The sequence below is a fragment of the Paenibacillus artemisiicola genome (assembly GCF_017652985.1).
GTDB lineage: Bacteria > Bacillota > Bacilli > Paenibacillales > Paenibacillaceae > Paenibacillus_Z > Paenibacillus_Z artemisiicola.
In genome coordinates this window covers 1-57671 of sequence record NZ_JAGGDJ010000021.1, presented here as the reverse complement: position 1 = coordinate 57671, position 57671 = coordinate 1, and the positions used below count along the sequence as shown (strand labels likewise).

Below are 57671 nucleotides of genomic sequence, written 5' to 3'. Positions count from 1 at the left end.
TCGCGATTGCCCGCGCGTCAGCCGATCAACCGCGCGCCGCGACCGCGCCGTCGACGGGCGACAGCGTGAACGCGAAGCTGAGCGGCCGGTCCGCCGGGATGCGGTATTCCGCGTGCACCGGCGCGCCCCAGCTGTCGTCGCCGCCGACGCCCATTTGGCGCCCGGCCACGGTGACGACGGTGTAGTGGACGTCCGGAAGCTCGTACGGATGCGCCGCGTGCTCCAGCTCGAACGCCGTATACGGCGAGACGGCGCATTCTACCGGCGCGGCGGGCGAAGCGGCGAGCTGCAGCCCTTGCCCGCAGCCGTCCGTGAGGCGCAGCCGGCGAACGCCGGTCCGGTTGCCGGACTCCTGCGGCACCAGGTACGGCGACGGCAGCTCCCGCACGTCCCGCGAGAACAGGCCGAGACGCGCGCCGAACGCGCGGTCCGCGTAATTCTCTTCCGGCCCGAGGGCGTACCATTCCGTATGCCCGTAATCGGCGGAGGTCTTGAAGGACAGCGCGACGATCGGCACGTCCGGCAGTCCGGCCGCGCCGGAGTAATCCATCCGGACGCGGACTTGGCCGTCCGCGCGGACGGTATAGGCGACGCGGACGCGCAGCTCCGCGCTGATCGCGAAGGCGTAGTCGAATACCGCCGTCGCCTCCCCGCCGGACGCGGAAGCCTCCAGCGAGACCCCCGTGCACCGGCGCGCCAGGCTGGCCGCGTACCAGAGACCGGCGTCGAAGCCGAGGCTGGTTCCTTTGTCGTTGTCCGTCGTCGCCCGCCAGAACAGCGGCATCGGCGGCGCTTCGATCAGCTCCCGCGCGCCGTAGCGCAGCGAGACGAGCGAGCCGGCCTGCTTCGAGAACAGGACGGAGAAGCCGTCGCCGTGCACGCCGATGTTGACGTCGCCTTCGACGACGCGGAGCGTTCCCGCGGCAGGCGCGAGCGCCGCGTCATCCGCCTTCGCCGCGACCTCGAAGCGGCCTTCGCCGAAGGCGACCTCGTGGCCGGCCTCGGCCCACGCCTCGTCCGCCTTCAGCATGAGCGCCGCGTGCACCGCGTACTCGCCCGGGGCCGCCGCCGCTTCGTCCGTCAGCCGCACGGGCACGAACGCCTCCTCGCCCGGCGCGACCGATGCTTCGCCGGTCCACCGGAACGTCTCGATGCCATCGCGGTACAGCTTCACCGACAGCGCCCAGCGGTCCGTGTTCGCGAACAGGTTCCTGTTCGCGATCCGCACGCCTTCGCGCGACGGCGCGAGCCGGACGTTCTGGTACAGGAACTTGACCTCCTGCAGCTTCGGCGTCTCGCGCCGGTCGGCGAACACGATTCCGTTGCCGCAGAAGCTGTAGTCCGTCGGCCGGTCGCCGAAATCGCCGCCGTAGGCGAAATATTCGCGGCCGTACCGGTCCCGGGCGATCAAGGCTTGGTCGATGTAATCCCAAATGAAACCGCCCTGGTACTTCGGATAACGGTCCTCGAGCTCCGTGTACTTGTGCATCCCGCCGACCGAATTGCCCATCGCGTGCATGTATTCGCAGCTGATGTACGGCTTCGCCGGATCGGTCTCCAAGTAAGCGATGATGTCCGCCGGCTTCGCGTACATCCGGCTCTCCATGTCGCTCGTCGCGTCGTAGGCGCGGTTGTGGAACACGCCCTCGTAGTGGACGAGCCGGCCCGGATCCCGTTCGCGGAAGTAATTCGACGCGTCCAGGATCACCTGGCCGGCGTACGATTCGTTGCCGCAGGACCAGATCAGAATCGACGGATGGTTCTTGTCCCGCTCCAGCATCGACCGCGCCCGGTCCAGCACCGCGCCCCGCCATTCCGGCTTGTCGCCGGGAATGTTCCAGGACGGCTCGACGGCGCCCATCTTCTGCCAGGAGCCGTGCGTCTCCAGGTTCATCTCGTCGATGACGTACAGGCCGTATTCGTCGCACAGCTCGTACCAGCGCGTCTGGTTCGGATAATGCGACGTGCGGACGGCGTTCATGTTGTGGCGCTTGATCGTCTTGACGTCCCACAGCATGTCTTCTTCCGTGACCGACCGGCCGCGGCGGGCATTGAACTCATGGCGGTTCACGCCCTTGAAGACGATCCGCTTGCCGTTCAGGCGCATGACGCCGCCGCGCAGCTCGAACCGGCGGAAGCCGGCCCGCTGCACGATCGCTTCCCGCAGCTCGCCGCTCGCGTCATAGATCGACAGGCAGACGCGGTACAAATACGGCGTCTCCGCGCTCCACGTCTCGACCCGCCCGGCGTCCGCCGCGAGCGTTGCCCGGCCGTTCGCGAACCGGCTTTCCGCCTCGGCCACGACGTTCCCGTCCGCGTCCTTCAGCGTCAGCTCGGCGCGCCCGCCTTCGCCGGGGCTGTCCGCGCGTCCGAGCAGCTCGAGGTCGACCGTCAGCCGGCCGTGCGCGTAATCGTCGCCCAGCTCCGCGCGCACCTGCAGGTCCCGGACGTGCGCCTCCGGCACGGTATACAGGTACACCTCGCGGAAAATGCCCGAGAACCGCCAGAAATCCTGGTCCTCGAGCCAGCCGCCCGTGCTGCGCTGATACACCTCGACGGCGAGCTTGTTGTCGCCGTCCCGCAGGTACGGCGTCAGCTCGAACGCCGACGGCGTGAAGCTGTCCTCGGCATAGCCGACGAAGCGGCCGTTGAGCCAGACGTAGAATGCCGACTCCACGCCTTGGAACGAAATATACACCGGTCCGGAACGCAGCTCCTCCGTCAGCCGGAATTGCTTCACGTAGCTGCCGACCGGATTGCGCCGCGGAATCGCCGGCGGCCGGACGTCCTCGAGCCCGTCCCACGGGTACATCGTGTTGACGTATTGCGGCCGTCCGCGGCCCTGCAGCTGGATATGGCCCGGCACGTCGATGTCGTCCCAGGCGCCGCAGTCGTAATCCGCCTCGTAGAAGCGCTCCGCCCGGCTCGCCGGATCGGCCGCGCAGCTGAATTTCCACCGCCCGTTCAGCGATTGGCGCATGGCCATGGGCCCGCCGCGCTCGGCTTCCGCCATCGTGCGGTAATACCGGTGGTCGGAGTGCGCGTCGAGCCGGTTCACCCGGTATACGTCCGGGTCGCTCAGCCAATGGATGTCGGCTCTCGTTGCTTTCACAATGCGGAATCCTCCTTGCGTATGCTTGCTTGCCCTCAGTTTGTTTGCCTACGGCTTGCTTGCCTTAAGCGTTGCTTATTTGACCGATCCGGTCATGCCGGCGACGAAATGCTTCTGCATCAGGAAGAACACGATGGCGGTCGGCAGCGTCGCGATCAGAATGACGAGCATGTTCACGCCGTAATCCGGCGCGTAGCTGGAGCCGAGGTTGGAGATCAGCAGCGGAATCGTCCGCTTCTCCGGCGACTGCAGCACGACGAGCGGCCACAGGTAGTTGTTCCAGCTGGACATGAACGTGATGATCGCGGCCGCCGCGTACGACGTGCGCATCGTCGGCACGTAGATGCGGAAGAAGACGCCGAGCTCGTTCAGCCCGTCGATCCGGCCCGCTTCGAGCATGTCCTTCGGGAACATCTTCGTGCTCTGGCGGAAGAAGAAGATCAGGAACGCCGTCGTGACCGTCGGCAGCACGACCGCCGACATCGTGTCGATGCCGATCGCCGGAATCACCCGCGTGATCGTGCCGAACATCCGGTACAGCGGCACCATGAGCGCCGCGAACGGAATCATCATGGACAGCAGCAAAATATTGAAGACGACGTCCTTCGCGCGGCTGCGGAAAATTTCGAAGCCGTAGCCCGCGAGCGAAGCGATCAGAAGCGCGAGCACCGTCGTCGAGATCGAGATTTTGGCGGAATTGAACAAGGCCGGCCCGAGCGCGATCTGATCGACGATTTTGCTGAAGTTGGCGCCCAGGTTGGCGCCCGGCAGCAGCGTGCCTTTGGTGACGTCGACCGACTTGTTCGTCGCGCTGACGATCATCCACAGGAACGGGAAGATCGAGATGATCGCCGCAAGGCTTAAGAATACGTAGGTGAAGGTTCGTTTAGCCATTTCGGTCACCTGCCACTTTGAACTGGATGATGGAGAAGATCACGATCAGGATGACGACGCCGTACGAGACCGTGGCCGCGTAGCCGAAGTCCGGCGTGTACTTGAACGACAGATTGTAAATATATTGGGAGAGCGTCGTGGTCGCGTTGCCCGGGCCGCCCTTCGTAATGTTCATGACCTCGTCGAACAGCTGCAGCGTGCCGATCGTCGACGTGATGGACGTGAACAGGATGATCGGTTTCAAGAGCGGAATCGTGATCTGGCGGAATTGGCGGAAGGCCGATGCGCCGTCGATGCGCGCCGCTTCGTAGATGGAATTGTCGATGTTTTGCAGGGCCGACAGGTAGAAAATCATGTTATAGCCGGTCCAGCGCCACGTAATGGCGATGATGATCGTGATTTTGGCCCAGAACGGGTCGGTGATCCATTGGATCGGCGCGCCGACGAGATGGAGCTTCATGAGCGCCGTATTGATGAGTCCGTCGTTGCCGAACAGATACTTGAAAATAACCGAATACGCGACGAGCGAGGTGACGGCCGGCAGGAAGATGGCCGTGCGGAAAAATCCTTTCAGCTTCAGCTTGCTGTCGTTCAGCAGCACGGAGATGAACAGGGCGAGCACGATCATGATCGGCACCTGCACGATCAGGAAGACGAACGTGTTCTTGAGCGCGGTCAGGAACGTCTGGTCTTTAAAGAGCCGGGTGTAATTGTGGCCTCCGACGTAGTGCAGGTTCGTGCCCGTTCCCGATTGGAACGACAGGTTCAGCGCTTTGATCATCGGATAGAAGTAAAACGCGCAGATCAGCAGCACCGCCAGCGCAATGAACGACCAGCCGACCGCGTTCGTTCTCGCCTTGATGTTCAGGCTTGTTTTCGTTTTGCTCATTGGAGCGCCAGCTCCTTTCTTCTCGGCTTCATAATAAAGACCTTGGGACAGGTCCGCGGGACCGGCCCGATAACGACTCGGCGGCGCCGCGCGGATCCCTGTCCCAAGGCCCGGGCGTGAGGCGTTTATTTCACCTGCGCGTCGGCTTGGCTTTGCGCTTGCTTCAGCACGTCGTCCAGCTTCTGGCCGTTCAGGTAGTTTTGAATCTCGACGACGAGAATGTCTTCGATGGCGTACGTGTGCAAGCCATAGTTGACGCTCGGGATTTCGGTCGTCCACTTCGCGAAGTCGGAGACGATCTTCTGGCCGCCGAAGAACTCGTTGGCCGCGGTGTACGCCTCGCCGGAAGTCGCCGGCTTGTACGTGCCGATGGCGCCGACGTCCGTCACGAGCTTCTGGTACAGGTTCACGTCGGAGCCGAGCGTGTCTTTCAGGAACTGCGCGGCTTTCTCCTTGCCCGGCACGTTCAGGACGTACCACGAGCTGCCGCCGAGGTTGGTCGCGTGGACCGAGTTCGGCGTGTTCGCCAGCTTCGGCATCGGCGCGATCGCCCACTTGCCGGACTGCGACGCTTCCGCCGTGATCGACGGCGTGAACCAGTTGCCCGTCGGCACGGACGCGACGTCGCCTTTGTTATAGTTCGCGACGAATTGGCTCCAGTCGGAGTGAATCTTGACGATGTTCGCGTCCATCAGCTTCTTGTAATCCTCGAACGCTTCCTTCATGGCCGCGTTGTTCGCGATGTTCGGCGTTTTGCCGTCCGCGTCCAGGTACCACGAGCCCGCGGATTGGATCATCATGCGGATGATGCCGAGATCGTTCGGGTCCAGGGAGATCCAGTCTTTGCCCGTGGCCGCCTTCACTTTCTTGCCGATCTCGATGTATTGGTCCCACGTGATGTCCTGCAGGTCGTCGATCGTATAGCCCGCCTGCTTCAAGTAGTCCGTCCGCACGTACAGACCCGCTACGCCGGAATCGAATGGCAATCCGTACTGCTTGCCGTCGACCGCGGTCGTGCCGAGCTTGTAGTCCGCGAAGTCGCTCGGCTTGATCGTGCCGCTGAGGTCGTAGAACATGTCCGGATACGCCTGCAGGAAGCTCTGCGCGCGGTAATCCTCGATCAGGACGATGTTCGGCAGGCCCTTCGTGGTGCCGGAGCTCATGCCGGTGTTCAGCTTCTGCACGATATCGTTCTGCGCGTTCTCGATGATATCGACCGTCAGGCTCGAATCCTTCGCCGCGTACGCTTCCTTGGCGAGGTTCATCGCTTTGATGTTGAAGTTGGGATCCCAGGCCCAAACCGTGATTTTGCCGGTCGACTCCCCTGCGTTGCCAGTGCCGCCCGCGTTCGAGCCGGTGCCCGCGTTATTGCCCCCGTTCGACGAGCATGCCGAGAGAACGAATACGCAAATCGCGAGCAGTCCAATCCATTTCTTCACGTGCAAGACCTCCGATTGTCTGTATATTGTAAGCGTTTCCGCAACTTACAATTTCATGATAGCACCCGCCCGTTCGGGCTTGTTAGGACGATCTTTACAACGGCTTGTCATATTCTTATGAGTTATTGAAAGCGTTACCCGTCAGCTTGGACAATCTTTAGAAAGTTGTAAAATTATTATGCCGCAGCAGCGGAATCCGTATGCGGACCCGCGTCCCTTCGCCGGGCTTGCTCGTGATTTCGACCCCGTGGCTCTCGCCGAACAGCAGCTTGATGCGGTCGTTGACGTTGCGCACGCCGATGCCGCTGAACAGCTGCCGCTTGCTCACCTGCTTCGGCATCGTGCCGCTCAGGTTCATGCCGTCGCCGTTGTCGACCACCTCGCAGACGAGCGACGCGTTCTCCTGCGCGACCATGATGTGGATGTATCCTTCCGGCTTCTCGTTGAAGGCGTGGAAGAACGCGTTCTCGATGAACGGCTGGATCATCAGCTTCGGAATCCGGCAGTCCAGGCAGTCCGGCGCGATGAAGTAGCTGACGCGGATGCGTTCGCCGTAGCGCACCTGATTGATCAGGACGTAGCTCTTCAGATTATCGAGCTCCTCCCGGACCGTGATCATCTCGCTGACGTTGCCGATGGCGTTCTGCAGCAGCGAGATGAGCGCGTGGATCGTCTCCGCCGCCTTCTCCTTGCTGCCCTGCTGCACCATGAACTTCACCGAGGCGAGCGTGTTGTACAGGAAATGCGGGTTGATCTGCTGCTGCAGCGCCTCCAGCTCCGCGTTCCGCCGCTGCTTCTGCGTCTCGACGAGCCGGCCGACGTAGTCGTTCAGCTCGTCGATCATCGCGTTGAACGCGAGGGCGAGCTGCCGCGTCTCGTAGCTCCCGTCGACCTTGACGTGGCGGTCGAACTCGTACTTGGAGATCGTCGAGATCTGCTTCACGAGCCGGGTCATGGATTTCGTCAGGTTGCGGGAGACGAGGAAGACGATCAGGACGGTCACGGCCACGATGGCCATCGCGCTCAGCGCGATCCGCGGCGTGTCGGTCATCTGCCCGAGCACCTGCCGCTTGTCGATGACGTTGACCATGTACAAGCCGAGGCCGCCGAGCTGCTTCGCGAGCAGCAGCTGGTCCTTGCCCATGACGCGGGCGTTCAGGTAAGGCAGTCCCTTCTTGTCGATCGCCTCCGCGCTCGCGAGCAGGTCCGGGGCCCCGCGGCCGATCCAGTCGGCGCGGTTGGACGACACGATCCGGCCCTGCTTGTCCAGCACGGCGACGTCGTTGCCCGCGCTCGTGTTGCCGTCGTAGAAGCCGGCGAAATACGGCTCGCGCACGGCGAAATAGACCATGCCGTAGACGTCGCCGCTCCGGTCGACGAGCGCCTTGGACGCGATGACCGTCGGCGTCAGCCCCTGAATGCCGGACGTGGCCGCGTCGTCGTACGAATAGAGCAGCTTGCGCGGCTCGGCCAGCGTGCGCTTCGTGATGGGATGGCCGGGCAGGGCGCTGTCCGCGACGGGCCAGTACGACCGGTCCGTGGAATAGCGCCGGCCGTTGACGCCGGTGACCGTGATGCCGATGTCGTACGCGTCGACGCTGGAGCGGTACCGGTTCATTTGCTGCGCCATTTGGAAATAAGCGTTGAACATCGCCCGGGAGTCGCCTTCGTCCTCGGTGAGGAACTGCCGGATCGTGCCGCTCTGGGCGATTTTGTTCGCCGTCAGGATGATGGAATAGTTGAACGAGTCCAGGCTGCTCTGGATTTGGCCGACGATCTTCGAATTCGTGATGCTGAACGTGTCCATGAAGACGCGGCTCGACATGTTGATCGTCGTCCACGTGGTCGTGATCGAAGCCGCGACGATGCCGGCCGCCATGATGACGAACAGCTTGACGAACAGCCCGTTGTATTTGAACCGATCCAATACGCTTCTCATGGCTTCGCTCCGTTGTCCAGCAGGGCTTGCTGCCGGTAACGGCTCGGCGACAGGCCGGCGTGCTTCTTGAACACCTTGCAGAAATAACTGTGGTCGGAATAGCCGACCAGGCCGCTGATCTCCGAGATCGACGCTTCGCCGGCGCGCAGCAGCTCCTCGGCTTTCTCGAGCCGGACGCGGTGCACGTAGTCGACGAAGCCTTCGTTATGATGCGCGGAGAAGTAGCTGGACAGGTAGGACGGATTGAAGTGGAAATGCTTCGCCATCTCCGTCAGGTTGAGCGGCTCCGCGTAATGCTCGTGAATATAGTCCAGCAGCCGCTTCATGTTCGCGTTGCCGGCCTGCTCGTGCTTGGCGGCGATGCACGCCCGCGCTTCCGCGACGTACGCGTCCAGCAGCTCCGACGCGGCTTCCGCGCTCCGGGCTTCCTCGATCGCCTTGAAATAGTCGTACTTCTTGCTCTCGAGCGGCCGGGCATCGTACCCCATGTTGCCGAGCAGCACCGCGACGTTGAACATCAGGTTGTTGAGGAACGACTTGAACGCGAAGACGTCCGTGGCGTAATCCGCCCGATACGCCCGCATGAACGCGCGCACGTAGTCGAACGCCGCGTCGAAGCGCTCCCGCTTGAACAGGTCGGTGAACCGGTTCAGGTTGAACGGCTCCTGCGCTTGCGCCGGCTCCGGCAGCTCGTTGTGCAGCAGCAGCTTCCGCCCGCCGAGATAGAACGCGGCGTCCATCAGCCGGAGCAGGCCGTCCCGGTAGGCGGACTCGAGGCGCGCCAGCTCCGCGAACGGCTCGCCGACGACCAGCGCCGAGCCGGCCTCGGCCAGCTCCGGCGCGCCCGCCATCGCCCGCGCCCAGATCGGCAGCAGGCCGAGCGCCTGCTCGTCGAGGTTGACGAGCACGAGCGCCGCCGCCTGCTCGGACGCGAGCCCCCGGTACGCGACCCGGTGGGCCGGCGCGTGGTTGCCGAGCTCCGCTTCGATGCGCTCCCGGATCGCGGCGGCCAGCCGCTTGGCGTTCGGCCGGCCGCGCACGTCCGCGCCGAGCAGGCAGAACGCGCCGTGCGGGAAGGCCGCGGCCAGCTCGTCCCGCGCGCCCTCCGCCCCGTAGCCGGAGAGCAGCCGCTCGAGCGCCGCGTCCACCGAGGGACCGCGCCGCTCCGCGTCGCCGCCGGCTTGCAGTTCCGGGATCTTCGCGGCGGCCGCCTTCAGAACCTCCAGCATATGCCCGGTTTCGAGCTTCGGTTTCAAAATATAATCGCGCACGCCGCTCTGGAACGTCGCGCGCACGGAATCGAAATCGCCGAAGCTGCTCAGGACGATCACCTCGATCTCCGGATGGCGCAGCTTGATCTGCCGCGTCAGCTCTTCCCCGTCCATGACGGGCATGACGAGGTCCGTCAGCACGATGTGCGGCCGCAGCTCCCCGACGAGAGCAAGCGCCTCCTTCCCGTTCGCCGCCTCGCCGACGATCCGGAAGCCTTCCTGCTCCCAATTCATATAATGCTTGATGCCCTGCCGGATCAGCGCCTCGTCGTCGACGATCAGCACCTTGCAGTAATTCGACATGCCGCTTCCCCCTTATGCTGCCAAATAGGTACATTATAACCGAAATCGTCAAGGGGATTCTTTCGGGCGCCGGAACGTCCTGGCTCGTCCGAGGGCCTCGGCTTCGCTGTCTCTTCCGCTTGAAGGAACCAATGGGAAATCGCGGAAATCGGCTCGGTTCGCCCGGAACCTTCTCGCGTTTGCCGCCGTCTAAGAAGACATAAGCTGGAAAAGAATGGGGGAGTCTTATGCGAAAGCACAAACGGTACCTGCTGCTTCCGGTACTGCTGCTCGCGCTCGCGGCGTCGGGCTGCTCGTCCGGCGCCGAACGGTTCAAGGCGAGCCTGCCCGGCAGCGCCGTGACGAAGATCGAGCTGACCTGCGCGGAGCTGTGTCAACGGATGGATAAGCCGCCGTTCCAGTCTAGGATGATCTCGGACGAAGGCGAGATCCGCACGTTCGTGCAGGTCTTGGGCCATGCGAAAAAAATGGACGGCGCGCTCGATTACGGGGCGTTATTCCGAATGCGGCTTTACTTCGAGAATGGCTCGCAGAAAGATTGCGTGCTCAACATCGAAGACGAGGACGGCTGGAAGGGGCTGCTCGTCGACTCGGAGCATAGCTCGCAGGGCTGGGAGATTTCCGAGCAGGAGGCGAAGACGCTGCGGGGGTTGATTTACAGGGGCGATTGAGCGCGAAAACGCAATGCGCGTGCACCGGCGCGCGGAGCAAAAAAGGCAGCCGAACGAGGTTGAACCGCCTCTCAATTAGCGGACTACGTCCGATAAACGAGAGGTTGTTCAAGGTTCCGCTGCCTTTTTGCGCGCCGCCTTAAGCTACCGGTACCGGCGGGCCGGCGGCGTCTGCGCCTGCAGCGCCTTCAGCAGCTCCCGGTCGAACGTCTCCCGCTCGTCGTAAAACAACCCGTGGCCGCTCTCCTCGAACGGCACCAGCTCGGAGCCCGGTATGCCGCGATGCAGCAGCTCGGCGAGCTTGAACGGCACGATGCCGTCGTATTTGCCGTGCAGAATCGTCGTCGGCACGCGGATCAGCGGCAGGTCGCCGCGCAGATCCTCGTCCCGCACCGCCTGCATCCCCCGGATGGCGCCATAGGCGGACGCCTCGAGGCCGAGCCCGTCGAACCAAGCCCGGAACGGCCCGCTGACGGGCTTATGGAAGACGCCGCCGTTGAAATCGGCCGTCGTCTTCGGACGGTCGGCTTCCAATCCCCGGATGATGGCGTCGTAGTAGGCTTTGGGGCGACCGTCCGGAAAGCCCGGATGCTTGGTCGCGAGCGGCGCCGCCGCGGCCGCCAGCACGAGCCCGCGCATGCGCCGCGCGGCATGCCGGGCGATGTAGCGGATGGCGACCGCGCCGCCCATGGAGAAGCCGACGAGCGTGGCGTCCTGCAGGCCGAGCGCCTCCGCCGCGACGCGGACGTCGTCGGCCAGCCGGTTATACGAATAACCGCCGAGCGGCGCGTCGGAACGGCCGAAGCCCCGCAGGTCGATGCGGATGCAGCGGTAGCCGTGCTTCGGCACGACGTTCCACTGGTACTCCCACATTTTGCCGTTCAGCGGCCACCCATGGAGAAAGACGACCGGCCTTCCCTGCCCGACGTCCTCGACGTACAGCTTGACGTTCGCTTCCGTTTCGATGTAGCTCCCCACGCTTCATCCCGCCTTTCGTCCTTCTATATGTATACCGGCGGGGGCGGAGATAGTCGGGCTTGGCGAAAACCGACACGGGATAGGCTCCTGCCGCATAAACTGAACCGAGATATTCACCCATCCTTGCGTGCAAAAAGGAGACCGACTCATGTACAACTATACGTTTGTTCCCGGCGCGCCCGAGGGCTACCCCGATCGGAACAGAGGCTGCGGCTGTGGCGGCCCGCGCGGCATGACCCCGCTGCCCGGAGGCCCTGGCGGCCCTGGATTTCCCGGCGGCCCCGGCGGTCCGGGATTCCCCGGAATGCCCGGCGGTCCGGGATTCCCCGGCGGTCCCGGCGGTCCGGGATTCCCCGGCGGCCCCGGCGGCCCTGGCGGTCCGGGATTCCCTGGCGGCCCCGGCGGTCCGGGATTCCCCGGCATGCCCGGCGGCCCTGGCGGTCCCGGCGGCCCTGGCGGTCCGGGATTCCCCGGAATGCCCGGCGGTCCTGGATTCCCCGGCGGCCCCGGCGGTCCCGGATTCCCCGGCGGACCCGGCGGCCCTGGTTTCCCCGGCGGCCCTGGCGGTCCGGGATTCCCTGGCGGCCCTGGCGGCCCCGGATTCCCGGGCGGACCCGGCGGTCCGGGATTCCCCGGCGGCCCTGGCGGTCCCGGATTCCCCGGCGGCCCTGGCGGTCCCGGATTCCCGGGCGGACCCGGCGGTCCGGGATTCCCCGGCGGCCCCGGCTTCCCGCCTCCGCCGCCGCCGTTCCCCGGGCCCGGTCCGTTCCCGCCGTTCCCCGGGCCGTTCCCGCTTCCGTTCCCGATTCCGATTCCTATCCCGATTCCGGGCCCGGGGCCGTTCCCGCCGCCGGCGTTCGGCTTCGTCCGCGTCTTCGTGAACGGCGGCGGCTTCTTCCCGTGGCTGACCAGCGCCTTCAATGTGCGGCACTTCCCCGGCATGAACGTCGGCCAGGCGCTGGCGAGCACCGGCATCGTCCGCTTCGCCAATAACGGCCGCATCGTCGCCGTGGACGGCGTCGTCATCGCCGGCAACGTCGAGGTCATCGTCCGCCTGAACGGCCGCCCGATTCCGCAAACGCTGCTCTTCCTCCCCGTGCGCGCCGGCGACTTCGTCGGCCTGGAGCTCTTCGTGCGCGGACCGCGCGCCGACGAGGCCGCCTTCGACTACGCGAGCCAGGTCGAGAACAACTTCGCGGAGCTGCAGCGGCTGGAAGCGGAAGAGCAGGGCTGATCCGGCCGGCGGCCGCAAGCCCTCCCGCGTCCGGCGATTCCGCGGCACGCCGAACAGCCCTCCCCGCCAAACCGGTTTCGGTTTGGCGCGGGAGGGCTGTTTTGCCGTTAAGCGGCTAGCTATCGTGCGCTTCCGATGCGCCCGCGGCTGCCGGGCGCTCGGCCTCCGGCTTTACCCGAAGGCTTCGCTCAATGGATGCAGTCCCCGGCCGCCGCTTCCGCGATTCGCCGGTTCACCCGCTCCCGCATCCCGAGCAGCCAAGCCGGGTCTCGCGGGTACTGCCGGAACGTGAGCGGCTCCTCCGCGTCTTCCTCCAGGCATCGGATCGCCGCCTCCCGGCCGGACAGACGCTCCAGCAGCCGGAGCGCCCGCGCGTCCTGCATCGCGCTTCGCAGCAGCTCGAGGCGGACGGAGCCGACCGGACCGTCCGCGCCCGGATAGACCAGGAACGCGTCCCCCGACGGAAAGCCGAGGTCCGCGTCCGTGCACGCGTACGGATCGATCGCCTTGCGCGACCGCTGCGAATACCAGTGGTTGAAGCCCCAATGGAGGAAGCCCTGCAGCCCGAACTTGTACAGCTGCGCCCCGATGATCCGCGTCCGCTCGGACGGCATCGCCATGAACCGGTTCGACTCGCCGTGCTTGTACTCGCAGCAGCAGTAATACGCCCACAGATTATCGGCCCCGCGTTCGAGGAAGACGTCGATATGCTCCGTGGAGACGACCGGATGCGAGAGCAGCCCTTCGTCGTAGAACCGGTAGTCCGAGAGCGCGTCGAGCACGGGATAGTCCCCGATCAGCGACCGCAGCAGCTTGCTCGCCCGCTCGTAATGCGGCATGTCCCCGATCCACGGCTCGTCCGAGACGTGGAACCAGACGCGCTCCTCCAGTCCCTGCCCGCGGACGAACGCCAGCAGCTCGGGCACGAACTGCGCGAGGAACGCCCGGTACGCCGGTCCGTCCGCGTCGCTCTCCCAGCCGAAGATCCGCTCTTCGCCTCCTTCCGTGCCGGCCATGATCTTCGGAGCATGCTTCGCGCCCCACTGCGTGAACAGATGCGCGAACTCGAAATGCGCGACGCCCGCGCTCCGGCAGACGTCCACCCAGCGCGCCAAGCGGGCGAAATCGAACGCGTACCGCTCCCCGTCCCGGCGCACGCCGACCAGCTGCACGGTCGGGCGCTCCCGGCCGGGATCGAGCTCGAGCGGAGGCGAGAACAGCGGCGTCAAGATCATGTTCATCCCGTGCTCGGCGTAGAACCGCGCGTAGGCTTCGATCAGCGCCCAGTGCGCCTCCGAGAACATCGCCGTCTTGTACTGCGTCGCCAGGCAATCCGCGTAAAACCATTCCGTGTGCAGCAGCTCCTGCTCCGGCAGCTCCGCCCCGTGGACGGCGAGCCGGAAGCAGGCTTCGCCGAGCGGAAGGCCCGCCTCGTCCGCGAACCGGACCCGGATCGGATGAACGCCGGCCGCGCCGGCGCCTTCCGGCCGGACCGTGACCCATACGGCCCGCCATTGCCCGGGCGGCGCGTGCACCCCGTCCGCCCCGAGCGGGTACAGGGGGTCGGGATACAGCCCCGGCGCCGTCCGCAGCACGTAGCCGTCGTGGTCGGCGTAATTCGGCAGCTCCGACGGCACGAGCCCGACGGCGCGGACGGAGACGGTGCCCGGAAGCGCCGTCTCGACGTCGACCCGGATGCGCCGAAGCAGCGCCGCGGACCGGTACGCCACCTGAAACGAGACGTGCTCGCCGATCAGCGCCGAGCCCTCTTCCCGGGCGGCCGCCGGTTCCTCGTCCGGGAACACCTTCGCAAGCGGGGACAAGCAGCGCCATTCGAAGGCCGGGGCGTTCGCGGTCATGGCGCATCCCCTCCTTCCGTCATGCACGCCTCCGACGCGGCCGCGAGCAGCCGGCGGTGCGCGGCGGCGAAATGGTCCGCGTCCTCGTTCATCTCATGGAAGCTCGTCAGGCAGTCCGCGACGATCGCGTCCGCCGCGGCCTTGTCCTTGGCGGCGAGCAGGCGCAGCAGCTCGTAATCCTCGATGCCCGCCCGCATCGCCTCGAGCCGCATGCTGCCGAGCGGCCCGTCCGCGCCGGGATAGACGAGATGCGTATCGCCCGGCGGGAAGAGCAGGCCGGTCTGCTCGTACGGGTCCTTGTCCGCGTCGCAATGGTTGAGACCCCAGTGCAGGAAACCATCGAGCCCGTATAAATAATTCGCCCAATGCAAATACCGGGTCCGCAGCAAAGGCATGTCCCACAGCCGGTTCAGGTAGGCGCCGCCCGGATAGCAGCAGGTATAGAACCACAGCCGGTCCCCGAGCGACCGGATCTCCTCGAACGCGGCGCGGTGCTCCTCGTAGTAGACGTTCTTCGGGATCCAGATGTCGACGGCCCCGCCGAGGTCATGCGTCTCCACCGCCTCGAGCAGCGGCACGCCGGGCAGATGCTTGCGCACGATCGCGGACAGCATCCGGTACTCGTGCTTGCTGTTCTCCGTCGGCTCGTCGGCGACGTGCTGGACGAGAAGCGGCAGCCAGCCGCGCTCCTCCAGGAACGCCCGCCAAGCCGTCAAATACTGCGCCAGAAACGCGTACCCCTCCGCGGCGACCGCGCGCAAGGCCTCGCCGCCGTTCCACGTGTTCCAGACGTGGAATTCCGCGCCCCGAAAGTCCTTTCGCCCGGCGAGCAGGCCGCCTTCGATGCCGGTGAAGCCGAGGCCGAGATAGAGCCGGATGAGCCGCTCGGCCCGGGCGAAGTCGAACCGGTACCGGTGTTCGCCCGCGAGCTCGACGGTCACCGCCTCCAGCGGCACCCAAAAATGCGTCTGCCGCGCCCGGCGCATCAGCAGCCCGTACTTGCGGATCATGGCCCAATGCGGCTCGGACCATACCTCCAACCCGTACCGGCTCGCCATGTTCGCGAGGCTGAACCAGTTCGTGACCGCGAGCGTCTCCTTCGCCGGCACGGCGGCGGCGCAGACGTCGATCCGCACCGGAATCCGGACCGCCCCGCTCCCGGCCTCGACGGTCAGCTCGCCGACGTATGCGCCGGGCTCGGCGTCCGCCGGAACGGCCCAGCAGACGTACAGCGCCTCCGTCGGCGCTTCGGCGACGGCATCGGCCGTCAGCGGCCGCAGCGCCTCGAACAGCCGGAACGGCGCTTCCCGGGTCGCGTAGCCCGCCGCCGATTCGCCCGGCTGCAGGCAAAAGCCGACCGGCCCCGTATTCCGCTCGACGAGAATGTCGCGCAGCCGGTAGAGCTCGGCCTCCGGCTCGCCGCGTCCGCCTTCGGCCCGCGGTCCGCCTCGAAATGCCGCCCGCAGCGGCGCTCCCGGCACGGCGCCGTTCAGCAGCAGCTGGCAGCCGGCATGGCCGCCCCGGGCGGCGGCCAGCTCGATCGCCTTCGCCCCGTCTTCCCGCGCCTCGCTGTCGGGATACAGCCATTCGTGCGCATGGACGACTTCATAGTTCATCTTCGCGTTCCCTCCTTGGTCCGTGAGCGGATTCATCCGCGTTCAGTGCTGCCAAATCCCGCGAAAAAGGCGGCCGAACCGGCCGCCTCTTCGATCCTGCTTCGCTAGTAGCCCGGCAATCCGCCCCCAAGCCGCGTCTTTGCCGCTTAATTCTCGTCGGGATACTTGTCGTTGACGGCCTTGATCGCGTCCGAGAGCCCGAGGCCCATCTGCTCGTCGGCGTATTTCTTCATGGCCGCCTTGATGTCCTCGTTGCCGATGACCAGCTTCGTGACGAGGGCGTCCAAGTCCCCGCCGCCCGTGTTGAGCGAGCTGGCGAAGGAGTTCACGATCCAGTTGATCGGCGGCTTCTCGCCGGCCTGCAGCTGCTCGGCCTCGACTTTGTCGATGTACTCCTGGACCTTGCCCGTCTCCGTCGCCGGATAGCCCTCGACGTATTTGTTGCCGTCCGACCAGATGGCCAGCGCGCCGAACACGTTGTTGGACGGGTACAGCTTCATCAGGTCGAAATCCTTCTCGTCCTTGTGCTTGTTCGTCACCATGTCGCCGTTCGGCTCCCAGTCCACGCCCTGCAAGCCGTAGCGCGTCACTTTCTGCCCTTCCGGCGAAGCGAGCCAATCCATCAGCGCCAGCAGGCGCGCCTGCTTCTCGTCCGACGTGTTGCCGCTGAACAGCGTGCCGGACCAGTAGTCGAAGTAGCCGTACAGGTAGTTTTTCCCGTCCGCGGTCGGCACCGGGTTCAGAATCTTCACGTGATCGAGAATGTTGGAGTTGGGATTCGCCTTGTTCCACAGCGCCGGCTCGGCGTTCATCGTCTTCGGCGTCGTCACGAGCGCGGCCGCCTTGCCCTGCATGAATTTATTCTCCGCGTCGACGTTCGGCAGCGCGAAGTCTTTGTCCAGCAGGCCGGATTGGTACAGGTCCCGGATCTGCGCGACCTGCTCCGCGAAGCCGTCCGTCATCCAGCCCGGCTGCCATTGGCCGTTCACCTTCTGCCACCACGTGGACGCCGGGTTGATGTTCTGGAACACGCTCTCGCGGATCCAGCCGATGCCGCCGGCCGTGATGCCGATGACGTGCTTCTTGTCGGCGATCGTCTTCAGCACGTTCTTCAGCTCGTCGTACGTCGTCGGATCTTTCAGGCCGAGTTCGTCCATCCAGTCCTTGCGGATCTCGATGCCCCGGTCCATCGGCAGCTCGTTGCGGTTGGCCAGCATGCGCGGAATGAAGTAGTTCTTGCCGTCCGCCGCCGCTGCGCCGGCCACGTCCGGCAGATCGACGTATTTCTTCAGGTTCGGGTAGGCGCTCATGTCGTCCGGCAGCGGCTTGATGATGCCCTGGTCGGCCCATTGGTTGACGAGGTCCCCGCTCGTCTGGTCGAAGAAGAACGCGTCCGGAAGCTGGCCGGAAGCCGCCCACAGCTTCGTGCGGTCCCCGTAGTCGCCCCACGATTCGTTCACGGGCTTGATCGTGATGTTGAATTTCTTCTCGATCATCTGAAGCATCGGATCGGGCTGGTCGGCTTTGATCGAGGTGGCGATGTCGTAGAAGGCGAGCGAAATGTCCAGATGCTCCTTGAACGGATCGTCCTGCGCGGCGCCGGCGTTCCCGTTCGAACCCGCGTTCGCGCCCGCTCCGTTATCGGACGCGGCCGGGGCGTTGTCCGTTCCCCCGTTCCCGGAATTCGAGCTGCAGCCGGCGAGCAGACTCGCGGCGAGCGCCAGGCTCGCGATGCCCGCGGCTAAGGTTTGGCCTTTCTTCATGGCGATTGCCTCCTCTAATGGATTGACCCCGCAATGGTTGCGTACGATGGCTTGCATGTCGCGTTCGGGAAGGATCGTCAGCCCTTGATGGAGCCGACCATCACCCCCTTGGCGAAATACTTTTGCAGGAACGGATAGACGGCCATGATCGGGAAGCTCGCGATGACGATCGCCGCCATTTGCATCGCTTCCTGGGGAATGTTGATTTTGGACTGGTCGACGGCGGACATGCCGACGTTCTTGCTCAGAATCTGGCTGATGTTCATCAGGATGTTCCGCAGCATCAGCTGCAGCGGGTACTTGTCGGAGTCCGACAGGAACAGCATCGGGCCGTACCAGTCGTTCCAGCGGTCCACCGCGTAGAAGAGCGAGATGGACGCGAGCACCGGCAGCGAGGTCGGGATGACGATCCGCAGCAGAATCGTCAGGTCGCCGGCGCCGTCGATCCGCGCCGATTCCTCCAGGCTCGCCGGGAAGTCCCGGAAGAAGCTCATCATGATCCAGACGTAATACGTGCTGATCGCCGACGGGAGGATCATGACCAGGTAGCTGTTGTACAGGCCGACGCCCTTCACCGTCAAGTAATACGGGATGAGGCCGCCGCCGAAGAACATCGTGAAGATGATGATCGTCATCAGCACGTTGCGCCCGGGCATCGCCTTCTTGGACAGCGCGTACGCCGCGATGATCGTCAGCGTGAGGCTGAGCGCCGTGCCGGTCAGCGTGACCAGCGACGAGACGACGAACGCCCGCCCGATGCCGAACTCGATGATCTGCTTGTAGCCTTCCAGCGTGAAGTGCGTCGGCAGCAGCATCCCCTTCGGCGTGCCGAACGACGTGATGATGACGGTGTAGAACGGGAAGACGGCGCAGATGCCGAGCACGATGAAGATCGCGTGCAGCAGCAGGTCCGCCTTGCTCTTGCCCCGGTTCGCGAGGCGCTCCCCGTGCTCGGTCGGATTCGTTAAGGTTGCGTCGGCCATTAGACGAGTCCCTCCTGTCCGAGACGTTTGACGAGCTGGTTGGCGATGACGAGCAGGCAGAGGCTGATGATCGATTTGAACAGGCCGACCGCCGTCACGATGCCGAAGCCGAGATTGACGCGGCCCGCGAAGGACAGCCGGTACATGAACGTATCGAGCGTGTCCGCGACCTGGTAGACCGGCGCGCTGTAGAGGTTGAAGATCTGGTCGAAGCCGCCGTCCATGATGCCGCCGACCGCCAGAATGAGCATCATCGCGACGACGCCGCGGATCGAAGGCCACGTAATATGGAGCATCTGCTTCCAGCGGTTCGCCCCGTCGACGTACGCCGCTTCGTAGAGCTCCGGGCTGATGCCCGCGATCGCCGCGAAATAGATGATCGCGCCCCAGCCGGCTTCCTTCCAGATGTTCGTAATATAGAGCAGCGGCCGGAAGGTGGCGGGATCGCCGAGGAAGCTGACGTAAGGCAGGTCGAGCTTCGCGAACAGCGTCGCGATCGCGCCCGTGTTGCCGAGAATGTTGACCAGAATGCCCCCGAGCACGACCCACGACAGGAAGTGCGGGAACGTGAACACCGTCTGGTAGAGCCGCTTCATCTTCGAACGGGCGATCTCGTTCAGCAGCAGCGCCATGATGATCGCCATCGGAAACTCGACGAGCAGCCGGCCGCAGCTGATCAGAATCGTGTTGCGGAACGCCGTCCAGAAGTCCGAGTAGCGGAAGATGTAGCGAAAATTGTCCAGCCCGACCCACGGGCTATGCAGCACGCCTTTGTTGAACATGTACTTCTTGAACGCCAGCGTAATGCCGTACATCGGCACGTACGAGAAGACCGCGTAGAACGCGACGACCGGAATGAGCAGCAGGTAGAACACCCGGTACTGCTTCACTCTTCGCCACAGCCGCGCCCGCTTCAAGCGCTTCTCGTCCTCCGTTCGCGGCGGAGCGCCGTAGCCGGGCCGAACCGTCCCTTCGCGCGAAACCGTTCCATTCATCCTGCACCTCTCCTCGCCTTCGGGTATGCTGTCGCCGTCTGTTGACAACTCCCATTCTAGACAAGTTTGAAAGCGCTTACCATTGGTAAAAGCCAGCCGATTTTGTAATGGACATCGATCTTTTGCCGCCGCGGCGCACGCCCGCTGACCGCAATCCCGAGCGAGAAGACAAAATCATCGCGCAATCGTCCATTTTTTGGCTCGCGCCGCCTAGCGCGGCCTAGCGGAAGACAAAAAGAGGCCCTTCCCGCCGTTACCCGGAGAAAGGCCCCTCGTCCTGCTTGACCGCGGCAGGCTCGCTCACTCGTTCGTCCTGTAGGCTCTGGGTGTCCTGCCGGTCATCTTTTTGAAAATCTTGCTGAAGTAATACGCGTCGTGGTAGCCGACCTCTTCGCCGACCCGGTGCACGGGCAGATTGCTGTCCCGCAGCAGCTCGCACGCCCGGCGGATCCGAAGCTCGGCCAAGTAATCGGTGAACGACCGGCTGACATGCTTGATGAACAGCTGGCCGATGTAGTTGCGGTTCATGTAAAACTCGTCCGCCAGCATCTGCAGCGTCAGGTTCCGGTTGTAATGGTCGTTCACGTAGCGCAGCACCGCGAGGAACGCGTCGCTGCGGATCTGTCCCTGCCCCTGGACGTACAGGCCGCCCAGATAGGCCGTCGTCATCCGCTGCAAATCCCGCAGCAGCTCGCCGAGATTCTCGTACCGCTCGATCAGCCGCTCGTAATCGATCAGCAGGTAGTCTTCCAGCTGCTCCGCGTCCGTCCGCTGCTCCTGGAGGATGGCGGTCAATACCGTGTTGTACAGGAAGAACGCGTGCTTGATCCGGTACGCGCCCGTTCGGAACCAGCCGGCATAGTCCTCGTACAGCTTCGTCAGCTCGGACATGTCCCGCTTCCGAAGCGCCTCCGACAGCCCTTTGAAGTCCCCGTACCCCTTCGGCTCGCCCGCCTGGCACACCGCCGGCCGGCCCGCGATGAAATACTGGCACGCCGCCATCTCCGCTTCCTCGATCGCCGCCTTGACCGCCTCGGCGCGGTGCACGGGCCGGCTGAGGCCGATGCCCGCGTACTGGCCTTCGTACCGGCGCAGATGCTCCAGCAGCGGCGCTTGCGCGTCCTCCTCGGCGATATACAGGCTCCTGCCGCTGCGCCCGTTCAGCTTGACGTGGCGGTACGGCGGCAGCGGCTCGGGGCCTTCGAGGTCCACGGCCGCGACCACGCGCATCCCCCGGCCGGGCTCGATGCCCGCTTGCGCCAGCAGCCGCGCGAACCGCTCCAGGCCCGGCGGCGTATCCTCCATCAGGCATTCGAGCATGGACGGCACGTCCTTCTCCGCCCGTTCGTCCAGGATGTCCTTCGCTTTCTTGAGCAGCGGCACGAGCTCCTCTTCCTCGACGGGCTTCAGGCAGTAGCCGATCGCGCCCAAATTCAGGCACTTCTGCACGTACGAGAACTCGGCGAAGCCGCTGACCACGATGAACAGCATGTCCGGCTGATGCTCCCGGCACTGCTTGATCAGCTCGAGCCCGCTGATCTCCGGCATGCGGATGTCGACGAACACGACGTCCGGACGCAGCTCCCGGATCCGTTCGCGCGCCGTCGGGCTGTGCGTCTCCGTGCCGGCGATCTCGAAGCCGAACCGCGCCCAATCCACCGCGCTGCGCAAATTGGCCACGACCCACTGCTCGTCGTCCACGAGCATGGCCTTATACATGCGAATCACCGCCTTCCTTCCGAATGGGGATGCGGAGCGTCACCTCGGTGCCCGCTCTAGGCCGGCCGCCGATCGCAAGACCGTAATCGCTTCCGTAGAGAAACTGCAGCCGATGATGCACGTTCGAGAGCCCGATTCCGTGGCTGCCGTCCGGTTCCGCGGCGCGCCCGCCGTCCGCCAGCCGCTCGCGGACGGCCGCGAGCCGCGCCTCGTCCATGCCGACGCCGTCGTCGCGGACGGTCAGGACCAGAACTCCGCCTTCGCCGGATCCGCGGAATCCCGCCTCGCTGCCGGCGTCCGCCGCGTCGCCGGACGCGCCGGACGCGCCGCCTTCCACGGACGCCGTCAGCGTCAGCGCCCCCGGCTCGTATTGGGGCTCGAGCCCGTGGTAGACGGCGTTCTCCACGATCGGCTGCAGGATCATCTTCGGCACCCGAATCGCGCGCAGCGCGTCCGGCACGGCGCAGTCGAACCGGAACCGGTGCGAGAACCGGATCGTCTGGATGTTCATGAACGCTTCGACGATGCGCAGCTCCTCCCCGAGCGGCACGATGTCGTGCCCCTTGATGCTGTAGCGGAAGATCCGCGACAGCGACCGCGTCATATCCCGGATCTCCGGCACCTCGCGCTCCGCCGCGATGCCGCGGATGGCGTCGAGCGTGTTGTACAGGAAATGCGGATTGACCTGGCTTTTCAAAAAATCGAATTCGGCCTGCTTCTTCTCGATCTCCGTCCGGTACAGCCGTTCGTTCGACTCCACCAGCTGCCGCGTCAAATGCTGCACGCTCGACAGCATCTGGTTGTACCGGTTGCCGATGACGGCCGCCTCGGCGGAGCCGCGCAGGTTGATCCGCTTGTTGAGGTCGCCGCTGTCGCTGATGCGCAGGTACTGGTACAGCTTGCGCATCGGGAAGATCATGTTGTTCAGGATGAGCAGGAACGGCACGGCCAGCAGCAGGATGCCCGCGGCCAGCGCCAGCAGCGACTGCCGCTGCAGCTTGCGGATGTCCCGGAAGAAGACGTCGTCGGGAATGACCCGGACGATCCGGCCGCCGATCTGCGGCAGCTCGTCCACCTGGATATGCGTCAGTTCGCCGTTCAGCCGGACGACGCCGCTGTTGCCCGTCATCGGCGGCACCTCGAACGGCTTGCCGATCATGCCGCGGTCGTTGCTCATGAAGATGCGGCCCGTCCGGTCGAGCAGGTAGAGGCCCGTGCCCGGCTGCAGCGATTTCAGGTCGTACCCGCCGGTGAGCGTCGACGCGTCGATGATGAGAATGATCCGCCCGATGACGTTCGTGTATTGTCGCTTCAGGTCGCTCGAGAAGATATTCGTGCCGACCGCGAAGCAATAGCTCGACGCGCCGACGGGACTCTTGCATTCCTGCACCTTCGAGAAGTAGGAATCCGCCTTCTTCGGCATGAAGTCGCCGAACTCGCTGGCGGACGAGCCCTGCAGCGAGAACCAGTCGCCGTTCTTGCCGACGACGACGAAGTCCGAGATGCCCGGCTTCACCGTCGAGAGGTTCAGGAACAGGTTCTTGATCGTCGGGTACCGCTGCACCTTGGACAGCATGTCCTCGTCGAGCAGGTAGTCCTGGATCGATTTATTGTAAGCAATGTTGTACGTCAGCCATTTGACGACGTCGTAATTGGACAGAATCGTCTGCTCCATCTGCCCGAATATATCGTTCGTGTAGACTTCGTTGTTTTTGGCGATGAACGAGGCGCTGCGGTTGTAATTGAACAGCAGGATCGCGACGAACACGGCCATCGTCAGCAGCGCGATCATATACATCTGCCCGCGGATGGGCAGCTTGCGCAGTACGTTCATGATGCGAGTATCCCCCGGCTCCCGTTATGGCGTCCATCGACGTTATTATAGCATCGGAGAGGCGCCCGTGAAAACGCATTCAGCCCGCCGGAGGCGGGCTGAACGGTTCCAATATTTGTTTGGCGGCTCAAACGGGGAAGCGCGTCAGTCCGCCTCGCGGACGCCGGCGCGGAGCAGGACTTCGCGGACCGGCTCGCTGCCCGACGCCTGATCCGGCAGCGGGGAACCGGCCGCGAGCAGCAGCGACGTGACCTCGGCGTAATCGCCGCGCGGATCGCGGATATGCAGGGAACCCCAGCCGCAGCTGGACAACGCGTTGCCGCCGTAGTCGTTCGGCTCGCGCAGGGACGCGCCGTGCTCGAGCAGGAGCCGCGCCATGGCGGCGTTCCCGCGCATGGCCGCCCGATGGAGCGCCGTGAAGCCCTGGCTGCGGGCATCGACCGGGAAGCCGGCCGCCAGCATGAGGCGCACGGCCTCGAGGCGCTGCTCCCAGGCGGCGTCCGCGAGCAGGCCTTGTTCCCCCGGCGACAGCGAAGCGACGAGGTCCGGGTGCTCGCGGAGCATGGCCTGCGCGCGCTCCGCGTCCGCCGTGCCGCAGGCCAGCAGGAACCGCTGCCCGAGCGGGCTCAGGCTCGCGAGCTTGGCCGCGATGCCCGAATGGCCCCGGTGCGCGGCCAGGAAGAGCGGCGTGAACGTCCGGCCGATCACGTAGTCGTAGATGTGGCCGCCGTCCGACTCGCCCGACGTGAATTCGCCTTCGCCGATCCGCGCGCCGATGCGGCCCGGATCCTCCGCGAGCAGCTTGTCGACGAGCGCCTCGTCGCCCAGCAGGATCGCCATGAAAATGTCCGGCTTCGCCCCGCGGGCGACCAGGTAGCCGCATTTCTCGGGATCGTTCGCCGCCCACTGCGCGGGCGTGCTGCCATGGTCGACGTCGCGCCGGTCGATGTCGGCGCCGTGCTCGAGCAGGAAGTCGATGACCGCCTTCGACGTCGCGAAATGCAGCGGCACCTGGCCGTCGGGTCCGCGCCGGTTGGCGAAACCGGGATCCTCCAGCGCGAACGCGCGCAGCGCGTCCAGCATGCCGAGCGCCGCGGCCGCGTGCGGATCGACCTCGGCGCCGCGCTCGATCAGATACCGCGACAGCTCGCGGTGATCGTGATGCAGCACGCCGAAGCCGCCGGCCCACCAGCCGCTCCTCGCGTTGATGTCCGCGCCGTGCGCCAGCAGCAGATCGACCATCGCGCGGCTGCCGCTTGCGGCGGCCGCCACGATGGCCGGCGTATCGAACGAGAACCACGGCTCGTTCACGCCTTCTCTCAGGGATTCGTATTCTTCCAGCAGCCGCGCGGCCGCTTCGACCTGTCCGTCGCGGACCGCTTCCACAAACCGTTCCCGGGGTTCCATCGCCGCCACTCGCCTCCGCATCGCCCGATCGGGCAAAATGTATGGTTCCATCTGCGCGCTTGCAATGCACGTTTAGTGCACGCTTGCAGTGCATGTCGCTAATGCGCGCTTCCCTTGCATGTTGCTGCGCATGCTTCTATCGAATGGTAGTATTGCGGCTTTCCATCGATGCGCTTCTTCAATTATACGCTGTCCGTACGCGTTCGATAAGTCCGAACCTGTCCGGACCTGCCCGGACCTGCCCGGACCGATCCGGTCGCCGCCGGCAATCAGCGCGCGGCTTCTTCCTTGAGCGCCTTCAGCCGCTTCATGACGTCGTTCGCGCCGCGGCCGAAATAATCGTGCAGCAGGTTGTACTCCGCGTACAGCTTCTCGTACGCCGCGACGTTCGCCGGGATCGGCTTGAACGTCTCCTCGCGGACGCGGGCCATCGCGGCGGCGGCGTCCACGACGCTGTCGTAGCCGCCCTTGGCCGCGCCGGCCGCCACGGCGCCGAACATCGCCGCGCCGAGCGCCGGCGTCTGCTTCGAAGCCGCGACCATGATCTCGCGGTTCGTGACGTCCGCGTAGATCTGCATGAGCAGGCGGTTCTTCTGCGGCAGGCCGCCGCAGGCGTACAGCTCGTTCACGTCCACGCCGTTCGCCTGGAAGGCGTCGACGATTTTGCGCGTGCCGAAGGCCGTCGCCTCCAGCAGGGCGCGGTAGATCTCCTGCGGCTTCGACAGCAGCGTCAGGCCGACGATCGTCCCCGTCAGGTTCGTGTCGACGAGAACGGAACGGTTGCCGTTCCACCAGTCCAGCGCCAGCAGGCCGGATTCGCCGACGTTCAGCTTGGCCGCTTCCCGCTCGAGCCACTCGTGCACGCTGATGCCCTCGGCTTCGGACGCCTCGGCGACGTAGGCCGGCACCGCTTCGTCCACGTACCAGGCGAAAATGTCGCCGACCGCGGATTGGCCCGCTTCGTAGCCGTAATAACCCGGAATGATGCCGTCCTCGACGACGCCGCACATGCCTTCGACCTGCTTCTCCTCGTCGCCGAGCAGCATGTGGCAGATCGACGTGCCCATCGCCATGACGAGCTTGCCCGGCGTCACGACGCCGACGGCCGGCACGGCCGCGTGCGCGTCGACGTTGCCGACGGCGATCGCGGTGCCCGCGACGAGCCCCATGCGCGCGGCCATGCCGGGAGTCAGCTCGCCGGCCTTCGTGCCGAGCGGCAGCACGTCGCCGCGCAGCTTCGTCTCGGCGAACGCCTCGAGCCGCGGATCAAGCGCTTTCAGAAACTCGCGGCTCGGATAGCCGTCCTGCTTATGCCAAATCGCCTTGTAGCCCGCGGTGCAGCTGTTGCGCACGATGCGGCCCGTCATCTGGGAGACGACCCAGTCCGCCGCTTCCACGAGCTGATCCGCCTTGTCGTAGATCTCCGGCGCCTCGTCCAGAATTTGCCACGCCTTCGCCAGCATCCACTCGGACGAGATCTTGCCGCCGTAGCGGGCGAGGAACGCTTCGCCGCGGGCCGCCGCCGTCTCGTTGATGCGATCCGCCTCGTCCTGCGCCGCGTGATGCTTCCACAGCTTCACCCAGCTATGCGGGTTGGCGGCGTACGCCTCGTCGAAGCAGAGCGGCCGTCCCGCCTCGTCGACCGGCAAAATCGTGCAGGCCGTGAAGTCGATGCCGAGGCCGATGATCTCCGACGGGTCGATGCCGGATGCGCGCACCACCGCCGGAACGGACTGCTCCAGCACCTCGATATAGTCCCGCGGATGCTGCAGCGCCCAGTCGTGCTCCAGCTTGAGGCCGGTGCCGGGCAGGCGCTCGTCGATTACGTTGTGGCGGTAAGGGGTGACGTGCTCGGCGATCTCCGCGCCGTCGGCCAGGCGCACGAGCACCGCGCGGCCGGACTCCGTGCCGTAATCCACCCCGATTGCGTATTTCTGAGTCATCGTAGGAATGCTCCTTCCGGGTTATGAATGCGTTGCGCGTAATCGCGCAGAAGTATACATGCCTTGCGTATAAATGCGCCGCGATGCGGAACGGGGCGCTTCGGCTCCGCGCTCAGCCCTGCGACTGTCCGTAGTAAGCGTTTGCACCGTGCTTCCGCAAGTAGTGGCGGTCCAGCAGCTGCCGGTCCATCGGCCCCGCTTCCGGATTCAGCTGGAAGGTATGCAGCCCCATCTTGGCCACCTCTTCGACGACGACGGCGTTATGGACCGCGTTATGCGCGTCCTTGCCCCAGCAGAACGGCGCGTGGCTGTACACGAGGGCGGCGGGCACGCGGTTCGGGTCGATCCCGCGCTCGCGGAACGTCTCGATGATCACGTTGCCCGTCTCGAGCTCGTACGCGCCGAGAATCTCCGCTTCCGTCATCGGGCGCGTGCACGGAATTTCGCCGTGAAAATAATCGCCGTGCGTCGTGCCGAGCGCCGGAATGCCGCGGCCGGCCTGGGCCCAGCTCGTCGCCCAGGGCGAATGCGTGTGCACGATGCCGCCGATGCCCTCGAACGCCCGGTACAAGGCGACGTGCGTCGGCGTGTCGGACGACGGGCGCAGGCCGTCCTCGACGGGATTTCCCTGCAGATCGACGATGACGATATGCTCCGGGCGCAGCTCCGCGTACGGCACCCCGCTCGGCTTGATGGCCACCAGCCCGCTGGCGCGGTCGATGCCGCTGACGTTGCCCCACGTGAACGTGACGAGCCCGTACTGCGGCAGCTCCATGTTCGCTTCCCACACGGCTTGCTTCAACGATTCCAGCATGTTGTCCATTCTCCTCCCCGCGATTGGCAAGGCGGACGTTCGGCACCGCTGAAAACGAATCCGCTCGCATCAGCCCCGCCCTGACGTGCCGCCGCTTCTATCCGTCTCCATTATAACTTGTACGTACAAGTGTGTCGACTGCTTTATTTCGCCTCCGGCTCCGGAGCCGGGCCCGTCGATTGGCGGACGATCAGCTTCGGATCGTAGACGACGTCGCCGGCGTCGCCCGCCCCGGCGCGGCCGTCCATCAGCTTCATGAGCAGCGCCACGGCGTCTTCGCCCATCCGCGTCTTGGGATGCTCCAGGGTCGTCAGCTTCACCTCCGTCGCCACGGCGAGGCTGGCGTCGTCGAAGCCGACCATCGACAGATCGGCCGGTACGGACAACCCGCTCAGCCGCACGGCGTCGAGCAGGCGGACGGCCAGCTCGTCGTTGTAGCAGACGACCGCCGTCGGCCGCGCGTCCGCCGGGCGCCGGAGCAGCTCCGCGAGCGCCTCCGCCGGCTTCGCGCCCTTCTCCTCGGTCGCGTACCGGACGAGGAAGTCCGGCTGCAGCGCCAGCTTCCGCTCCCGCAGGCAGCGCATGAAGCCGCGCATCCGGTGGACGCCCTGGAAGTCGTCCGTCTTGAAGAAGCCGGCGATCCGCCGATGGCCGAGCTTCGCCAAATGCTCCGCCGCCCGGTAACCGCCCAGCTCGTCGTCGACCTTCAGGCACGGAGCGTCGAGATCGCTGTAGCGCTCGTTCAGCATCACGTACGGAATCCGCCGCGCCTCCAGCGCCAAATAATAATCCAGGTTCGGGTTGCCCTCCGCGCTCTTCGTCGGCTCGACGATCAGCCCGCCCAGCTGCTGCAGCAGCATCGATTCCAGGCTCTCCCGCTCGCGCTCCTTCTCGTTGTCCGTGCTCGCGAGCAGGAGCCGGGACCCGTGCGAGCGCAGCGCGGATTCCACGCCGCGGACGATCGTCGGGAAGATGTAGTCCGAGATGTGCGTCGTCATCATGCCGATCGTCAGCTGCGACTGCGCCTCCGGCCTCGGCCGGCCGCGCTCCGCCTCGGCGACGAACGTCCCCTTGCCCTGGGAGCGGTAGAGCCACCCTTCCGCCTCCAGGTCGCCGAGCGCCTGGCGGACCGTTTGCCGGCTGAAGCCGAAGCGGGCGGCGATTTCGTTCTCCGACGGGAGCTTGTCGTGCGGCTTGAACTGCGCCGTCGCGATCCATGAGACGATTTCTTCTTTCAATTGCCGGTATTTCGGCGTTTGCTGTTCCTTCACGCGGCACCTCGTTCATTCTGCTTGCTGGCTTTCACTTGTATGGTCTAGTATAGCATATCCGCAGGCTTGTACGTACCTGTCGCCGCGAAGCAGCCGGAAGGCCCGCGGCGGTACGCGGATAAACTGGACCTAAGGGCAATATACGGCGCGCGCCGGAGCGCCTACAATAGAAGCAAAGCGCCATTAAAAGCGCTATTAGTAGAAGCAACGCCTTGCCCACTCCCGCTCCGAAGGAGGCCGTTCCCATGTCCGAAGGCAACCGCTACGCCCGGCTCGCCGTCTTCCTGCTTGCCGCGCTGTTCGCCCTCTGCGTCGTCGCGCAGACGTATCTGGCCGGCATGGCCGTCTTGGTCGACGCCGAGCATTGGAAGGACCATACGTCGTTCGTGCACGTCTTCGAATTCGTCCCGGCCGCCGCGTTCGTCCTCACGTTCTTCGGCCGCGTCGGCGGCGCGGTCCGCTGGTGCTCGCTCGCCCTCTTCGCGCTCGTCATGCTCCAATACATGACGGCGCATATCGGCGCGGACGCCCCGTACGTGTCGGCGCTGCATCCCGTCATCGCCGTCGCCATGTTCTGGCTGGCGGCCGCGACGGCGATGCGCGCGTACCGGGCATGGCGGCGCGGTCCGCGGGCATAAGAAAAAGCCGTTCGCGGGACGCAATCGTCCCGCGAACGGCTTCCATGCCTGCCGGCCGCTTGGCCGGCGGGCGAATCCGCCGCCGCGCTAAGCCGCCTCGACCACGAACGGCACCGTCATGACGCGGCCGTTCCGCTGAAACTGGCCCCACAGCTTGTACAGGCCCGGCTTCGGAAACGTCGCGTGAAACTCCGCGACCGGTCCGCCGGCCGCGCTCATCGCGTGCACGTGCAGGTAGTCGCCCGCCCCCGCGTCGAGGATGACCACGTGCCCGGCGGCGCCGAGGTACGGCTGCAGGTCGCGGACCGGCTCGCCGCTCGCGGCGTCCGCGAACGAGAAGGCCAGCTTTACGGCCTCTCCCGCCTTCGGCGCGCGGTCGAACGACAGCTTGACCGCCACGCCGTCCGCGGTCCGTTCGAGCCGCTTGTCCGCGGCCAGCGCCGGCTCCGTCTGCCGCGTCCCGCCGCCGCCTTCCGCCCGCACCCAGGCGCCGCGCCATTGCTGCGCCCCGTCCGCCGGCTTGAAGTCGGCGATGAGCTTGTACCGGCCGGCCGAAGGGAACGTTACGTCCCCTTCGAACACGCCGGGCTCCGCCGTCTCCGCGGGATGCAGGTGCAGAAACGTCGACAGCCCTTGGCTGACGACGATCAGATGCAGCTTCTTCTCGTGGTTGACCTGCAGCCCGGCGTCCGGTTTGCCCGCGGCGTCCGTAATCGTCACGCGCAGCGTGCTGGCCTCGCCGGCCTGCGGCGCGCCATCCGGCCATGCCCACGTCGCGGCATCCGCGCCTTCCGCCATGCCGGACATGTCCATATCCATGTCCGCGGCGTCGTCATGCGCATGCTCGTGCCGCATGTCCGCCGTGCCCGCCGTCCGCGAAGCGCCGGCCGGCTCGTCCGCCGCCTTCGCGGCCGCCGGCAGGTTCTGCCGCTCGGGCATGCGCTCGTTCATCCACAGCCCGATCGCCATGCCGGCCAGCAGCGAAACCGACAGCAGCAGGGTCCGGTTGCGGACCTGTTTCCGATTCATCTTCAATGTCAACTCGCCTTCCTTCCGGCGGGGATGCGCCGAATGAAGGACGCTTCCAACCGCCGGCGTTAGTCTTGCTTCAGCCGTTCGGTCATATAGCGGCGCACGTCGTCCGCCAAATCGCCCCGGCGCAAAGCCAAATCGATCGTCGCCTGGACGAAGCCGAGCTTGTCGCCCACGTCGTAGCGCTGGCCTTCGAACCGGAACGCGGTCATCGGGTTCGTCAGGTTCAGCCGCTGCAGGCTGTCGGTCAATTGGATTTCGCCGCCCTTGCCGGGCTTGGCATGCTCCAGCAGCTCGAAAATGCCGGGCTCCAGCACGTAGCGGCCGACGATCGCCAGATTGGACGGCGCTTCGCCCGGCGCGGGCTTCTCGACGAGCCCCTTCAGCCGGCCGCCGCCGCCCTCCGCGAGATCGACGATGCCGTACTTATGCGTTTGGTCCCAAGGCACGTCCATGACGGCCACGACCGACGACGCCCGTTCCTCGTAGAGCTCGATCATCTCCGCCAGGCACGGCCGCCGGGATTGCAAAATATCGTCCCCGAGCAGCACCGCGAACGGCTCGTCGCCGACGAACCGCCGCGCGCAGAGCACCGCGTGGCCGAGTCCGAGCGGCGCGCCCTGCCGGATGTAGACGATCTCCGCGAGATGCGAGATCCCCCGGACGAGCTCCAGCATTTCCGCTTTGCCGCTCGCCTCGAGCTCCGCCTCGAGCTCGAACGATTTGTCGAAATGGTCCTCGATCGCCCGCTTGTTGCGGCCGCTGACGATCATGATGCTTTCGATTCCGGAGGCGACCGCTTCCTCGACGATGTATTGAATGGCGGGCTTGTCGATGAGCGGCAGCATTTCCTTCGGCTGCGCCTTCGTCGCCGGCAGGAAGCGCGTCCCCAGTCCGCCGGCCGGAATGATTGCTTTTCGTACCCGAGTATGTGCCATTGGTATCGTTCTCCTCTCTTCTTGTGTTGCCAGATCGGCCGGATTTATACCGTTCGTTCCGGCCGCGTCGAAGCTAACGTATCATGCGAGCGGAATCGTGGCAACGGCTATTGACAAACGTTATTATTTATAATAATTTTAATTTAGAAGTTATTCTTATCTAAGTTTCAGCATCGCCCGGCCGCGGTTAAGAAGAGGAGAGCGCGGAGCCCCGCTTCGCCCGCCGCGATTATTTCGCCGGCCGTTTCGGCACAATAATTGGGTATCCTGCCGGAACCGCGGGGACCGCACGGAGCGCCGGAAGGCTGACAGCGTGCAGCGCCGGTGCATTGCAGCAGCGCCAACACGCTCATTTTATGACAAAGGGAGATGCCGAACATGCCGACGAAAAAACTGCAAACGATCCTCAACAAACAAATCTCGACCTGGAGCGTCCTGTACGTGAAGCTCCACAACTACCACTGGTACGTCAAAGGCAACCAGTTCTTCACGCTGCACGTGAAATTCCAGGAGCTGTACGAGGAAGCGACGCTGCACGTCGACGACATCGCGGAGCGCCTGCTCGCGATCGGCGGCCAGCCGCTCGCCTCGATGACCGAGTACCTGGAGCATTCGACGGTGAAGGAAGCTTCGAGCAGCGAATCCGCCGAGGAGATGGTGGACATCCTCATCGAGGACTTCACGAAGGTGGCCGCCGAGCTGAAGGAAGGCATGGAAGTGTCGGCCGAAGCGGGCGACGACACGACCGGCGATCTGCTGCTCGCGATCCACAAGTCGCTGGAGAAGCACATCTGGATGCTAAAAGCGTTCAACGGACGCTAAAGCGCGGCACGGCAGCCGGATCGGCGCCATGCCCTACCCAAGACCGTCATTCGCGGCAAGACGCCGCGGGTGGCGGTCTTGCTGCGTTCCGGTCTTGATTGCCCTGAGGCGGTCTTCCTGCTCTTCTTGCTCTTCTTGCATGCCGGCGGTCTTGCTGCGTCTAGCCGGTCTGTTGGCATTTCGGCCTCGATAACAGCCTCATGCGCTCGGATTCCTGCGTGGCACGCGCGGGAGACTGGCTCCACGAGAGCCGCCCAAAGACCGCGCCAGGACGTTGAGCGCGCGGAGCTCGCGCCCGCGCAAGATCTCTCCGGGCGGCGCGCCAAACGCGGACCGGCCGGCGTCAGCCGTACGCGAACCGCTGCCGGAACTTGCGCGGCGAGAGCCCCTCCGCCCGGGTGAAGCAGGAGGTGAAGTACGCCGCCTGGTTGAACCCGACCTCCTCCGCGACGCGGGCGACGGGATGGTCGGTTTGCAGCAGCAGCAGCTTCGCCTGCTCGATGCGGTGGCGGAGCAGGTATTCCATCGGCGGACAGCCGTAGTAGCGCTGCATGCAGCGGGCGATGTACACGGGATGGAAGTTGAGCCGTTCGCCGAGCTCCTGCGCGGTCACCGGCTCCCGGTAATGCTTGCGCAGATAGGCCGCCGCCTGGTCCGCGCACGCCGCGGCGGGCGTCGACTCGTCCTTGGCCGCGGACGCGGACAGCTGCCGCAGCAGCTCCTGGAACACCGACTGCTGGCTCCACTTCGCGCTGCCGGAATAGAAGCTCTGGTTCAGCTTGACCAGCTGCTCGAACAGCTCCTCGGCTTTCCCGGGCTGGGACAGCCGGACGAATTGGGGCACATGGATCGGAAACGTATGCGTGGCATACGACCACAGCGCCTGCGTGCGTTTCTCGTCGTAGGCTTCCTCCCCGTGCCGCGGCGGCTCGCCGTCCGTGGCGGCCCAGCTTCCCGTCGTCTGAAAATGCAGCCAGTAATACGATGTCGGCACTTCGCAGCCCTTGGTCCCGTAGTGGTAACGGTCCGGCCGCAGGATCAGCGCGCAGCCTTCGCCGACCTCGAAGGTCCGGTCCTCCTCCGCCATGTACAGGCAGCCTTCGCGGACGAACAGCAGATCGAAGACTCCGACGTTGCGGCGGCTGACGTGCCGTCCGCCCGGCGCGTAATGCGACGGTCCGCACAGCATGTAATGCGGCAGCGGCGGCACCGTGAATTGCAGCATGCTCATGGCGGTCCCTTCCTTTCCCGGCGAGGTCGGCTTAATGAGGGCACGGAGGTTGCGATCGTGAAAGTTTCGGTTGATCCCCTCATACTTTGCGTCCAGTATACCATCTATAATTTGAATGTGAAACGGGCGCGGCTGCGCGGCCGCACGACGACATCACCGGAAAGCAGGCAACCGACATGGGCGCGACCGCCACCCTCAAAACCGATTCCCGTTCGTATTCGCTATGGTCCTTATCTTGGCCGATCTTTATCGAATTGTTCCTTGCCACCCTGCTCGGCACCGTGGACACGCTCATGGTGAGCCGCGTCTCCGACGACGCCGTCGCGGTGGTCGGGCTGTCCAACCAGCTGTTCAACGGCTTGAACACGCTGTTCATGACGATTACGGGCGGCGCGGGCATTCTCGTCGCGCAGAAGCTGGGCTCGCGCAAGCCGGAGGAGGCCCGCACGATCGGCATCATCGCCGCGAAGTTCACCGCGGGCATCGGCCTGTGCATCAGCGCGGCGCTCTGCCTGCTGCCGGACCAGGTGGCGCGGCTCATCCAGATGCCGGAGGAGCTGCTCCCGCTCGCCGCGGCTATATCGCCGTGGCCGGCTGCGGCCTCGCGCCGTTCGCCCTGTCCGCGGCGTTCGGCACCGTCATTCGCAACACCGGCAACACGCGGGGCCCGATGCTGACGGCGGTCGGCATCAACCTGCTGCACGTGATGTTGAATTACGGGTTTATTTTCGGCGCGTTCGGGTTCCCGCGGCTCGGGCTGCAGGGCGTCGCGATCTCGACTTTCTCCTGCCGGACGATCATGATGCTCGTGCTCGCCTACATGTTCATGCATGCGTTCGAGCGCAAGGTTGGAATCGCAGATATTCGGCTCCGGAGTCCGAAGCTGTTCAAGGAAGTGCTGCGCATCGGCTGGCCGCTCGGGGTCAACTCGTCCTGCTGGATGCTCTCGCAAATGGTCATCTTCATGTTCCTCGCCGTCATGGGCGCCAAGGAGCTCGCGACGCGCACCTACCTGAACACGCTGGAATCGTTCTGCTTCATGCTCGGCCTCGCGATCGCGATGGGCGTGCAGATCAAGATCGCCCACCTCTTCGGCTCCAAGCAGTGGAAGGACGCGTACGCCAGCGCGTACAAAGCGCTCGGCGTCGGGCTCGTCATCGTGACCGTCAACGCCGCGGCGCTCGCGCTGACGGGCCGCTGGTTCCTCGGCTTCTTCACGAAGGACCCGGAGATCCTGCGCATGGGCGTCTCCCTGCTCGCCCTCAACATCGTCCTGCAGCCCGGCAAAATGCTCAACATGGGCTTCGGCTCCGGCCTGAACGCGGTCGGCGACACCCGCTTCCCGATGATGACGGCCCTGTTCTCGATGTGGGGCGTCGCGACGGGCTTGTCGTACTACTTCGGCCTGCACCTCGGCTGGGGGCTCGTCGCCGTCTACGTCTGCATGATCGCCGACGAATACGTCCGCGGCGCGCTCGCGTTCCTGCGCTGGCGGCAGCGCAAGCACCTGACGCGCGCGGAGCAGCGGGACCTGCGGCAGCAGTCCGCCGCCGACGGCGCGGCCGCGCAGCCGGCGGGCGCCGCGAACGCGGCCGCAACCGCGACCGGCGCCCGCGCTTAAGCGGGCTGGCGCCGGGACGAAGGGCCGTTCGCGCCTCGCGGGGAGGCGCGGCACGCGTTTCGTCGTGAGCGGGCGTCCCCAGCCATCGGCCCGGTTCGGCCTCGGCTCGGCTCGACTCGGCTCGACTTTCGTATTCCCCCTGTTGCCTTGCCAATAAGGCCAAAAAAGCGCGGAAAGTAGAGCAAAACATAAAGGCAAACCGAAACGCGAATCCGCGTTTCGGTCTGCCTTTTTTGCCTGGCCCGGCCATCGCCCGCCCGGGGCGCGCCGCTTATTTCTTCTTGTTCGCCGCGATCTGCTCCGCCAGCTCGTTCAGGAACGTCCAGCGGTCCATCAGCGTCTCGAGCTTCGTCTCCAGCTCCGCCTGCTTGGCCATCAGCTCCTGCAGCCGCATGGAATCGCTGCCGGCCGCCTCCATGTCCGCCTGTACCTGCCGCAGCGCCTCCTCCGTCCGCTCGATGTCCGCGTCGATCGTCTCGAACTCCTTCTGCTCCTTGTACGACATTTTCGTCGGCTTGGCCGGCTCCTGCTCCGCCTCGGCCGCCGGCCTCTTCGGCGCTTCGCTCTCCGCCCTGCGCTCGGCGGCATCCGCGGAGCGCACCCCGTGCGCGGACGCGTACGCCTGGTAATCCGAGAAATTGCCGACATGCTGCTCGATGACGCCGTCCCCTTCGAAGGCGAAGATCCGCTCCGCCGTCCGGTCCAGGAAATACCGGTCGTGGGACACCGTGAACACGACGCCCGGGAAGTCGTCCAAATAATCCTCGAGCACCGTCAGCGTCAGGATATCGAGGTCGTTGGTCGGTTCGTCCAGCAGCAGCACGTTCGGCGCATCCATCAGCACTCGCAGCAGCTGCAGCCGCCGCTTCTCGCCGCCGGACAGCTTCGCGATCGGCGTCCACTGCTGCGCCGGCGGGAAGAGGAACCGCTCCAGCATTTGGCCCGCCGAAATCGTCGACCCGTCGGCCGTCGTCACCTGCTCCGCGCTTTCCCGGATATAATCGATGACGCGCAGCGACTCGTCCATCTCCTCGCGCTCCTGCGAGAAGACGCCGAGCTTCACCGTCGGTCCGAGCGTCACGGTGCCCGCGTCCGGCTCGAGCTTGCCCGCGATCAGCTTCAGCAGCGTCGACTTGCCGAGGCCGTTGCGCCCGACGATGCCGACGCGGTCCTCCGGCACCGCGATGTAGCTGAAGCCGTCGATCACGGCGCGGCCCTCGAACGTCTTGCGCAGTCCTTCGATCTCGAGAATCTTCTTGCCGAGCCGCGAGGACGCGACGGACATCTCCAGCTTGCCGGCCGCCTTCTCCGGCCCTTGCGCGCTCAGCGACTCGAAGCGCTGGATGCGCGCCTGCTGCTTCGTCGAGCGCGCCTGCGCGCCTCGCCGCATCCATGCCAGCTCATTGCGCAGCAGGTTCTGGCGCTTCGCCTCCGAAGCGGCCTCCCGCTCCTCGCGGTCCAGCTTCAGCTCGAGGAACCGGCTGTAATTCGCCGTGTAGAAGTACGCGCGGCCCTTGTCGAGCTCGAGCGTCCGGTTGCTGACGCGGTCCAGGAAGTACCGGTCGTGCGTGATCATGAGCAGCGCGCCCTTGCGCTTCTGCAGCATGCCTTCCAGCCAGGCGACGGATTCGTTGTCGATATGGTTGGTCGGCTCGTCCAGCAGCAGCACGTCGGCCGGCTGGATGAGCGCCGCCGCCATCGCGGCGCGCTTGCGCTGCCCGCCGGACAGCACGCCGAGCTTCGCGTCGTAATGCTGGATGCCGAGCTTTGAGAGCGCGATTTTCGCGTCGCTTTCGATGCCCCAGGCGTCCAGCTCGTTCATCCGCTGGTTGGCGCGGACGAGCCGCTCCTGCAGCGCCTCGTCGCCGGGCTTCAGCTCGAGCGCCCGCAGCGCTTCCGTATACGCGCGGACGGCCTGCATCGGGGCGGTGTCGCCGCCGAGCACATGGTCCAGCACCGTCTCCTCGGGGTCGAACTTCGGATCCTGCGCCAGCATCCGCACCGTCGCGCCGCCGGCCGTCAGAATGGCGCCCGAATCGGCCGGCTCCAGTCCCGCTACTACCTGCATGAACGTCGATTTGCCGGTCCCGTTGACGCCGATGATGCCGATCTTGTCGCCCGTCTCCACGCCGAACGACACGTCCTGGAACAGCACCTTCTCCCCGTAAGTCTTCGAAATATGATCAACCGTCAATACGTGCATGATTGCTCCCGCCTTACGTTAATGAATACGCCAAACGCCGCCCCAAAGGGCGGCGCCGCGCTTACCTTCTCTATTCACTTTAAACGAAGCCTACGCGCCGATCAAATCTTTCTTGGCGAGCTGCTCCCGCGCCTGCTCGGCGCGGATCGCGATCGCCGCCATCGTGCGGACCGCTTCCAGCGGATATTTTCCCGCCGCCGTCTCGCCCGAGAGCATGACCGCGTCGGAGCCGTCCCATACCGCGTTCGCCACGTCGCACGCTTCGGCGCGGGTCGGGCGCGGGTTGCTCTGCATGGATTCCAGCATTTGCGTCGCCGTGACGACGAACTTGCCGGCGCGGTTGCAGGCGTCGATCATTTGCTTCTGCGCCAGCGGCACGTCCTCGATCGGAATCTCGACGCCGAGGTCGCCGCGGGCCACCATGATGCTGTCGGAGGCTTCCACGATCGCTTCCAGCTCGTCGAGGCCTTCCTGATTCTCGATCTTCGACATGACCTGGATGTGGCTGGCGCCCTTCGCGGCCAGCATCGCCTTCACTTCGCGCACGTCCTCGGCGCGGCGGACGAACGACATCGCGATGATGTCGACGCCGTTCTCGATGCCGAAGGCGATGTGCAGCTTATCGCGCTCCGTGACGCCCGGCAGGCTCGTGCGGATGCCCGGCAGGTTGACGCCCTTGCGCGACTTGATGAGGCCGCCGTTCTGGATGAGGCAGACGACGTCGGCGCCTTCGATGCGGACGACCTGCAGCTCGATCAGGCCGTCGTCGATCATGATGCGCGAGCCGACCTTGACGTCCTGCGCGAGGTCGTAGGACACCGAGATCCGTTTCTCGGTGCCTTGGATCTGCTCCGTCGTCAGCGTCAGGAATTCGCCGGCCTGCAGCAGGTACGACGGCTCCTGCAGAAGACCCGTGCGGATCTCCGGTCCTTTGATGTCCAGCATGATGGAGACGGGCAGGTTCGTCTTCTTCGCGGCCGCGCGGACCATCTCGATGCGCTGCTTATGATCGTCCAGCTCCCCGTGCGCCAAATTCAGTCTTGCTATATTCATGCCGGCAAGCAGCATATTTTCCAGCATCTCCGGCGACATGCACGCGGGTCCCATGGTACATACGATCGCTGTCTTTTTCATTTACGCTCACTCCTCGATCATTTTCATTCCTGTTTTCATTGTAGAGGAACAATTGCGCGAGCGCGATGTACTATAGTACAGTGTTTGTAATATAGTATGATGAAGACGGGCGGTGAAATTTGCCATGTTCGACATTTTCGACATTCGCCAGGAGCGGGGTATCCTGCAGCGCGAACAGCAGCCGCTCGGCAGCGACAGCTTCACGCTGGTGTGGGTCCGATTCGGGCAGACCGCTTACCGGGTCGCCGGCCAGCCGATGGCCTGCCGCAAAAACGACCTGCTGCTCATCCCCTCCGGCCTGCCCGCCGCCGAGCTGCGCGGCGCCGGCACGATCCGCGAAAGCGTCGTCGTGCGCTTCAGCCCGGCCGACGCCGCGACGGTGCAGCTGCTGCCGATTCTCGCGCGCCGCGCGCCCCTGCGCTGGGTGACGCACATGCCGGAGCTGCTGCTCGAGAAGCTGCTGTACATCGTCGAGCAGTGGACGGCGCGGGACCGGTATTTCTCGGTCATGTGCGCGGCGCTGCTGACGGAGCTGATGGTCACGGTCAGCCGGGAGGTCGACGAAGGCGAGAAGGCGCCTTCGTCGATCCACCACATCGAGGTCATGAAGCGTTACGTCGACGACCACTACCGCGGCAAAATCACCAAGCACGAGCTCGGCGCCTGCATCGGCGTCAGCCCGAACTACGCCGCGTCCCTGTTCCGCAAAGTGACGGGCATGACGATCAGCGACTACGTCCACCGGCGGCGGATGAAGACGGCGCTCTACCTGTTGCAGCACTCGCGGCTGACCGCGCAGGACATCTCGGACCATCTCGGCTACAGCGATCCATCGTACTTCAATCGGATCTTCAAGCGCATCACGGGCAAGCTGCCCTCGGATACGATCGCGGAGCGGGAGCGGCTGGAATGAAGCGCGGGGCGGGGCGACGGGCGGACGGCTCGGTATCGATCCACCGACGGAAGCGCCCCCGTCGGTGGATGTACATCTTGTCAGGCGGCACCCACCGGCTGGCGCCGCCGGTAGGCGGAGCGGCTCGCCCGGCGACAACTACCACCCGCAGGCGCCGCAGCCGCCAGTGTGCCGGCGGCTTGCCTGGCGAAACTCCGCTCGCCGTACCGCCCCGCCGCTCCCCCTGCGGCGCCGCATCCCCCGCACCCGCCAACGCGCGCAAAAAAGCCCCCGAGCCGCTGACAAGCGGCACGGAGGCTCTCCCATCCAATACGCTACACCATTTCCGTACGCGGCGCTTCGAATTCGAGATCCGCTTCGCCGCTCGGCGTGAGCGGAATCGCGAGCATGCGCACGGATTCCATCATGCGGAGCATGTTCTTCAGCTCGAACGGCGAGCGGGCGCCGCGGGTCAGCCAATCGTCGATGTCCTCCGGCTCCAGGATGGCGGGCATTTGCTGCTGGAAGGGGGCGATGAGGCCGTTTGACTTGGTCATGAGCATCGTGCAGGTGCGCATCTCGTCGCCCGACGCTTGACGGAACACGTCGTACAGGCCGGCGATGGCGAACGTGCCGCTGCGCATCGTGATTTTGAAGCGCTCGGTCACCTTGCCCTCGGTCCGCGTCACGTAGAAGCCGGTGCACGGAATGACGCAGCGCTGCTTGGCCGCGATCCGTTCGTAGATCGGCTTGTCGAACAGCTTCAGGCTGTCCATCCGCACGGAATCCTTCGCCCAATACGGGACCATGCCCCAGCGGAATTCGTCCAAAATCCGTTCGTTCTTGTGATGGATGATCGCCGAAATCGACTCCGTCGGGAAAATCTCGTACCGGCCGGCGGTGTGGAACAGGACGTTGTCGAGCGCGAAACGCTCGGTCAATTCGGAAGACGCGGCCGCAATCGATATAGCTTGGCACATTTGGTAAAAACCTCCTCTTGTTTCGGCTAGTATGGCCGCATCTTCCAAAATCATGTACCGCCCGTCCGAATTTACGAGGAATTCCTATTACGCCTCCGCGATCATCGAAGCGATTGCGCGAAACGCCCCGGCGCCGCCCTTCGTTCGCCCCCGTCCGCACCTCCGCATCCGCCGCATTCCGTATAAATTGCCAGTCATAGGAAACGCTGAAACCATACCGATTTCGAACAGTGCAGGTGGGATGATGGAACAGCAACAGCAGGAGCAGCAGGAGCAGCAGCAGCAGGACCGGCCACAACTGTCCCATATCGCGCAGCAGTTCGACGACTGCGCGGACTTCAAGCATCAGACCTACGCCCAGCTGAACGTCGACCTGCTCTACTTCGACCATATGATCGACGGCCAGAAGCTGGACCGCGAGATTCTCGGGCCGCTCCAGTCGGCGCCCGAAGACAAGCTCCAGGACATGCTCGACCGGCTGTCCTTCGCGCGAAAAAGCGAGGACAAGCAAATCGTCGAAGACATCCTGAGCGGGAGCGTGGCGCTGTTTCACCGAGACGCCGTCTATAGCATCGACCTGTACAGCCCGAAGGGCAGGCCGATCAGCCAATCGGAGACCGAGACGACGATTACCGGGCCGCACGAGGCGTTTTCCGAGCCCGCCGGGGAGACGCTCTCCCTGATTCGCCGGCGCGTGCGCAGCTCCCACCTGAAGTGCCTGCGCTTCCGCGTCGGGGAAATCACGAAAACGGACGTCTACCTGCTCTACGTCGCCGATATCGCCAATATGGACAACGTGGACGAGCTGAAGCGGCGCATCCAGGGGGTCGAGATCGACGCGGTGCACGATACGAACATGCTCGTCCAGCTGATCGACGACAGGCCGGCATCCCTGTTTCCGCAGTTTTTCACGACGGAGCGCCCCGACGCGATCGCCTCCAAGCTCGTCGCGGGCCGGATCGTCGGCATCATGGACGGCAGCCCGTACGCCTTCAGCGCGCCGACGTCGTTCTTTGAATTTTTTACGTCCTCCGACGATTACTATCAGCGGTGGTCGCTCGGCACGGCCACGCGGATCCTGCGGTTCATATCGTTCATCATTACCATTTTGTTCACTTGTTTCTATGTATCCGTCACGACGTTCCATTACGAGATGATCCCGCAAAACATGCTGCTGACCCTGTCGGAGTCGCGCAGCCGCGTGCCGTTCCCGCCGGTGTACGAGGCGCTGTTCATGGAAGCGGTCATCGAATTTCTCCGCGAAGCGGGCGCCCGGCTGCCGACCAAGATCGGCCAAACGATCGGCATCGTCGGCGGTATCGTCATCGGCCAAGCCGCCGTTCAGGCCGGCTTCACGAGCAACATTCTGATCATCGTCGTGGCGTCCTCCGCGATCGCCTCGTTCGTCATGCCGAGCTATATCATGAGCGCGTCCATCCGGCTGATCCGCTTCGGCCTGATCATCCTGGCCGGCATCTGGGGCAATCTCGGCATTACGATCGGCATTGCGTATCTCATCATCCATTTGAGCCACCTGACGAGCCTCAATTCCTCGTACATGACGCCGATCGCGCCGCATAAGCCGGGCGACTGGCTGGACGTCTTCATCCGCGCGCCCTTCAAGCTGCTGAAGAAACGGCCGACGCAAGCGAGAACCCCGAATCCGGTGCACGTCAGAACGAAAAAGTAGGAGGCGTTTCGCATTGAAGGCCGTCAAGGAGAAACTGTCCTCCTTTCACACTATGGTCCTGATTTACATGACGCAGACGGGCGTCGCCGTCCTGGCGCTCGGCCAGATGCTCGCGGTCACGTTCGGCTACAACAGCTGGCTGGCGCTGCCCGCCTATGCGGCCGTCGTCACGGTCAACCTGCTGCTGATCGGTCTCGTTCACCGCATGGGACGGGGAAAGTCCATCTTCGACATCATGGAACGGCGGCTGCCCAAGCCGCTGCTCGCGCCGCTCTATCTCCTGCTGATCTCGGTATGGAGCATGCTGGCCTGCCTCGTCATCATGGAGTACGTGCTGGTTTTCCAAATGATCGCCTTCCCCACGACCAATTCGATCTGGTTCAAGCTCGTCATCGACATGCTCGGGTTCATGCTGTTCACGAAAGGCCTCTATACGATCGCCAAGGCGAGCACCGTCTTTTTCTATTTGACCGTCTGGATGTACCCGTTATCCTGCATGTTCTTCAACGAGTTCAATTGGACCCGGCTGACGCCGTTTCTGCTGCAAGGCGGAAATCACCAGCCCGCGGGCATCGTCGGCATCTATTACGCGTTTCTGGGCTACGAGCTCGTCCTGCTGCTGTTCGGGCACGTCGACCGCTCCGTGAAGCTGATCAAAATGGCGATCTGGGCGAATCTTCTCGTCCTGCTCAGCTACGCGTACATTTGCTTCCTCGTGTTAGGCTTCTTTGGCCTCCATGAATTGCAGAAGATGCAGTATCCGCTCATCGACATGTTCGCCTTCATCAAGTTTCCGTTCATCGAACGGATCGAGAACGTGCTGTACGGCCTGCTGTTGTTCACGATGCTGTCCACCATGTCGATGTACTTCTGGGCGTCCAATGAAACGAGCGGCCGGCTGCTGCCGAAGATCAAATCCGAATATCGGGGCGGGGCTTTGGTCGCCGGGACGTTCCTTATCAGCATGATGCCGGATACGATCGGCGACGTCGATCAATGGCTGTCGCTGTTCGCCCGGATCGAAATCGGCATCTCGTTCGGCCTGCCGCTCTTCCTGATCGCCCTGCTTCTGATCCGCAAAGAGAAGGAGACGACCGCCGATGCGTAACCTCCGCCGCCTAATCGCGCTTCTCGCGCTCGCCGTCGCGGTCCTGCTCGGGGGCTGCGGCGACCAGCGGGTGCTGGAGAGGATCGGCTTCATTCAGACGACCAGCTACGACCTCCTGCCGAACGGCGAGCTGAAAGTCGCCGTCGCCATTCCGCGCCTTGACGAGGAATCCAGCGAGCAACGGGAAGTGCTAAGCACGACGGCGCGCACCAGCAAGCTGGCGCGGGTCGAGATGTCCCGGCAGACCAGCCTGCAGCTCGTCAGCGGCCAGCTGCGCGTCACGCTGCTCGGCAAGTCGTTCGTTCAGGCCGGGATCGGCCATCACCTCGACACGCAGGTGCGCGACCCGGCCGTTTCGCCGCTGATGAAGATCGCCGTCGTGAACGGCGACGCCGAGGAGCTGCTGAATCGAAGATACAGCCAGCATCCGCGGACGGACCGTTACATCGAGCGGATGCTCGAGAAGGAAGCCAGCACGCATTCCATCCCGAGGTCCACGCTCCATCAGTTCGTGCGCGACTACTTCGACGACGGCATCGACCCCGTCGCGCCGCTCCTGCGCCAGGCGGGCGAGAACATCGTCACCGACGGCATCGCCCTGTTCAAGCACGATCGCTACGTCGAACGGCTGCCGCCGAAGGAAGCGATGATCTTCGCCGTCCTGCGCGGCAATTTCAGGCAGGGCGAATTCGCCTTCGCGCTGCCCAAGGGGGAACGCACGAGCAAGGAATCGGTCTTCATTACGTCGCTCGTCAGCAAACGCGGCGTTCGCGTCTCCGGATCGGGCGACAAGACGAAGGTGGTCATCAGCGCGAAGCTGCACGGTTCGCTGCTGGAATATATGGGCGGCCTCGACCTCGGCAGAAGAGAGGACGTGAAGAAGCTGGAAGCGGAGGTTGGGGCGTATCTGTCGGGGGAGGCGGAGCGCGTCATGAAGAAGATGCAGGCGAAGGGCGCCGACAGCGCGGGCGTCGGCACCTACGTGCGCAATCACATGGGCTACGCCGCCTGGAAGAAAGTGAACTGGGAGCGGGTGTACCCGAACGTCGACGTGGAATGCCGCATCCGAATGACGATCGACAACGTCGGCAAGATGAAATGAGTCATTCCGTCAGGATGACCGGACCGGCCGCCGTAATCGCGACCGTGTGCTCGTACTGCACGCCCCGGGAGCCGTCGGAGGTGCGGGCCGTCCAGCCGTCCGCGTCGATGACGACGTTCGGCCGGCCCGTCACGAGGATCGGCTCGATCGTGATGACCATGCCTTCCCGCAGCTTCTTGCCGGTGCCGGCCTTGCCCGTGTGAAGCACCTGCGGATCCTCGTGCATCCGCCTGCCGATGCCGTGGCCGATGAACGCCTCCACGACGGCGTAACCGCCCCGGTCGGCGACGGCCTGCACGGCGCTTCCGACGTCGCCGAGCCGGGCGCCCGCCGCCGCCTTGGCGATGCCCCGGTACAGCGCCAGCTTCGCCGTGCGCATGAGGCGCGCCATCTCCGGACGCGCCCGTCCGACCGCGTACGTCCACGCGGAGTCGGCCATCCAGCCGTCCAGCTCCGCGACCATGTCGATCGTGACGATATCGCCCGCGCGCAGCGGGACGTCCGTCGGCAAGCCGTGGCAAACCACGTCGTTAACGGACGCGCAGGTCGCGAACCGGTAGCCGCGGTAGCCCTTCTGCGCGGGCTTCGCGCCGCGGCCGAGCATGAACGCCTCCGCGAAGCGGTCGATCTCGAGCGTCGCGACGCCGGGCCGCAGGCGACGGCCGATCTCGCGATGGCAGGCCGCGACGATCCGGCCCGCCCGGCGCATCCGGGCGATCTCCTCCATCGTTTTGAGTTGAATCATGGGTCATCCCTCCTGAAGCAGGCGGCCGGCGATCGCGGGTACGGAAGAGAAAGGTACGGGAGCGGGATGCGGTGCGGAGACGAGAGCGCGAATCGTCCGTGCCCGAAGGACGCGGGACCGATTCGGACCGGAGATGCGGCATGGCCTGCCGTGTTCGATAGGACGGTTCGGGAAACCGGCCGGGCCGGGCAACAAAAAAGCCTTGTCCCTATCGTACCGGGCAAGGCTTATCATTTCAGGTTAGTTAACTCACCGAGGAGCGCAGGCGCCCCATTTCATGCTCCACCAATAGCGTCAATTCCTCCTCATACCCGCCCGTAATCCGATACTTGCGGATATAATCCCGAACGAACTTCCGGGAGTCCTTCGGCTGGAAAATTCGCGTAAGCTCCACGAGGCTTTCTTTGACTTCATTGTGGCTGTGTTTCGCCATGAAATCCCCTCCTAGCATCGGTTGGTAGTTCTAACAAATCCGTAAGCGAGCATGTTGAACGATCCATATGAATGAAAGGTGAGTCAGGAGCTTGATGGAGCCATATAAATTAAATTTTCTAATTTATCAATCAATTATAACATTTTCAATCAGATTATAAAAGCGAACACGGCATTATTTATTTGTGAACGATCCTTTTTTGTCATTTTCTGTCGAATCGGCGCCGGGGATATCCCTCTCCTGCGGACGCGGTGCCGAGGCCGACCAGGCGCTGCTTTTGTACATGCGCAAGTACGCCAAGACGCCAACGATCGCAACGAGGATGCCGAACAGGATGACCGCAGTCGTGATCCAAGGGCTAACCACCATGCGCCCTCCCTTCGCTCCGCTGAGTTTCCATATATAGGCTAATTATAGAGGAAAGGAATAACGCTTTCAATGCGGCGGACAACCGCTTTGGAAATGTAACATGTTACAATCCGGTTACCCTGCGAAACGTTCCGCTTCCCCAAGCAAGGAGCTCGCCCTTATTATCGGCAATCCGTCCCTCCAGCGTGAGCGTCCGGCGCGAACGATGGATCAGCGCCGCCTCGCAGGTCAACCGCCCCTCCGACGAGGGGTGCAAATAATGGACGTTCAGCCCGGTCGTGACCGTCCCGTCCCCCGGACACGCCAAAATCGCGACAAGGCCCATGGCGTTGTCGAGCATGGACGCCAGGACGCCGCCGTGGACGATGCCGGCCATGTTCAGATGCTCCGGCCGCACTTGCAGCGCGATGACCGCCTTGCCCGCTTCGGCGGTCACCAATTCGAAGCCCAGATACCCCCAAAACGACTTCTTCGCCGCCGCTTCCAGCGCTTCGAGCGCCGGGCGCGCGTCCGGCCCGTTCGGAGGACCTTGCCCGTTATCCTTCATGGCCTCCACCCTCATCGTTCCCGGCCGCGGCCAGTTCCTCATCTTCCTGCAGCTTGCGCCGCAGCACCTTGCCGATCATGGACATCGGGAGCTCGTCGCGGAATTCGTACAGATGCGGCACCTTGAACACGGCCAGCCGCTCGCGGCACCAGCGGTCGAGCTGCATGGCGGAGACGGTCACGTCCTTGCGCAGCACGACGAACGCCTTCACCGTCTCGCCGCGGTATTCGTCCTTCACGCCGATGACCGCCGCTTCCCGCACGGCGGGGTGCTCATACAGCACCTCCTCCACCTCGCGCGGATAGATGTTGAAGCCGCCGGCGATGATGATGTCCTTGATCCGGTCCACGATCGTGAAGAACCCGTCGGCGTCGACGCTCGCCAGGTCGCCGGTATGCAGCCAGCCGTCCCGCAGCGCCTCGGCCGTCGCTTCCGGCCGGTTCCAATACCCCTTCATGACCTGCGGTCCCTTCACCAGCAGCTCGCCGACGCCGCCGGCCGGAAGCTCCTCGCCCGTCGCCGGGTCGACGACCTTGGCCAGCGTGCCGGGGAGCGGAAGGCCGATCGTGCCGATTTTGCGCTTCGTCCAGAGCGGGTTGGCGTGGGTGACGGGGGCCGCTTCCGTCAAGCCGTAGCCTTCGATGAGCCGCCCGCCGGTCACCGCCTCGAACCGCGTCTGCACTTCGAGCGGCAGCGGCGCGGAGCCGCTGATGCACGCCTTCACGGACGACAGGTCGTATTTCTTCGCGTCCGGATGGTTCAGCAGCGCCACGTACATCGTCGGAGCGCCCGGGAACACCGTCGGCTTCTCGTCGCGGATCGCCTTCAGGACGTTCTCGATTTCGAACCGCGGAAGGAGCACGATGGAGCTCGCTTTGAGCACGGACAAATTCATAATCACCGTCAACCCGAACACGTGAAACAGCGGGAGCGCCGCAAGGAACCGCTCCTTCCCCTCCCGCATCCGGTAAAACCATGCCTCGCACTGGACCGCGTTCGCGATCAGGCTGCGGTGCGTCAGCATGACGCCCTTCGCCGTGCCCGTCGTGCCGCCCGTATATTGCAGCTGCGCGACGTCCGTCTCCGGAGCGGTTTCCACGTGCGCCGGCAGCTTCGATGCCTTCGCCATGAAGGACGCGTACCGCGTCACGCCGTCCTTGCCGTACGGAATGAGCGGCTGCGGTCCCGCGCGGCGCTGCTTGATCGGATACAGCAGGTTTTTCGGAAACGGCAGCCCGTCTTGGATGGACGTCACGATTACCCTGCGTAGTCCCGGGACCGGGCCGGCTTCCGGCGACTCGCCCCGGACCCGCGCCAGGCGGGGATACAGCACGTCGAGCGTGACGATGACGGCGGCGCCGCTGTCCCGCAGCTGATGCTCCAACTCCCGCTCCACGTAGAGCGGGTTCGTCATGACGACGACGGCGCCCGCGAGCAGCGCGCCGAAGTAGGAGACGACGGCCTGCGGGCAATTCGGGAGCATGATGGCGACGCGGTCGCCCTTGGCGGCGCCGGCCGCCTGCAGCCCCGCCGCCATCCGCTGCGCCGCGGCGAGCAGCTCCTTGTAGGAGATCCGCTTGCCGAAGAAGAACAGCGCCTCCTTCGCCGGATGCTTGGCGGCGGTCTGGATCAGCATGTCGCCGAGGGCGATATTCGGAATCGCGACGTCGGGGGCAACCTCGCCGGGATAGTTGCGAAGCCAGGGCCAAGCCTGCGGTTGGTTCATTTTTGTGGCCTCCCAAAGTTTTTGCGAAACTTCCTGGGATACGTCTTCGCGAGTAAAAACTCGCTTCGGAAGCATAGGCTTGTTTTTGCGCGAGCAAAAACTCGCTTCGAAAGCATAGGCTGAAAGTTTTTGCGAAGCTTCCTGGAACAACTTCTTTGCGAGTAAAAACTCGCTTCGGAAGCATAGACGCGTTTTGCGAAACTTCCTGGGCAAAAACTCGCTTCGGACAGCCTACAGCGTATACTGCTGGCTCTTCACGACCCGCGCGGCGATGCTCCGCTTGAGCGCGATCGTGTCGCCGAGCGGCGCGCGCATGAGCTTCTTCAGCACCGCGAGCTGCGTCTGCAGCGCGTCGCCCGTCTCCAGCGCGGCGAGCGCCGTCTTGGCGTGGCTTTCGACGCGCTCCATGGCCTCCTGCACGAAGACGGCCGTCATCTCGACCGCGTTCCGGGTGCGGGCGGCCGCGGCTGGATCGGCCCGCAGCAGCATTTTGCGCGTCCGGAGCGCGGCGCTCTCCATCGCGAACGTCTGGATCATCATGTCCGCGAGCAGGCACAGCGTCTCCTGCTGCTGCTCGAGCGCAAGCCCGAATTTTTGCACCGCGAGCCCGCCGACCGCGAGGAACGTCCGCTTCGCCTGCCCGATCCGGTACGTCTCTTTGGCGAGCGGCTCGTCGAACGCCGGCAGCGGCATCGGCTGCAGCAGCTCCGCCTGGAGCGCGCGCGCCTTGCGCAGCAGCGGCAGCTCGCCCTTCAGCGCCTTTTTCATGAGCGTGCCGGGGATGAGCATCCGGTTGATTTCGTTCGTGCCCTCGAAAATCCGGTTGATCCGCGAATCGCGGTAAATCCGCTCGACCTTGTACTCCTTGACGTAGCCGTAGCCGCCGTGAATCTGCACCGCTTCGTCCGCCACGAAGTCAAGCGCTTCCGTCGCGAACACCTTGTTGATCGAGCATTCCAGCGCGTATTCGGAGATGGCCTTGGCGGCCCTCGCCCCGGCGCCGTCCGCGTCGCCGCCGGCCGCTTCGCTCGCCCGCAGCATTTCGTCGATCCAGCCCGCCGTGCGGTACACCATGCTCTCCGTGACGAACGCCGCGATGTTCATGTCCGCGAGCTTCGCCCCGATGAGCGGGAACGACGCGATCGGGCGGCCGAACTGCTTGCGGCCGTTCGCGTATTTGGCCGCGAGCGCCACCGCTTCCTTCGCGCCGCCGACGCAGCCCGCGGCCAGCTTGAACCGGCCGATGTTCAGGATATTGAACGCGATGACATGGCCCTTGCCGACCTCGCCGAGCACGTTTTCCGCCGGTACCGGCGTATCGTCGAAGAAGATCGGGCAGGTCGAGGACCCCTTGATGCCCATCTTGTGCTCCTCCGGGCCGATGCTGAAGCCGGGCAGCCCGCGCTCCACGATGAACGCGGTAAAATGGTCGCCGTTCACCTTCGCGTACACGATGAACATGTCGGCGAACCCGGAATTCGTAATGTACAGCTTGGAGCCGTTCAGCACGTAATGCGTGCCTTCGGCGTTCAGGCGCGCGGTCGTCTTCGCCCCGAGCGCATCGGAGCCGGACGACGGCTCCGTCAGGCAGTACGCCGCGATCTTCGTGCCGGCCGCCAGGTCGGGCAAATACTTCGCCTTCTGCGCCGGCGTGCCGAAGAACACGATGGGCAGCGTGCCGATGCCGACGTGGGCGCCGACGGACAGCGCGAAGGACGACGCCTCCGCCAGCGTCTCCGCGAGCAGCGTCGAGCTCACCTTGTCGAGCCCGAGCCCGCCGTACGCTTCCGGCACGTCCGCGCCGAGCAGGCCGAGCTCGCCGGCCTTGCGCAGCAGCTTGACCGTCAATTCGTAATTCAGCGCTTCGATTTCGGCGTCGCGGGGCCGGACCTCGCCTTCGAGGAACGCGCGCGCCGCTTCGCCGATCATGACCTGCTCGTCGGTAAAATCCTCCGGCGTGACAATATCCTGCGGTGCCATATCTTCGATTACGAAACGGCCGCCCCAACCTTTGTTCTGGGCCATACCGCTGCCTCCTTTCTCTATCAAGCGGGAGATGCGTCAGGAATGGGAATGAGGTGAACCCTCGCGCAAAATACCGGAAAAGGCGGATTCATGTGCAAAACGGTCCAAAAGCCGCGCCTCCGCTCAAACGGGGTCCGCGTCCGGCTCGGCCGTGAACACGCCCGCCGCTCCCATGCCGCCGCCGACGCACATGGACACGATGCCGGTGCCGCCGCCCCGCCGCCGAAGCTCGTGGATAAGCGACACGGACAGCTTGGCGCCCGTGCAGCCGAGCGGGTGGCCGAGCGCGATCGCGCCGCCGTTCACGTTCACCTTCGCGGGATCGAGGCCGAGCTCCGCGATGATCGGCAGGCATTGGGCGGCGAACGCCTCGTTGAGCTCGATCGCGTCCACCTGCCCGAGCGTCACGTTCGCGCGGGCAAGCGCCTTCGGAATCGCCTCGATCGGCCCGATGCCCATGACCTCCGGCGCCACGCCGGCCACGGCGTACGCGCGGAAGACGGCCAGCGGCTTCGCGCCGATCCGCTCGGCCCGCTCCCGGCTCATGACGACGACCGCCGCGGCGCCGTCGCTCATCTGCGACGCGTTGCCCGCCGTCACCGTGCCTTCGCGGGCGAAGGACGGCTTCAGCTTCGCCAGCACCTCCGGCGTCGTGTCGGGGCGCACGCCTTCGTCCTGGTCGAACGTGAACGGCTTGCTCCACGGGCGGCCGTTGTCGTCCACGCCTTCCCGCTGCACGTGCAGCGGGACGATCTCCTCGCGGAAGCGGCCTTCGGCGATGGCCCGGGCCGCCTTGCGGTGGCTCTCCGCCGCGTACGCGTCCTGCGCCTCGCGGCTGACGCCGTAGCGCCGGGCCACCTCCTCGGCGGTGTGGCCCATGCCCATGTACACCTCCGGCATGCCGTCCGCGATGCCGGGATGCGGCGAAAGCTTGAAGCCGGTCATGGGGACGTGGCTCATGCTTTCGACGCCGCCGGCGAGGACGACGTCCGCCTCGCCGAGCCGGATGCGCTCCGCGGCGTAGGCGATCGCCTGCAGCCCCGACGCGCAAAACCGGTTGACGGTCACGGCCGGCGTCGTGACCGGAAAGCCCGCATACAGCGTCATGATGCGGGCGAAGTTCAGCCCCTGCTCGCCCTCGGGCATCGCGCAGCCGATGACGACGTCCTCGACGTCGGCGTAGTCCAGCCCGGGCACGCGGTCGACGGCCGCGCGAAGCACGGCGCGGCCGAGATCCTCGGCGCGCGCGTCGGCGAGGCTGCCCTTCTTCGCTTTGCCGACGGCGGTGCGCACGGCGGCGACGATGACGGCGTCGCGCGGATTTCGTTCAGCGTTCATCTCGGGGAATCCCTCCTTCGTGAATGGGTCGGTTCGGACGGCTTCTCCGTCCGTTCCGTTAATTCCGCAGCGGCTTGCCGGTCGCGAGCATGTGCTGCATTCGCGCCTGCGTCTTCGGCTCGCCGCACAGGCTGAGGAACGCCTCGCGCTCCAGGTCGAGCAAATATTGCTCGCTCACTTCCGCTCCCGGCGCCGCCTCGCCGCCGGCGAGCACGTGCGCGAGCTTGCGGCCGATCCGCACGTCGTGCTTGCTCGCCATGCCGCCGAGCCGCATGTTCTCGACCGCCAGCTGCAGCACGGCGCGCCCTTCGCGGCCCGCGACGCGGATGCGCCGGTCCGCCGGCGGCGGAGCGTAGCCCTCGCGGTCCATCGCGAGCACCGTCCGCTTCGCCTCCGCCGCGCGCGTCTCGCCGCGGAGCACAACGCGGTCCTGCGGCCGCATGAAGCCGAGGCGGGCGACGTCGTAGCCGCTCGTCGACGTTTTGCCGAGCGCGATCGTCTCGAACAGGGCGTTCACCTGCGGCTGCAGGTTGCCGTCCGCGCCGGTCCGCGCGTCGGCGAGCGCCGCCGCTTCCTTGCAGCCGCCCCCGGCGGGAATGAGGCCGACGCCCGTCTCGACGAGGCCGAAATACGTCTCGGACGCGAACACGATCCGGTCCGCCGGCAGGCACGCTTCCACCCCGCCGCCGAGCGTCATCCGGTGCGGCGCCGCCACGACGGGCCGGTCGAGCCGCTTCAGCGTCAGCATGCTCTGCTGGAACTGCGCGATGATGTCGTCGATCTCGTCGAAGTCGCCGTTTTGCGCCTCGAGCAGGAGCATCATGAGGTTCGCCCCGACGCAGAAATGCCGTCCTTCGTTCGCCACGACGAGCCCGCGCCAATTGCGGCTGACCTCCGCCGCGCTTTGGCGGATCGCGGTCAGGATATCCCCGCCGATCGCGTTGTTCGGCGAATGGAACACGAGCGCGGCCACGTCGTCGCCGATGTCGAGCAGGGACGCGCCGGCGTTGCCGAGCACGAGCTTGCCGGCGTCCTTGACCGCCTTCAGCGAGAGGACGTCGGGCTCTTCCTCCTGCAGCCGGTACTCCCCGCGGTTCGCGTAGAAACGCAGCGTGCCCTCCTGCTTGTAAAAGCCGCGGTTGCCGGCGGCGATCCAGTCCGCCACCCATTCCGGAATCTCGTCGCCCTCCGCGCGCATCCGCTGGACGGAGCGCTCGAGGCCGATCGCGTCCCACAGCTCGAACGGGCCGAGCTCCCAATTGAAGCCCCATACCAGCGCGCGGTCGATGTCGGCGATCGTGTCCGCGATCGCGCCGAGCTGGCGGGCCGAATAGAGCAGCACCGTCTTGAGCGCCGTCCAGGCGAACCGGGCATACCGGTCGTCCGGGTCGGTGAACAGCAGCGCCTTGACCTTGGCCGCGGTGCCCTTGGCCGACTTCGCCGCCTCGATGACGGGCGAATGGACGCTGCGGCGCGGCGCGTACGTCAGTGTGTCGAGCTGCAGCGTTTCGATGTCGCTGCCGCCGCCTTGCCGCTTGATTTTGCGGTAAAAGCCGCTCCCCGCCTTCTCGCCGGTCCAGCCCTTCGCCACGAGCGCCTCGAGCTCCGGCGGCCGCGCGAACGCGTCGCGCTCGGCGGGGTCGTCGCTGCGCTCCCGCACGTTGTCCAGGACGTGCAGCAGCGTGTCGAGGCCGACGAGATCGAGCAGGCGGAAGGTCGCCGTCTTGGGCCGGCCCATCGCGGGACCCGTCAGCGCGTCGACCTCGTCGACGCCGAGCCCGTACGCCCGCGCCGCCGCGATCGTCGTCGCCATGCCGTACGTGCCGATCCGGTTGGCGATGAAGTTCGGCGTGTCCTTGGCGCGGACGACGCCTTTGCCGAGCTGCCCTTCGCAGACGGCCGCCAGGCGGTCGATCGTCTCGGGCGCGGTATCGGGGCCGGGCACGACCTCGACCAGCTTCATGTGCCGGGGCGGGTTGAAGAAATGCGTCACCGCGAACTGCTTCCGGAACGTCTCGCCGCGCCCTTCCGCCATCGCGGCCGCAGACAGCCCCGACGTATTCGAGGACACGAGCGTGCCCGGCTTCAGCACGGACTCGATGCGGGCGAAGACGCTCCGTTTGATATCCAGCCGTTCAACCACGGCCTCGACGATCCAATCGACCTCGCCGAGCCGGGCGAGATCGTCCTCCAGGTTGCCGGGCGCGATGCGCCCGATGAACGAGGCTTCGTACAAGGCCGGCGGCTCCTGCTTCGCCAGCCGGGCGAGGCCGGCCGCGGCCAGCCGGTTGCGGACGGCCCGGTCCTCCAGCGTCGCGCCGGCTTTCGCCTCCTGCTCCGTCAGCGCGTCCGGCACCACGTCCAGCAGCAGCACGGACATGCCCGCGTTGGCGAGATGGGCGGCGATGCCCGCCCCCATGACGCCCGATCCAATGACTGCCGCTCGGCGAACCGCCGGCGTCGATCGTACTCCCACGCAGCTCCCTCCTTCGGGGTAAAATGGCCGCTCGGCGCGGCAGCGGCGGCTATGTACCGTTTCGGCGTCCATGCCGGCCCCGGCGCGGCGATGTACCGTGCCGGAGCCGGCTCTTGGCGCCGTTTCCGCCCCTACTTGCAGTCGTGTACCGTACCGGGTGGTACGGCTCTTGGCGGTGCGTTTCTTTGCCAGATCGCGGTCATGTACCGCACCGGGTACCGCTCTTTGCGCGTTTTGCGCCGAATCGCGGCCATGTACCGTACCTGGTACCGCTCTTTGCGCGTTTTGCGCCAATCGCGGCCATGTACCGTACCGGGTACCGCTCTTTTCTCAATTTCCGCCGAATCGCGGCCATGTACCATACCGGGTATCGCTCTTTGCGCGTTTCTAGCCGAATCGCGGCCATGTACCGTACCGGGTACCGCTCTTTGCGCGTTTCTCGCCGAATCTCCCCCGCTATCGCCCGCCGCCGAATACGCTTTCGGCCAGCAGCTCGGCGACGTCTCGGGCGCGGACGCGGTCCTCGGCCTCGTGCAGCTTGATGCCGTCCTCCATCATCGTCAGGCAGTACGGGCACGCGGAGCCGATGACCGTCGGCGACGCGTCCAGCGCCTGCGCCGTCCGGGCCTCGTTCACGCGCACGCCGGCGCGCTCCTCCATCCACATCAGGCCGCCGCCCGCGCCGCAGCAAAGCCCGTTCGCGCGATTCCGCTCCATCTCCAGCAGCTCCACGCCGGGGATCGCCCGCAGCAGCGCGCGGGGCGCTTCGTACTCCCCGTTGTACCGGCCGAGGTAGCACGAGTCGTGGTACACGACCCGCTCGGACACCGGATGCGCGGGCACGAGCGAGCCGCCGGCGACGAGCCGCGCGAGCAGCGTCGTATGATGCTCCACCGCCACGGCCCTCGCGAGGCCGAAATCGGCGTATTCGTTCTTCAGCGCGTTGAACGTGTGCGGGCAAATCGTCACGATCCGCTTCACCCCGTAGCGCTGCAGCGTCGCGACGTTCTCGGCGCACAGCGTCTGGAACAGCAGCTCGTTGCCGAGGCGCCGCGCGGTGTCGCCGGAATTCCGCTCCTCGCCGCCGAGCACGGCGAACGGGACGCCGGCTTGCTGGAGCAGCCGCACGACCGCGAACAGCACCTTGCGGCTGCGCTGGTCGTACGCTCCCATCGTCCCGGCCCAGAGCAGCAGCTCCGGCCGGTCGCCGCCGGCGGCCGCCTCCTTCATCGTCCGCACGGGCCGCGCGTCCGGCACGGCCGCTTCGTACGCCGCCAGCCAGGCGCCGCGTTCGCCGCGGGGCAAGCCCCACGGATTGCCCTGGCGCTCGATGTTTTGCATCGCGCGCTGCGCCTCCGCCGGCACGCGGCCCTCGGTCAGGACGAGGTAGCGGCGCATGTCGATGATTTTGTCCACGTGCTCGTTGCCGACGGGGCACTGGTCCTCGCAGTTCCGGCACGTCGTGCACGCCCACAGCTCCGTCTCCGTCATGACGTCGCCGATCAGCGCGGCGTCCGCCGCCGCGGCGCCGGCGCGCGCCTGCCAGCCGTGCTTCTGCGCCGTCATCGTCGGCTCGATCGTCGTCGCCGCGGCGCCGCCGCCGCTCCAGAGCGGCACCGTTTCCGCCATCGCGTGCGCGCCCGGCGCGCCGCCCCCGAACGCGGGCACCCACGGCGATTTCGAAGTAATCGCGGCGCCCTTCTCCGTCAGATGATCGCGCAGCTTGACGATCAGATGCATCGGCGACAGCAGCTTGCCCGTGCCCGCGGCCGGGCAGACGTTCGTGCAGCGGCCGCACTCGACGCAGGCGTACAGGTCGAGCAGCTGCTTGCGCGTAAACTGCTCCACCGCCCCGACCCCGAACGACTCCGCGTCCTCGTCCTCGAGGTCGAGCGGCGCCAGCCGGCCCGGCGGCGAGCCGCGGCGCAGCCACAGATTGACCGGCGCCGTGAAAATATGAAAATGTTTCGACTGCGGCACGTACACGAGAAACCCGAGCAGCACCGCCAAATGCAGCCACCAAAACACCTCGTACAGCACGCTGCCCGCGGCCGGCGTCGCGCCGAGGTCCCGGAAGCCCTCGGCGATGCCCGAGGAGACCGGCGCGTACCCCGCATACAGCGACGCCTCCGCTCCCCCGCCGCCCGAAGGCGTTTCCTTCACATGATCGAACGCCTGCGTCAGCAGCACCGTCAGCATCAGCCCGCCGATGAACCACAGCACGACCGACGGCTTCCAGCCCCGCTTCAGCCGCGTCAGCCGCTCGACGTACCGTCGGAATCCGCCGTACAGGATCGCCAGCAGCACGAGCGATACCGTGATCTCCTGCGTCAGCACGAACCCATGATACGCCGGATACGGCAGCGCGCGGCCCGTCAGCCTTTTCCACACGATGTCCGCCGCGCCGAACTGCAGCACGATGAACCCGTAGAAGAGCACGAGGTGCATGATCCCGCTGCGCAGGTCCTTCAGCAGCTTGCGATGTCCGAACACGTGCCCCGCCCAGCCCAGGCCCCACGCGAACCTCGGCGCCGCCTCCGACGCCAGCGCGGCGTTCGCCGCGAACGAGGACACGCGCAGCAGGTCGTCGTCGTCGTTCTCGGGATCCGGGGGATCGGGCGGCGGCGGATGCGCGCGCTCCGTTTTGCGGCCCAGCAGCATGTACGCCAGCCTGCGGCGGACGACCGTATAAAAGCAGGCCAGTGCCGCCAACACGAGCAGCGCGAAGGCCAGCCACCGGATGCCCGAAGCCAGCGTCAGCTCGTTCATTCCTCCCACAAGGCTTCCTCCTTCCCTTGGCACGCGATGCGGTTCAGTATATGTCCCTGCGGACGCCCGCATGTCGCGGGGCCAAGGCCCCCGAGGCCCGCCGCGGTCTAATCCGAGGGCCAAGTTCATAAGGTAACAAAGGCGGCGGGCGGCTTATTTTATCGTATTCGGCGGCCGTGGGACGGTATGACTGCCGCAGGCAAATCCAAGTGAGTTCGGGAGGTGCACGGACCGGTGCAGCTGACGGTGCTGATCAAGCAAACCTTCGATACGGAGGAGAAAATCGAAATCGCGGACGGGGTCGTCGCCGAGGACGGCGTCAAATTCATCATCAACCCGTACGACGAATACGCGCTGGAGGAGGCGCTCCGGCTGCGCGAGGCGCACGGCGGAACCGTGACGGTCGTCTCCTGCGGCGGCGACCGCGCGGTCGAAGCGCTGCGGACCGCGCTCGCCATGGGCGCCGACGAGGCGGTGCTCGTCGCGCGGGACGGGTTGCCGGACGACGGCCATGCCGTCGCGGCGGCGCTGGCCGCCGCGGTGAAGGAGCTGCGGCCGGACCTCGTGCTGGCGGGCCTGTTCGCCGTCGACCGGGGCGCGGGCAGCGTGGCGCTGCAGGTGGCGGAACGGCTCGGGCTGCCGCACGCGTCGGCGGCGCTGAAGCTGACGGTGGAGGACGGCGCGGCCGCCGGCCAGGCGCCGAGCGGGGCCGCGTGGGGCGGCGGGGACGGCCGGGTCGCCGTCGTGGAGCGGGACACGGAATGGGGCGTGGAGACGGCCGCGGTGCCCCTGCCCGCGCTCGTGACGGCGCAGCAGGGGCTGAACGAGCCGCGCTACCCGTCGCTGCCGGGCATCATGAAAGCGAAGCGCAAGCCGCTGCGGCAGCTGACCGCCGCGGAGCTCGGGCTCGGCGCGGAC

The 57671-nt window shown here is 65.4% G+C and carries 43 protein-coding genes and 1 pseudogene; 11 read left to right on the top strand and 33 right to left on the bottom strand.

Translation table 11 applies throughout. The features are described 5' to 3' along the window. Nucleotides 1-25 precede the first annotated feature (25 nt). From lacZ to I8J29_RS20875, 6 genes are all read right to left on the bottom strand, one after another. Complete coding sequence (gene lacZ / locus I8J29_RS20900) at nt 26-3112, bottom strand: beta-galactosidase, LacZ type (RefSeq protein ID WP_338113253.1); 3087 nt, start codon at nt 3110-3112, stop codon at nt 26-28. A 75-nt stretch (nt 3113-3187) separates the two neighbouring features. After that, the gene (locus tag I8J29_RS20895; RefSeq protein WP_208849432.1) at nt 3188-4006 is read right to left on the bottom strand and encodes a carbohydrate ABC transporter permease; all 819 of its coding nucleotides are present in this window, start codon (nt 4004-4006) and stop codon (nt 3188-3190) included. Beyond that, the gene (locus tag I8J29_RS20890; protein ID WP_208849431.1) at nt 3999-4895 is read right to left on the bottom strand and encodes a carbohydrate ABC transporter permease; all 897 of its coding nucleotides are present in this window, start codon (nt 4893-4895) and stop codon (nt 3999-4001) included. Before I8J29_RS20890 ends, I8J29_RS20895 begins: the two co-directional genes overlap by 8 nt. Before the next feature lie 125 nt (nt 4896-5020). Beyond that, nucleotides 5021-6334: an ABC transporter substrate-binding protein gene (locus I8J29_RS20885; protein WP_208849430.1), complete on the bottom strand. Its 1314-nt coding sequence runs from the start codon at nt 6332-6334 to the stop codon at nt 5021-5023. Nucleotides 6335-6491: 157 nt separating this feature from the next. Continuing rightward, nucleotides 6492-8273 (bottom strand): cache domain-containing sensor histidine kinase, encoded by a 1782-nt coding sequence (locus I8J29_RS20880; RefSeq protein ID WP_208849429.1) that lies wholly within the window; start codon nt 8271-8273, stop codon nt 6492-6494. Then, a complete protein-coding gene (locus I8J29_RS20875) occupies nt 8270-9847 on the bottom strand; it encodes a response regulator transcription factor (protein WP_208849428.1) in 1578 nt (525 codons plus the stop codon). The genes I8J29_RS20880 and I8J29_RS20875 overlap by 4 nt, the downstream gene beginning before the upstream one ends. Nucleotides 9848-10074: 227 nt before the next feature. Here I8J29_RS20875 and I8J29_RS20870 point away from each other — a divergent pair, with 227 nt between their 5' ends. Then, the gene (locus I8J29_RS20870; protein WP_208849427.1) at nt 10075-10518 is read left to right on the top strand and encodes a YhfM domain-containing protein; all 444 of its coding nucleotides are present in this window, start codon (nt 10075-10077) and stop codon (nt 10516-10518) included. A gap of 144 nt (nt 10519-10662) precedes the next feature. On the opposite strand, the gene I8J29_RS20865 is transcribed toward I8J29_RS20870, so the two are convergent. Beyond that, nucleotides 10663-11496: an alpha/beta fold hydrolase gene (locus tag I8J29_RS20865; RefSeq protein ID WP_208849426.1), complete on the bottom strand. Its 834-nt coding sequence runs from the start codon at nt 11494-11496 to the stop codon at nt 10663-10665. Nucleotides 11497-12373: 877 nt separating this feature from the next. Between I8J29_RS20865 and I8J29_RS20855 the strand changes: the two genes are divergently transcribed. Continuing rightward, complete coding sequence (locus tag I8J29_RS20855; RefSeq protein ID WP_208849424.1) at nt 12374-12730, top strand: hypothetical protein; 357 nt, start codon at nt 12374-12376, stop codon at nt 12728-12730. A gap of 188 nt (nt 12731-12918) precedes the next feature. On the opposite strand, the gene I8J29_RS20850 is transcribed toward I8J29_RS20855, so the two are convergent. From I8J29_RS20850 to I8J29_RS20800, 11 genes are all read right to left on the bottom strand, one after another. Continuing rightward, entirely contained in the window at nt 12919-14589 is a 1671-nt protein-coding gene (locus I8J29_RS20850; RefSeq protein WP_208849423.1) for a DUF4091 domain-containing protein, read from the bottom strand. Further along, nucleotides 14586-16205, bottom strand: a complete 1620-nt coding sequence (locus tag I8J29_RS20845) for a DUF4091 domain-containing protein (RefSeq protein ID WP_208849422.1) — start codon at nt 16203-16205, stop codon at nt 14586-14588. The genes I8J29_RS20850 and I8J29_RS20845 overlap by 4 nt, the downstream gene beginning before the upstream one ends. Before the next feature lie 146 nt (nt 16206-16351). Continuing rightward, entirely contained in the window at nt 16352-17968 is a 1617-nt protein-coding gene (locus I8J29_RS20840) for an extracellular solute-binding protein (RefSeq protein ID WP_208849421.1), read from the bottom strand. Nucleotides 17969-18045: 77 nt separating this feature from the next. Beyond that, nucleotides 18046-18951 (bottom strand): carbohydrate ABC transporter permease, encoded by a 906-nt coding sequence (locus I8J29_RS20835; protein WP_208849420.1) that lies wholly within the window; start codon nt 18949-18951, stop codon nt 18046-18048. Further along, on the bottom strand, nt 18951-19946 hold the full coding sequence (locus I8J29_RS20830; protein WP_208849419.1) for an ABC transporter permease: 996 nt from the start codon (nt 19944-19946) through the stop codon (nt 18951-18953). Before I8J29_RS20830 ends, I8J29_RS20835 begins: the two co-directional genes overlap by 1 nt. A gap of 300 nt (nt 19947-20246) precedes the next feature. Further along, a complete protein-coding gene (locus tag I8J29_RS20825) occupies nt 20247-21665 on the bottom strand; it encodes a response regulator transcription factor (RefSeq protein ID WP_208849418.1) in 1419 nt (472 codons plus the stop codon). Further along, nucleotides 21658-23499: a sensor histidine kinase gene (locus I8J29_RS20820; protein WP_208849417.1), complete on the bottom strand. Its 1842-nt coding sequence runs from the start codon at nt 23497-23499 to the stop codon at nt 21658-21660. Before I8J29_RS20820 ends, I8J29_RS20825 begins: the two co-directional genes overlap by 8 nt. A gap of 144 nt (nt 23500-23643) precedes the next feature. Next, complete coding sequence (locus I8J29_RS20815) at nt 23644-24906, bottom strand: ankyrin repeat domain-containing protein (RefSeq protein WP_208849416.1); 1263 nt, start codon at nt 24904-24906, stop codon at nt 23644-23646. A gap of 269 nt (nt 24907-25175) precedes the next feature. Then, entirely contained in the window at nt 25176-26849 is a 1674-nt protein-coding gene (locus I8J29_RS20810) for a ribulokinase (RefSeq protein WP_208849415.1), read from the bottom strand. 112 nt (nt 26850-26961) lie between these two features. Continuing rightward, nucleotides 26962-27663 carry an L-ribulose-5-phosphate 4-epimerase gene (locus I8J29_RS20805; protein WP_276316310.1) on the bottom strand — a complete coding sequence of 234 codons (702 nt, stop codon included), beginning with the start codon at nt 27661-27663 and terminating at the stop codon, nt 26962-26964. A gap of 143 nt (nt 27664-27806) precedes the next feature. After that, nucleotides 27807-28934 carry a GntR family transcriptional regulator gene (locus I8J29_RS20800; RefSeq protein ID WP_208849414.1) on the bottom strand — a complete coding sequence of 376 codons (1128 nt, stop codon included), beginning with the start codon at nt 28932-28934 and terminating at the stop codon, nt 27807-27809. Nucleotides 28935-29179: 245 nt separating this feature from the next. Here I8J29_RS20800 and I8J29_RS20795 point away from each other — a divergent pair, with 245 nt between their 5' ends. Next, nucleotides 29180-29572, top strand: a complete 393-nt coding sequence (locus I8J29_RS20795; RefSeq protein WP_208849413.1) for a DUF6220 domain-containing protein — start codon at nt 29180-29182, stop codon at nt 29570-29572. A gap of 87 nt (nt 29573-29659) precedes the next feature. On the opposite strand, the gene I8J29_RS20790 is transcribed toward I8J29_RS20795, so the two are convergent. Together I8J29_RS20790 and galU are read right to left on the bottom strand one after the other, a co-directional pair. Further along, on the bottom strand, nt 29660-30601 hold the full coding sequence (locus I8J29_RS20790; protein WP_208849412.1) for a hypothetical protein: 942 nt from the start codon (nt 30599-30601) through the stop codon (nt 29660-29662). A 68-nt stretch (nt 30602-30669) separates the two neighbouring features. Then, on the bottom strand, nt 30670-31542 hold the full coding sequence (gene galU, locus I8J29_RS20785) for a UTP--glucose-1-phosphate uridylyltransferase GalU (RefSeq protein WP_208849411.1): 873 nt from the start codon (nt 31540-31542) through the stop codon (nt 30670-30672). A 369-nt stretch (nt 31543-31911) separates the two neighbouring features. On the opposite strand from galU, the gene I8J29_RS20780 reads away from it, so the two are divergent. Beyond that, nucleotides 31912-32364: a Dps family protein gene (locus tag I8J29_RS20780; RefSeq protein WP_420831143.1), complete on the top strand. Its 453-nt coding sequence runs from the start codon at nt 31912-31914 to the stop codon at nt 32362-32364. Between the two features lie 343 nt (nt 32365-32707). Here the strand turns inward: I8J29_RS20780 and I8J29_RS20775 are convergent, their stop codons facing one another. Continuing rightward, complete coding sequence (locus I8J29_RS20775; protein ID WP_208849409.1) at nt 32708-33595, bottom strand: helix-turn-helix transcriptional regulator; 888 nt, start codon at nt 33593-33595, stop codon at nt 32708-32710. Between the two features lie 176 nt (nt 33596-33771). Between I8J29_RS20775 and I8J29_RS34500 the strand changes: the two genes are divergently transcribed. Next, nucleotides 33772-34272 (top strand): MATE family efflux transporter, encoded by a 501-nt coding sequence (locus I8J29_RS34500; RefSeq protein ID WP_338113251.1) that lies wholly within the window; start codon nt 33772-33774, stop codon nt 34270-34272. Further along, nucleotides 34182-35216 carry an MATE family efflux transporter gene (locus I8J29_RS20770; RefSeq protein ID WP_338113250.1) on the top strand — a complete coding sequence of 345 codons (1035 nt, stop codon included), beginning with the start codon at nt 34182-34184 and terminating at the stop codon, nt 35214-35216. Before I8J29_RS34500 ends, I8J29_RS20770 begins: the two co-directional genes overlap by 91 nt. A gap of 271 nt (nt 35217-35487) precedes the next feature. Here I8J29_RS20770 and I8J29_RS20765 read toward each other — a convergent pair whose 3' ends face one another. After that, on the bottom strand, nt 35488-37419 hold the full coding sequence (locus tag I8J29_RS20765; protein ID WP_208849408.1) for an ABC-F family ATP-binding cassette domain-containing protein: 1932 nt from the start codon (nt 37417-37419) through the stop codon (nt 35488-35490). 123 nt (nt 37420-37542) lie between these two features. Continuing rightward, a pseudogene (gene pyk, locus I8J29_RS20760) lies at nt 37543-38553 on the bottom strand (pyruvate kinase); the annotation flags it as partial. Between the two features lie 124 nt (nt 38554-38677). Here pyk and I8J29_RS20755 point away from each other — a divergent pair. Then, on the top strand, nt 38678-39466 hold the full coding sequence (locus tag I8J29_RS20755; RefSeq protein WP_208849406.1) for a helix-turn-helix transcriptional regulator: 789 nt from the start codon (nt 38678-38680) through the stop codon (nt 39464-39466). 314 nt (nt 39467-39780) lie between these two features. On the opposite strand, the gene I8J29_RS20750 is transcribed toward I8J29_RS20755, so the two are convergent. Beyond that, a complete protein-coding gene (locus I8J29_RS20750) occupies nt 39781-40425 on the bottom strand; it encodes an SOS response-associated peptidase (RefSeq protein ID WP_208849405.1) in 645 nt (214 codons plus the stop codon). A 241-nt stretch (nt 40426-40666) separates the two neighbouring features. On the opposite strand from I8J29_RS20750, the gene I8J29_RS20745 reads away from it, so the two are divergent. The 3 genes from I8J29_RS20745 to I8J29_RS20735 are packed head-to-tail and all read left to right on the top strand — an operon-like array spanning nt 40667 to nt 44325. Continuing rightward, the gene (locus I8J29_RS20745; protein ID WP_208849404.1) at nt 40667-42115 is read left to right on the top strand and encodes a spore germination protein; all 1449 of its coding nucleotides are present in this window, start codon (nt 40667-40669) and stop codon (nt 42113-42115) included. Nucleotides 42116-42128: 13 nt separating this feature from the next. Continuing rightward, nucleotides 42129-43223 carry a GerAB/ArcD/ProY family transporter gene (locus tag I8J29_RS20740; RefSeq protein WP_208849403.1) on the top strand — a complete coding sequence of 365 codons (1095 nt, stop codon included), beginning with the start codon at nt 42129-42131 and terminating at the stop codon, nt 43221-43223. Next, complete coding sequence (locus I8J29_RS20735) at nt 43216-44325, top strand: Ger(x)C family spore germination protein (RefSeq protein WP_208849402.1); 1110 nt, start codon at nt 43216-43218, stop codon at nt 44323-44325. The genes I8J29_RS20740 and I8J29_RS20735 overlap by 8 nt, the downstream gene beginning before the upstream one ends. A 1-nt stretch (nt 44326) precedes the next feature. Here the strand turns inward: I8J29_RS20735 and map are convergent, their stop codons facing one another. The 9 genes from map to I8J29_RS20690 form a co-directional block, all read right to left on the bottom strand. Then, nucleotides 44327-45070: a type I methionyl aminopeptidase gene (map, locus tag I8J29_RS20730; RefSeq protein WP_208849401.1), complete on the bottom strand. Its 744-nt coding sequence runs from the start codon at nt 45068-45070 to the stop codon at nt 44327-44329. Between the two features lie 244 nt (nt 45071-45314). Beyond that, on the bottom strand, nt 45315-45503 hold the full coding sequence (locus I8J29_RS20725; RefSeq protein WP_090639126.1) for a hypothetical protein: 189 nt from the start codon (nt 45501-45503) through the stop codon (nt 45315-45317). Nucleotides 45504-45677: 174 nt separating this feature from the next. Beyond that, entirely contained in the window at nt 45678-45872 is a 195-nt protein-coding gene (locus I8J29_RS20720) for a hypothetical protein (protein WP_208849400.1), read from the bottom strand. 103 nt (nt 45873-45975) lie between these two features. Further along, the gene (locus I8J29_RS20715; protein ID WP_208849399.1) at nt 45976-46419 is read right to left on the bottom strand and encodes a PaaI family thioesterase; all 444 of its coding nucleotides are present in this window, start codon (nt 46417-46419) and stop codon (nt 45976-45978) included. Then, on the bottom strand, nt 46409-48145 hold the full coding sequence (locus I8J29_RS20710) for a long-chain-fatty-acid--CoA ligase (RefSeq protein WP_208849398.1): 1737 nt from the start codon (nt 48143-48145) through the stop codon (nt 46409-46411). The genes I8J29_RS20715 and I8J29_RS20710 overlap by 11 nt, the downstream gene beginning before the upstream one ends. A 231-nt stretch (nt 48146-48376) precedes the next feature. Beyond that, the gene (locus I8J29_RS20705; RefSeq protein ID WP_208849397.1) at nt 48377-50170 is read right to left on the bottom strand and encodes an acyl-CoA dehydrogenase family protein; all 1794 of its coding nucleotides are present in this window, start codon (nt 50168-50170) and stop codon (nt 48377-48379) included. Between the two features lie 123 nt (nt 50171-50293). Beyond that, nucleotides 50294-51508: an acetyl-CoA C-acyltransferase gene (locus tag I8J29_RS20700; RefSeq protein WP_208849396.1), complete on the bottom strand. Its 1215-nt coding sequence runs from the start codon at nt 51506-51508 to the stop codon at nt 50294-50296. A 58-nt stretch (nt 51509-51566) separates the two neighbouring features. Next, nucleotides 51567-53984, bottom strand: coding sequence for a 3-hydroxyacyl-CoA dehydrogenase/enoyl-CoA hydratase family protein (locus tag I8J29_RS20695; RefSeq protein WP_338113249.1), 2418 nt, complete (start codon nt 53982-53984; stop codon nt 51567-51569). Between the two features lie 456 nt (nt 53985-54440). After that, on the bottom strand, nt 54441-56753 hold the full coding sequence (locus I8J29_RS20690; RefSeq protein ID WP_240546367.1) for a (Fe-S)-binding protein: 2313 nt from the start codon (nt 56751-56753) through the stop codon (nt 54441-54443). A gap of 234 nt (nt 56754-56987) precedes the next feature. Between I8J29_RS20690 and I8J29_RS20685 the strand changes: the two genes are divergently transcribed. Beyond that, nucleotides 56988-57671, top strand: a 684-nt coding sequence (locus I8J29_RS20685) for an electron transfer flavoprotein subunit beta/FixA family protein (RefSeq protein ID WP_208849394.1), incomplete at its 3' end; no start/stop codon positions are given.

Coding starts and splice junctions, on each gene's coding strand:
- I8J29_RS20895 (WP_208849432.1), bottom strand. CDS start 4,006: ATGGCTAAACGAACCTTCACCTACGTATTCTTAAGCCTTGCGGCGATC.
- I8J29_RS20890 (WP_208849431.1), bottom strand. CDS start 4,895: ATGAGCAAAACGAAAACAAGCCTGAACATCAAGGCGAGAACGAACGCG.
- I8J29_RS20880 (WP_208849429.1), bottom strand. CDS start 8,273: ATGAGAAGCGTATTGGATCGGTTCAAATACAACGGGCTGTTCGTCAAG.
- I8J29_RS20875 (WP_208849428.1), bottom strand. CDS start 9,847: ATGTCGAATTACTGCAAGGTGCTGATCGTCGACGACGAGGCGCTGATC.
- I8J29_RS20870 (WP_208849427.1), top strand. CDS start 10,075: ATGCGAAAGCACAAACGGTACCTGCTGCTTCCGGTACTGCTGCTCGCG.
- I8J29_RS20850 (WP_208849423.1), bottom strand. CDS start 14,589: ATGACCGCGAACGCCCCGGCCTTCGAATGGCGCTGCTTGTCCCCGCTT.
- I8J29_RS20845 (WP_208849422.1), bottom strand. CDS start 16,205: ATGAACTATGAAGTCGTCCATGCGCACGAATGGCTGTATCCCGACAGC.
- I8J29_RS20840 (WP_208849421.1), bottom strand. CDS start 17,968: ATGAAGAAAGGCCAAACCTTAGCCGCGGGCATCGCGAGCCTGGCGCTC.
- I8J29_RS20835 (WP_208849420.1), bottom strand. CDS start 18,951: ATGGCCGACGCAACCTTAACGAATCCGACCGAGCACGGGGAGCGCCTC.
- I8J29_RS20830 (WP_208849419.1), bottom strand. CDS start 19,946: ATGAATGGAACGGTTTCGCGCGAAGGGACGGTTCGGCCCGGCTACGGC.
- I8J29_RS20825 (WP_208849418.1), bottom strand. CDS start 21,665: ATGTATAAGGCCATGCTCGTGGACGACGAGCAGTGGGTCGTGGCCAAT.
- I8J29_RS20820 (WP_208849417.1), bottom strand. CDS start 23,499: ATGAACGTACTGCGCAAGCTGCCCATCCGCGGGCAGATGTATATGATC.
- I8J29_RS20815 (WP_208849416.1), bottom strand. CDS start 24,906: ATGGAACCCCGGGAACGGTTTGTGGAAGCGGTCCGCGACGGACAGGTC.
- I8J29_RS20810 (WP_208849415.1), bottom strand. CDS start 26,849: ATGACTCAGAAATACGCAATCGGGGTGGATTACGGCACGGAGTCCGGC.
- I8J29_RS20805 (WP_276316310.1), bottom strand. CDS start 27,663: ATGCTGGAATCGTTGAAGCAAGCCGTGTGGGAAGCGAACATGGAGCTG.
- I8J29_RS20795 (WP_208849413.1), top strand. CDS start 29,180: ATGTCCGAAGGCAACCGCTACGCCCGGCTCGCCGTCTTCCTGCTTGCC.
- I8J29_RS20790 (WP_208849412.1), bottom strand. CDS start 30,601: ATGAATCGGAAACAGGTCCGCAACCGGACCCTGCTGCTGTCGGTTTCG.
- galU (WP_208849411.1), bottom strand. CDS start 31,542: ATGGCACATACTCGGGTACGAAAAGCAATCATTCCGGCCGGCGGACTG.
- I8J29_RS20780 (WP_420831143.1), top strand. CDS start 31,912: ATGCCGAACATGCCGACGAAAAAACTGCAAACGATCCTCAACAAACAA.
- I8J29_RS20775 (WP_208849409.1), bottom strand. CDS start 33,595: ATGAGCATGCTGCAATTCACGGTGCCGCCGCTGCCGCATTACATGCTG.
- I8J29_RS34500 (WP_338113251.1), top strand. CDS start 33,772: ATGGGCGCGACCGCCACCCTCAAAACCGATTCCCGTTCGTATTCGCTA.
- I8J29_RS20765 (WP_208849408.1), bottom strand. CDS start 37,419: ATGCACGTATTGACGGTTGATCATATTTCGAAGACTTACGGGGAGAAG.
- I8J29_RS20755 (WP_208849406.1), top strand. CDS start 38,678: ATGTTCGACATTTTCGACATTCGCCAGGAGCGGGGTATCCTGCAGCGC.
- I8J29_RS20750 (WP_208849405.1), bottom strand. CDS start 40,425: ATGTGCCAAGCTATATCGATTGCGGCCGCGTCTTCCGAATTGACCGAG.
- I8J29_RS20745 (WP_208849404.1), top strand. CDS start 40,667: ATGATGGAACAGCAACAGCAGGAGCAGCAGGAGCAGCAGCAGCAGGAC.
- I8J29_RS20735 (WP_208849402.1), top strand. CDS start 43,216: ATGCGTAACCTCCGCCGCCTAATCGCGCTTCTCGCGCTCGCCGTCGCG.
- map (WP_208849401.1), bottom strand. CDS start 45,070: ATGATTCAACTCAAAACGATGGAGGAGATCGCCCGGATGCGCCGGGCG.
- I8J29_RS20725 (WP_090639126.1), bottom strand. CDS start 45,503: ATGGCGAAACACAGCCACAATGAAGTCAAAGAAAGCCTCGTGGAGCTT.
- I8J29_RS20720 (WP_208849400.1), bottom strand. CDS start 45,872: ATGGTGGTTAGCCCTTGGATCACGACTGCGGTCATCCTGTTCGGCATC.
- I8J29_RS20715 (WP_208849399.1), bottom strand. CDS start 46,419: ATGAAGGATAACGGGCAAGGTCCTCCGAACGGGCCGGACGCGCGCCCG.
- I8J29_RS20710 (WP_208849398.1), bottom strand. CDS start 48,145: ATGAACCAACCGCAGGCTTGGCCCTGGCTTCGCAACTATCCCGGCGAG.
- I8J29_RS20705 (WP_208849397.1), bottom strand. CDS start 50,170: ATGGCCCAGAACAAAGGTTGGGGCGGCCGTTTCGTAATCGAAGATATG.
- I8J29_RS20700 (WP_208849396.1), bottom strand. CDS start 51,508: ATGAACGCTGAACGAAATCCGCGCGACGCCGTCATCGTCGCCGCCGTG.
- I8J29_RS20690 (WP_240546367.1), bottom strand. CDS start 56,753: ATGAACGAGCTGACGCTGGCTTCGGGCATCCGGTGGCTGGCCTTCGCG.